Source organism: Propionivibrio dicarboxylicus, from assembly GCF_900099695.1.
In the GTDB taxonomy this organism is placed as follows: domain Bacteria; phylum Pseudomonadota; class Gammaproteobacteria; order Burkholderiales; family Rhodocyclaceae; genus Propionivibrio; species Propionivibrio dicarboxylicus.
Genome location: NZ_FNCY01000024.1, coordinates 1 through 57,671 on the forward strand (window position 1 = coordinate 1; position 57,671 = coordinate 57,671).

Below are 57,671 nucleotides of genomic sequence, written 5' to 3' on the forward strand. Positions count from 1 at the left end.
CTCCAACCTGTACCTCAAACTGGTCGAAGTCCGTCTCCTGAACGTCAACGACAAATTCCCTGCTGCCAATGTTCAATGTATAGCGTCGCATTATTTTCCTCTCGGGGTCCAAGTGTTGGTTTGACGAACTCGTCCTGCAGATGCCCAGCGGCTAGGCTGCGTGCCAGGCCAAGCGGTGCGCATCATGGGAGCGGCTTCGCCCCGCAGGATCATTTTGTGTTTCATGACAGCGATTGCGATCGCCGACACGAGGTCTGCCGCCATGCCGTGAACGGTATGGCTTTCGGGCGTTTGCGCCCCAACGGCATCATCTGCCACCGCCGCGATGGCTTCTGCCTCGTCCGTTGCTTCAATGCCCGACACTTCTTCAACTTCTTCCTTGTCGAGCTTGAGCACCAGCGTCAGCAGAACCCACAACAGCGCCAGCAGGGAGAAGACCAGTCCCATGCCGAGAACGGTCATCTGTAAACCCCAGCCTAGATTCTCCATTGTTTTCTCTCGCTATTAGTTGATGAAACGACCCATTAAACCGGCATCAGACCGTGCTTGCGCGGCGGGTTCTGCGCGACCTTGGTACGCAGGACTTCAAGCGCCAGCGCCAGACGCGGACGGGTTTCGGACGGCTCGATGACTTCGTCGATCTGACCGATATCGGCAGCACGGTACGGGTTGAGGAATTCCTCACGATAGGCAGCAAGGATTTCCTGCTCGCGCTTCTTCGGATCTTCGGCCTTCTTGATTTCGTCGCGGTACAGCACGTTAACCGCACCTTCCGCGCCCATGACGGCGATCTGTCCGGTCGGCCACGAGAACGCGAGGTCGGCACGCATCTGACGCGAGTTCATGGCGAGGTGAGCACCGCCGTAGGACTTGCGGGTGATGATCGAGACCATCGGCACGGTCGCTTCGCAGTAAGCGTAGAGAACCTTGGCGCCGTGACGGATGACACCGCCGTATTCCTGGCTGGTACCCGGCAGGAAGCCCGGGCAGTCAACGAAGGTAACGATCGGCAGGTTGTAGGCGTCGCAGATGCGGATGTGGCGAGCGATCTTGTCGCTGGAGTTGATATCCAGCGCACCGGCCATGCAGCAAGGCTGGTTGGCGATGATGCCGATTGCGTAGCCATCCATGCGGGCGAAGCCGACGACGGCGTTCGGCGCGTAGTCCGGTTGGACTTCGAAGAAGCTGTCGCGGTCGAACACGGAAGCGATGACGTCGCGCATGTCGTACGGGCTGTTCGGGCCGTCCGGGATGATGCTGTTGAGCGACTCTTCCATGCGGCCGATCGAGTCTTCCGGCACGATGCGCGGTGCTTCTTCGTTGTTGTTCTGCGGCAGGTAGGAGAGCAGCTTCTTGACCATGTTGAGGCCGTCTTCTTCGCTTTCAGCGGAGAGGTGCGCCACGCCGCTGGTGCCCATATGCACGCCAGCACCACCGAGGTCGTCGATCGACACTTGCTCGCCCGTCACCGACTTGATGACTTCCGGCCCGGTCAGGAACATGTAGCTCTTGCCAGCCATGATGATGAAGTCGGTCAGCGCCGGCGAGTACACGGCACCACCGGCACACGGCCCGAGGATGACCGAAATCTGCGGAATGACGCCCGAGGACTGAACGTTGCGAACGAAGACTTCGCCGTAGGCAGCCAGACTGCGCACGCCTTCCTGAATCCGCGCACCGCCCGAATCGCCGAGGCCGATGCAGGGAATGCCGGCTTCCAGGGCCTTGTCCATGATGCGGGTGATCTTTTGCGACTGGATTTCGGAGAACGAGCCGCCGAGCACCGTGAAGTCCTGCGAGTAAATCGCGACACGACGGCCATTGATCTTGCCGAAACCGGTCACGACGGCGTCGCCGGCGAAACGCTGCTTGTCCAGACCGAAAGTGGTCAGGTTGTGCGTCGCCATCATTCCAAATTCATGGAAAGAGCCTTCGTCAAGCAACAGGTTGATGCGCTCGCGGGCCGTCAGCTTGCCGCGTTCATGCTGAGCGTCGATCCGCTTTTGACCGCCTCCCAGCATCGCACCAGCACGCTTCTTGCGCATGCCCTCCAGCAGTTTATTCGTCATTCCTTCCATCGTCAGGACTCCATCAGGTTAAAACAGCTCAAATTGGATACGAACAATCCACGCACCAAGACGCGGCGTCGTTATTTTCCGAGGGAACTGGGGTACAACAACAGCCAGTACACCCCGCAAATATCAACTTTCCGCCCCAAAATAACAATTGTGGGAAACCACAAGCACGCTTTCGCTCGCAAAGGGCCGCGAATCATAGCATTGAAGGCCATAAAATCCGGCAAAACCCCGGCCTTCCGGCGCACATTCCCAAACCAACACGATATACACGCGGAAAAACAAGAAAAAATACAAATCCGTCAAAAACGCAGACGGCAGCGCCGACGTGGAAGATACAAGACGACATACATCATTTCGAACAGGACGGCGGCAGAAACTGCGGGTTTCCGCAATAGTCACGGGCGACAGTTTTCGTCATAGTGACTAGGGGGTGTTCACAATCAACCGCTGGATTGCGTTACACCCTGCGCTGGAACGGCTGCAAGGCGTGCGTCACAGTGAAGGGTCGTTCCCTTCACAAGACGCGCAACGCCGCAGACGACCGGCGCAGGGGCAACCCGAAGGGCAAGGGATTGGCAGGGAGCATCGCGTTGTTGCCGGATGCTTGCATGGATGACCATGCTGCGCATCCGACGCCTAGCGCTGCGCCCTGCCAATCCCTTGCGCAACCAACGCTTGATTGTGAACACCCCCTAGTGGCTCCGCCTCACGAAGTTTTTCCAGGAAACAGCCGACCCGTCGTTCCGTGATGAAGACCTTTTTTTCCCTGATCGCTGCCCTCGTTGTGGGCTGCTCCTCCGCGCTCGCAGAGCAGCCGATCCTGATCCGATTCAGCCACGTCGTTGCCCCTGACACACCCAAGGGCAAGGCCGCCGAATTCTTCGCCAAGCGTGCCGCCGAACTGACGCGCGGCGCCGTCAAAGTCGAGGTTTACCCGAATTCGACGCTGTACAAGGACAAGGAAGAAATGGAGGCGCTGCAACTGGGCGCCGTGCAGATGCTGGCACCGTCGCTGGCCAAGCTGGCGCCGCTCGGCTTCAAGGAATTCGAGCTTTTCGACCTGCCGTACATCTTCGACAACATGGAGATGCTGCACCGGGTCACCGACGGCGAAATCGGCGCCAGCCTGCTCGCGCGTCTCGAACCCAAGGGCATCAAGGGGCTCGCTTTCTGGGACAACGGCTTCAAGTCGTTCTCGGCCAACCGGCCGTTGCGCAAGCCGGCCGACTTCAAGGGCCTGAAGATCCGTATCCAGCCCTCGAAAGTACTCGAGTCGCAGATGCGCGCGCTCGGCGCCGTGCCGATGAACATGGCCTTCTCGGACATCTACCAGGCCGCGCGTACCGGCATCATCGACGGTGCCGAAAACCCGCACTCGAACTTCTACACGCAAAAGATGTACGAGGTGCAGAAGAACATCACGCTGACCGCGCACGGTTATCTCGGCTATGCCGTCATCACCAACCGCCGTTTCTGGGACAGCCTGCCCTCGGGCACGCGCCACCTGCTCGGCCAGGCGATCCGCGAAGCGACGACCTACGCGAACCGTATCGCCCAGGAAGAAAACGACACGGCGCTGAAAAAGATCATCGAGACCGGCAAGACCCGCGTTTATACCCCGACGGCCGCCGAGCGCGCCGAGCTCAAGAAGCTGATGCTCAAGACGCACGCCGAAATGGCGCCACGCATCGGCAAGGACATTATCGACGCGATCTACAAGGAAACCGGCTTCGACCCCGCCCGGATGTAGCCGCGACGCGACGCGCGAGAACCCGGTCGGTATAATGGCCGGATGAAGCCGCCCCCCTCGATTCACCTGCTCCCCGACCTGCTGATCAGCCAAATCGCCGCTGGCGAGGTCGTCGAACGTCCCGCCTCGGTGCTCAAGGAACTGCTCGAAAACGCGCTCGACGCCGGCAGTTCCGCCATCCAGATCCAGATCGAGGAAGGCGGCGTCAAGCTGATCCGCATCAGCGACGACGGCTGCGGCATCGCCCGCGACGAACTGGCGCTCGCGCTGACGCGCCACGCCACCTCGAAAATCGCCTCGCTCGACGATCTCGAACATGTCGCCACGCTCGGATTCCGCGGCGAAGCGCTGGCGTCGGTGGCCTCGGTCGCACGCCTGACCCTGACCAGCCGGCAGGCCGGTGCCAACCACGCCTGGCGCCTCGTCGGCGAGACCGGCGCCACGCCGGAACCGGCGGCGCTGGCGGCGGGCACCGTCGTCGAGATGCGCGACCTCTACTACAACACGCCGGCACGACGGAAATTCCTCAAGGCCGAAGCGACCGAATTCGCGCACTGCGCCGAAACCGTCAAGCGCATCGCGCTGGCCCACCCGGGCGTCGCCATCTCGCTCGCCCACAACGGCCGCACCAGTTTCCAGTTGGCAAAGGGCGATGCCGCCGCCCGCGCCGGCGCCATCCTCGGCGACGACTTCATCGCCGAAGCGCGCCGCATCGATACCGGCGCCGGCCCGATCCGCCTGGTCGGCCATTGCTCGCTGCCGGCCCATTCACGTGCCCGCAACGACGCCCAGTACTGCTACGTCAATGGCCGCTTCGTCCGCGACAAGCTGCTCGCACACGCCCTGCGCGAGGCCTATCAGGACATGCTGCACGGCAGCCGCCACCCGGCCTACTGCCTGTTCATCGAAATCGACCCGGCCGCCGTCGACGTCAATGTTCATCCGGCCAAGACCGAGGTGCGTTTCCGCGATTCCCGCGCCGTCCATCAATTCGTCTTCCACGCCGTCCAGAAAGCGCTGTCGACACCGGCCGGACGCGCGCCGGCAGAGGCGATAGTCCCCCTGTCGGCATCGACTGCTCCGACCGCTCAAGCGATCCCGTCCCCGCGACCGCCGTCGCCGGCGTATAGCAGCCCGAGCGGCGGTGGCGCCGGAAACCGGCCGCGCTTCATGCGTCAGGAATCGCTCAACGTCAGCGAACCCGCAGCTCGCGCCTACTACGCGTTCAGCCAGGCCGCGCAAGAAGCGACGAGCACGCCAGCACCGGTTGCCGCTCCCGCCCCGACTGCGACGGAACACGCCAGGACCGAGGCAATGCCGCAAGCATCCGAATCACCGCAGGCAGCGCAACAATCCCCGGCCGCCCTGCCGACGGAAGAAGCGCCGCTCGGTTATGCCCTCGCCCAGTTACATGGCATCTACATCCTCGCCCAAAACCGGCAGGGGCTCGTGCTCGTCGACATGCACGCGGCGCACGAACGCATCCTCTACGAAAAGCTCAAGGCCGCGCTCGACCAACGCCAGGTGCCAACACAGGCACTCCTGATTCCGGCCGTGTTCTCGGCCAACGCCATCGAGGTCGCCAGTGCCGAAGAGCACAGCGAGGCCCTGCACGCGCTCGGCTTCGACATCGCTGCAATGGGCCCGACCCAACTGGCGGTGCGCGGCACGCCGGCGCTGCTGCAAGCCGCCGACCCGACCGAACTCGCACGCGCCCTGCTCGCCGAATTGGCGGAGCACGGCGTCAGTCAGCTGACCACGGCGCGACGCAACGAGTTGCTGGCGACCATGGCCTGCCACGGCGCGGTCCGCGCCCGCCGCCAATTGGCGATTCCCGAGATGAACGCGCTCCTGCGCCAGATGGAGGCCACCGAACGCGCCGACCAGTGCAACCACGGCCGGCCGACCTGGACCCAACTCTCGCTCGCCGAACTCGACCGACTCTTTTTGCGCGGGCGCTAAGGCATGTCGGCACAAGCTCCCGCAATCCTCCTGATGGGCCCGACCGCCAGCGGCAAGACGGCGATCGCGATCGAACTCGCGCGCCGCTTCCCGCTCGAGCTGATCAGCGTCGATTCGGCGCAGGTCTTCCGCGACATGAACGTCGGCACGGCCAAGCCGGACGCGGCGACGCTTCGCGCCTGTCCGCACCACCTGATCGACATCATCAGTCCCGAGGAGGCCTATTCGGCCGCCCAGTTCCGCGCCGACGCGCTGCGCCTGATGTCCAACATCGGCGCGCGCGGCAGGACTCCGCTGCTGGTCGGCGGCACCATGCTCTATTACAAGGCGCTGCTGGAAGGGCTGGCGGAGCTTCCTTCGGCGAGTCCCGAGACCCGCGCCGAAATCGACGCGATCGCCGCGGCGCACGGCTGGCCGCACGTCCACGCCCTGCTCGCAGAGGTCGACCCGGTGACGGCGGCACGCCTCTCACCGAACGACGCGCAGCGTCTTCAGCGCGCGCTGGAGATCTACCGCGTCAGCCAACGCCCGATGTCGGCCTGGCTGGCGGAGACCGAGGCACAGCGCCCGCCGTACCGTTTTCTCTCGCTCGGCCTGGCCCCGTCCGACCGCAGCGTGCTGCATCGTCGCATCGAACAACGCTTCGATGCGATGCTCGCCAACGGCCTCGAAGACGAAGTCAGCAGCCTGCGCCAGCGCTACCGGCTCAACCTGAACTTGCCATCAATGCGCTGCGTCGGCTACCGGCAGGTCTGGGAAACGCAGGACGGACTGGCACCGCGCACCGACATGCGCGATCGCGGCATCTACGCGACGCGACAATTGGCCAAACGGCAACTCACCTGGATGAACAACACGCTGCAACCGGAACGCTTCGACTGCCTCGACGCGTCGGTCGATGAACGCATCATGCAACGCGTGGACGCCTTCCTCGCCTGACCCGCGAGAAAAACCGTCACGCCCGACTCAAAGCAGGTGACGGGCGACCGCCACACCGGCAGCGACCAGCACGACGCCCAGCTGCGACAAGGTGATCACATAAGGAATCAAGGCCAGGCGGCGCGCCGCCGACAAGGTCGCCACGGCACTCACGTCACCGGGACCGCATTGTGCCGTCATGACCAGCGCCGAAGCCACCGGATCGAGCTTGAGCGCCCATCCGACGAGCGCGCCAACGACCGCCATCACCGCGACCGCCGTCACGCACACGCCGACATAACCCAGCGACAGCGCCTTGAGCAGATCCGGCCAGGACAAATGAATGATGCCCGTCCCGACCAGCACCGGACAGGTCAGGCGCACCGCGACAGCGCCGCAGAAACGCGCCAGGCGCTCGCCGCTCGCCGGTGAAAGCACACCCGAGGAACGCAAAGCCAACATCACGAAGATGGCCAGGATCGGCACCGGAAAATCCGGATAAAACCCCAGCATTGCCCACAAGCCGCACACCACGCAGGCCGAGAGGATCAGGCACAGCCAGTCGCGCCGGGCAATTTCGCCGACAAGCGGCACCCGGCGGCACGCCACGCATGCCGCCCCGAGTTCGACGGCATCGTCGGCGGCCGGCATCGCCCGCCGGGCGAACGCACCAAGCACGCCGGCCACCAGCGCCGAGAGTACCGTCCCGTTCAACGCCGCCGGCAGCAGTATCGGCAGCACCTCGACGGTCGCATCGCCAAGCAAGCCGAGTTCCGCGTATCCCCGCGACAAGAAATGCAAGCCATCGGCCAATCCGCCGCTCATCAACGGAATCAGGATGAAGAAGGTCGTGTAATACGGCGGGAATCCCAACCAGAGTCCGACGCCGATGCCGACCAGGAAGGCTGCCGCCGTGGCCACCGCCAACACCAGCAAGAGCGCGAGAAAACCCCGAGGAAAGCCGTTCCTGGGGAGACCATAGAGACACGCCACCGCCAGACACGACAGATACGCATGGACCAGCAATGAAGACTGCATGACGGCCGCAATCGCATCGATCGCCACCAGCGGGAAGACCCCGTAGGCCACCAAGGCCGAAGGCAGCAGCAGCGACAACAGGGGCGCGCCCCCCAGGGCCCCGAGTACCGGCGTTTTCTCCCCGACGTAACGCAGCCCCCCGCCCAAAACAATAATCAGGACGAGACCGAAAACGATGGACAGCGGCGCTGGCATCCGCCCACCCGCCTGCGCCACCTGCCAGACCAGGGCAGCCAGCACCAGGCCAACGACGACCGCGCCGACACGGCGCGCAGTCAGCACCGACGGCAATTTCATCGCACGCAGCGCCCAACGGACCGAACCGGCTCACACCGATCCGGACAACACTCACGGCAGGGGATGTCGTCCACCGCGCTTCTCCAGAAACACTATCAACACACCGGCTCCGGATGCCTTTTCAGCAAACAAAGGAATACCGGAAGCGACTCATGCACAAACGGGAGCCGAAGCATATACGGCCTTGCGTCCTGCGAGGACTACTCCACGGAGTAGTTAGCGGGCGGGCCGCCCGGATGCTTGCGCCGGCAGACGACGCACTCGTCGCCGCACAGTCGCCCATCGGGCTTGTGCCAACGCCCACTCCACCAGCATAACCTGCGATGCCATGGACATTATACCCAACAAATTTCCGCCGCCGATCGAACGGTTGCGAGCACGATGGATTGACGCCATTGCCGCGCCAGAAAACGGAAAAGCCCATGACTGCGGGTCATGGGCTTTTTGAGACTTCAATCCCGGCACACCCGGCCAGGAAAACCAGCATATAGCTGCTATGGTTGCAACGCTGTCATCTTTAAAGAGCGGAAACAACTAACGACCATACAGTCTCCGTAAACGCGGCGGGCACTTCACTTCGTATCGGATTCGCCGCAAGTCACGACACGAACTCACTATAGACAAGCGCAACGCAAAAGCCAAGCCGATACGTGTTTCCCCTAGCGCGACAGCAACTCCACCGGCGCGACGACGTTGACGCCCTGTTGGGACAGGGCTTCGACGGCGCGGTCCGGATCGGTGAAGCGGATGATCACCACCGCCCGGCGACCGGCCGCCATGCTGAAAGCGTACATGTATTCGATGTTGAGCCCGGCCGCGTCGGCCTTGGCGAGAATGTCGGCAAGGCCGCCGGCATCGTCGGGCACCTCGACGGCGACCACCTCGGTCTCCTTGGCCAGGTAGCCGGCCGCCTCAAGCGCCGCCTTGCCGGCCGCAGGGTCGGCAAGAACGAAGCGCAGGATGCCGAACTCGGCGGTATCGGCGAGCGACAGCGTATGGATATTGACGCCACGGTCGGCCAGGGCCGCACAGGCGGCGTGCAAGCGTCCAGGACGATTCTCGATGAAGGTGGAAATTTGCGTGACTTTCACGGCTCAAGCCTCCCAAAGATGATGAATTCGTGACAGGAGCGAGTACCTACTCACTCGCCACGCTCGTCCCAGACACGCCGCGCCTTGCCTTCGCTGCGTGGAATGCTGTGCGGCTCGACCAGACGGACGCCGGCGCGAATGCCGGTGATCCGTTCGACGGCATGCGCCAGACGCTTGTGCAGCGCTTCCATCGCGCTCACCTGATCGCTGAACAGCTCGGCGCCGATCTCGACCTCGACATTCATCTGGTCGAGTCCGTGTTCGCGCGAAAGCAGGATACGGTAATGCGGCAGCACGCCCTCGACCGACAACAGCGCCGTCTCGATTTGCGACGGGAAGACATTGACGCCGCGGATGATGAACATATCGTCACTGCGCCGCGCCACGCGGGCGATGCGCCGTACCGTGCGACCGCAACTGCAGGGTTCGGTGATGATGTGCGTGATGTCACGGGTGCGATAACGGATCATCGGCATGGCGCGCTTCGACAGGGTGGTGAGCACCAACTCACCTTCCTCGCCGTCAGGCAGCACGCGACAGGTTTCCGGATCGATGATCTCGGGATAGAAATGATCCTCGAAGATGTGCAGCCCGGCTTGCGCCGCACATTCGCTGCCGACGCCCGGCCCGATGATCTCGGACAGCCCGTAGATATCGAAGGCCTTGATGCCGCTCTCCTGTTCGATGCGGGCGCGCATGCCTTCCGACCACGGTTCGGCGCCGAAAATACCGGTACGCAGCGGCAGCTCGCGCAGATTGATACCGAGTTCGCCGGCCCGCTCGATCAGGTGGAGGAAGTAGCTCGGGGTGCAGCAGATGCCGGTGACGCCGAAATCGCGCATCAGCATGACCTGGCGGTCGGTGTTGCCGCCCGAAGTCGGCACGACGGTGGCGCCGATCGCTTCAAGGCCGTAGTGCGCCCCCAGACCGCCGGTAAACAGGCCGTAGCCGTAGGCGTTCTGGACGATGTCGCCGCGGTGGATGCCGGCGGCAGAAAAAGTGCGCAGCATCACCGAGGCCCAGACCTGCAGGTCTTCCTGGGTGTAGGCGACGACGATCGGCTTGCCGGTGGTGCCGCTCGACGCGTGCAGCCGGACGATTTCCGACATCGGGCTCGCAAACAGCCCGAACGGATAGTTGTCGCGCAGATCGGTCTTGATCGAGAACGGCAGCTTGGCGATGTCTTCCAGCGTACGCATGTCGGCCGGCGTCACGCCGCGCTCGACCATGCGCTCGCGGAACGGTGCGACATTGGCATAGGCGCGTTCGACCACCGCCTTCAGCCGCCGCAACTGCAACTCGCGCAATTGCGCCGCAGGCAGATAATCCGGCGCACTGACCGGATGAAAGCCCTGACCGACATCGTTCCAGTTTTCCCGCATCATGTTCTTTTCTCCCTGTCATCCCCGGCCGGCATCAACCCGCGACGGCCTGTCGTCCCTGCTCAAAGGCCTCAAGATTGAGGCGATGGTGTTTCTCGGGGAAACAACCGCGAATCGCGTCTTCCCAGATCTCGAGCGGAATCTCGAGCGAACGGCTGAGGACCCCGAGCAAGGCGACGTTGATCGACTTGGCCTGCAGTTTTCCCGGCACCTTCTCGAGCGATGCGGGCGACACCAGCAGCCCGCCCGCTTTCAGCACATGCCGATTGACATCGACCTGGTCCGGCGCGACGACCACCAGGAAATCGGCCTGCCCGGTCGGAATCATCGGACTATGCACATGCGGCCCGAATCGCACGTCGCTGGCAACCGAACCGCCACGCTGGCTCATCCCGTGAATCTCGCTCTTCTTGACGTCGAGCCCGCAGCGAAAAGCCGCGTCGGCGAGCACGTCGGAGGCCTTGACCACCCCCTGCCCGCCGAGTCCTGCGACCACCACATTGATCACCTGAGTCATATTCCCTGTTCCCCCTGACGTTCAACCATCGACGCGCACGGCGATGCCGATGCGCTTCTCGGCGGCGGCGCGTTCGTATTGACGGATTTTCGGCGCCGCCAGAATGCACGGCCGACGCGCCACGATCACCACCAGGCGGCCGCTGTCGAGCGCCTGACGCAGCACGTCGTCGAGCACGACGTCGCTGGCCATCGGATCGACGGTAATGACGTCGGCAATGCCCATCGCCCGTGCGATGTCTTCGAACAGCAGGCGCCCGGTCGCGTCGTGCAGCAGCGTACGGCCGGTGCCGGGGTGCTCCTGTTGGCCGGTCATCGCCGTCGTGCCGTTATCGACGATCAGCACCACGTGGCCGGTCGGCGGCGGGTTGTACACCATCTCGGCGAGGCCGGTCAGGCCGCTATGCACAAAGGTCGAATCGCCGATGACGCTGACCACGCGCTTCGCCTGCTCGGGCGGCAGCACATGCCGCATGCCGAGTCCGACGCCGATGCTGGCGCCCATGCAGACCAGCGTGTCCATCGCCGTGAAGGGCGGCAGCACGCCGAGCGAATAACAGCCGATATCGCCCGAAACGATGCAGTCGAGCCGGTTCAACGCCTCGAACACCGGCCGGTGCGAGCAGCCTTCGCAGAGCGCCGGCGGCTTGCCGCCAGGAATTTTGGCCTCGGGCGAATCGTCGTGTTCAAGGATGCGGCGAACACGGTCGGCGTTGAGTTCGCCGAAACGGAAACGCTCCGGCTTGCCCTCGACGGCGAGTCCTTCAGCGCGCAGTTCGGTGACGAGGATCCGATCCCCCTCCTCGATGACGACGCAGCGCTCGACCGAAGCGACGAAATCGCGGATCGCCTGCATCGGCAGCGGATACGAGAAGCCAAGTTGCAGCAGGCTGGCTTCCGGCGCGACTTCGCGGGCGTGCATCGCGGCGACACCGGAAGCGATGATGCCGAGCGCCTTGCTGCGCGGCTCGACGATCGTCTGCGCGCAGTTTTCGGCGTAAGCCGCGGCGCGTGCCAGCTTGTCGCGCAGCGCATGATGCGCCGGACGCGCATAGGCCGGAATCATCACCCGCGCCGGAATGTTGCGTTCGAAAGACGGCGCCTGCGCCGGTCCCGGCAACGCCGTCTGCGTGACGATGCTCTTGGAATGGCAGGTGCGCGTCGTCATGCGCAGCAGCACGGGCTGGCGGAATTGTTCGGACAGCGCGAAGGCGGCAGCGGCGAAGTCGTAGGCCTGCTGCGAATCGGCGGGCTCGAGCATGAGGAGGCCGGCGGCGCGTGCATAGTGCCGGTTGTCCTGTTCGTTCTGGCTCGACGCCATGCCGGGGTCATCGGCCGAGACGAGCACCAGGCCGCCGGTGACGCCGGTGTAGGCGGCGGTGAACAAGGCATCGGCGGCGACATTGACGCCGACGTGCTTCATCGTCACCAGCGACCGGCCGCCGGCGAAGGCGACGCCGATGCCGACTTCGAGCGCGACCTTCTCGTTTGGCGCCCACTGTGCCTTGCCGCCCAACGCGGCGAAGGCTTCGAGGATTTCGGTGGAGGGAGTTCCGGGATAGCCGGTGCCGAGCAATACCCCGGCATTGAAGGCGGCGAGCGCGACAGCTTCGTCGCCGGAAAGGAGCATGCGATCAGCGAGCTTGGCAACCATGACGATCTGAACAGGTGAGTGAAAAAAATCGTTGGAAAGCGTCGGCCGAAAAGACCTGGCCGTGCGAGGCGAAAGGCAGAGTATCCTAGCCTTCCTTCGCCCGGTCAATGCGCCCATCCCCTGATTTGCGGACATCCGAGGCCGCGAACCAATCGCCGACACGACGGTCTACCCACCGTCTCTCTCTGGAAGACTCGATCATGATTTCACTGTCCGAAGACGCCGTTGCCTATGCCAACGAGAAGCGCTCGCCGATCCATATCGGCCTTCCCTACAAGGTCAGCGGCTGCTGTTTCGACCTGACCGAATCGCCGGCCGTGGCGCTCGGCGAACCCACCTCGCCGTCGGACTACCTGCGCCAGACGATCAGTGGTGTCACCGTCTTCGTGCCAAAAGAGTTTCCCGAACACGATCCGATCGTCATCAAGACGCGCAGCCTGCTCGGATTCCGCCAGTTGGTCATCGACGGCTGGAAGCTCGTCTAGGATTTTTGACTCTGCTTCAAAAAAAAAGCCCGGTGACCAACTATTCACCAGGCTGAAGCAATCGAGACGGCCGGCGGCCGTCTCGGCAAGACATCCTATTCCTCGTCGACGAAGACCTCTTCGCGCTTCTTGCTGATCGCCGGCAACGTGATCATCACCATCAGGCCGACGGCCAGCACGATCATCGTCGCCGAAATCGGCCGCGTGACGAAGACGCTCCAGTCGCCGCGCGCCATCAAGAGCGCCCGACGCAGGTTTTCCTCCATCATCGGCCCGAGCACGAAACCGAGGATCAGCGGCGCCGGCTCGAAACCGAGCTTGTTGAAGAGGAACCCGACCACCGCGAAAGCCGCCGCACAATAGACGTCGAAGGTGTTGTTCGACAGCGTATAAACGCCGATTGCGCAGAAAGCCATGATCGCCGGGAAGAGGAAGCGATACGGCACGGTCAGAAGCTTCACCCAGATACCGATCAGCGGCAGGTTGAGGATCACCAGCATCAGGTTGCCGACCCACATCGACGTGATCAGGCCCCAGAACAGGCCGGGATTGGTCGTCATCACCTGCGGACCCGGCTGGATGCCCATGATCGTCATGGCGCCGATCATCAGCGCCATCACCGCACTGGTCGGAATGCCCAGCGTCAGCATCGGGATGAACGAGGTCTGCGCGCCCGAGTTGTTGGCGGCTTCCGGCGCGGCGACGCCCTGGATGGCGCCCTTGCCGAAGGCTTCGGGCGTCTTCGACATCTTCTTCTCGACCGAATACGAGGTGAAGGACGCCAGCATCGGCCCGGCACCCGGCAGCACGCCGAGCAGGCAACCGAGCAGCGTGCCGCGCAAGGCGGCCGGCGCTGCATCATGAAAATCCTGCTTGCTCGGCCACAGTCCGGTCACCTTCTTGACGAAGATTTCGCGATGTTCCGGCGGCTTGCCGAGGTTGGCGATGATTTCGCCGAAGCTGAACACGCCCATGGCGATGACGACGAAGTTGATGCCGTCCATCAACTCAGGAATGCCAAAACTGAAGCGCGGCACCGCGGTAATGACGTCAGTATTGATCTGGCCGAGCAGCAGGCCGAGCACGACCATCGCCAGCGCCTTGGCCAGCGAGCCGGACGCCAGCACAACGGCGCCGACCAGGCCGAGGAACATCAGCGCGCAGTATTCCGGCGCGCCGAATTCGAAAGCGAGCGCGGTCAGCGGCGGCGCGAAGGCGGCAACCACCAGCGTGCCGATGGTGCCGGCGAAGAAGGAAGCCAGGGCCGCCGTCGCCAGCGCGGCGCCGGCGCGTCCGTGCCGCGCCATCTGATAGCCGTCGAGCGCGGTGACCACCGACGAGGCTTCGCCCGGCACATTGATCAGGATCGCCGTGGTCGAACCGCCGTACTGGGCGCCGTAGTAGATACCGGCCAGCATGATCAGCGCCGAGGTCGGCTGCAGCGAGTACATCGACGGCAGCAGCATGGCGATCGTCGCGATCGGTCCCAGGCCCGGCAACACGCCGATCAGCGTGCCGAGCATGGCGCCGAGGAAGGCATACCAGAGGTTGATCAGCGACAGCGAAGTCTGGAAGCCGATATAGAGGTTTTGAAGCAAGTCCATGTTCGATCTTTCTCTAAGTCACGCAGAGGGGCTGCTCAGGACAGCGCCGGCCACAAGGGAATGGTCAGCTGCAGACCGTAGATGAAAATGAGATAGGACATGACGGTCAGAATCGCCGCATTGAGTACTGCGTCCTTCCAGGTGAATTCGCTGCCGCCCGCGGCCGTCATGATGATCATCAGCGGGAAACTGATGACAAAACCGAGCCGCGGCAAGGCGAGACCGAAGAAAACGATGGCGCCGACGATGCAGAGCAGCGGCCGCCAGGGAATCTTTCCGATCGGATCGCCGTCGGTGCGCTTGCTCGTGAAGGCCGACGTCAGGACGACGATGCCGAGCAAGGCGAGAATGATGCCGAGTCCGAAGGGGAAATAGCCCGGCCCCGGACGCACGGCGATGCCAAAATTGTAATTCGTCGCGCCGATGGCGAAGGCGCCACCCACGAGGATCAGCAGGACGCCCGAGAGGAAGTCTTTCTGGCTTTTGATTTTCATGGAGAATCCAGTGTGATGCTGAGAAACCGGCAGCGTCCGGACGGCTCGCGCCCGGACCGCCACCTTGTCGATCGATGCTATCTCAAGCTCAGTCGGCCTTGATGTTGGCGTCCTTGATCAGCTTGGTGTACTTGGCGAATTCGTCCGGGCCGTACTTGGCCAGTTCGGACGCGACACCGGAGGCCGGAGCGACGCCGACGCCGCGCAGCTTCTCGATGACCTCAGGCTGCTTCAGCACCTTCTGCAATTCGACGCTGAGACGATCGACGATCGCTTTCGGCGTCTTGGCCGGCGCATAGAGCGCATACCAGCCGTTCACCGTGAAGTCGGGGTAGCCCGATTCGGCGAAGGTCGGCACATCGGGAAAGTCGGCCATGCGCGTCTTCGACGAGACGGCGATCGGACGCACCTTGCCGCCCTTGATCAGCGGCGTCGAGTTCGTCGAGGTATCGAAGATGACGTCGAGGCGTCCGCCGATCAGGTCGAGGATGTGCGCGCTGCCGCCCTTGTACGGGACGTGCGTCAGGTTGATCTTGGCCTGCGCGGTGAACATTTCACCGGCGAGATGCAGCGGCGAACCGTTGCCCGAGGAACCGTACATCACCTCGCCCGGCTTGGCCTTGGCGGCCTCGACGACGTCCTTGAGCGTCTTGTACTTCGAATTCGGGAAGGTGATGACAACCATCGGCGCGGTGCCGAAGAGGCCGATCGGCTCGAAAGCGGTGAGCGGATCGTACTCGGCCTTGAACAGGATCGGGCTGACCGCGTTCGAGGCGAAGCCGCCGACGAGCAGCGTATAGCCGTCAGCCGGGGCCTTGGCGACGACGGTTGCGCCGATCAGCGTGCCGGCGCCCGGCTTGTTGTCGATGATGAACTGCTGGCCAAGGCCTTCGGACAATTTCTGGCCGATCAGGCGACCAAGCATGTCGTTGGCGCCACCGGCCGGATAGGGCACAACGAGCGTCACCGGCTTGGTCGGATAGGTCTGCGCCTGGGCGAGACCGAAACAGCCGAGACCGGCAACCGCCGTAGCGGCGAGCAGACGGGTAAAGGTACGACGGGAGAGCAGCGAAGTGGTCATGGCTTCATTCCTTGACGAGGGATTGACGAAGCGATCGCGTCACAGCATCGATCGGAAAATCGGGCGCCGGGCCGCTTGAAGCGGACCCGGCATTCGGGTGAATCAGAAACGATACAACATGCATTCTTACTTAACCTGCAAGTTCGCCTTCTCGATCACGGCCTTCCACTTGGTCATTTCGGCAGCGATGTAGTCGGCGAATTCCTTCGGCGAGGTGGCCACGGCTTCAGCGCCCGCCTCGGAGAATTTCTTGATCGTCTCGGGCTTCTTCATGCACGCCTGGACTTCGGCCGCGAGTCTGTCGACGATTTCCTTCGGCGTGCCCGCCGGCGCGATGAAGCCGTGCCAGGCGACCGCTTCGAAGCCAGGCAGGAACTCGGCCACCGCCGGCACCTTCTCGTCGAAGGCGGCGCGCTTGGCCGTCGCCGTTGCCAGCATCGTCAGCTTGCCGCCCTGCACATGCGGCAGCAGCAGCGGCACGTTGTCGAAGGTCATCGCCACCTGGCCGCCGATCATGTCGGTGACCATGCGCGCCGAACCCGGATACGGCACGTGCGTGATCTTGGTCCCGGTCATCTGCTGGAAGAGTTCGGCCGCGAGATGCTGCGACGTGCCGACGCCCGAGGAGCCATACGCGACCTTGCCCGGATTCTTCTTCAGATATTCAATCAGCTCCGGCACCGACTTGACCGGCAGCTTGCCCGAATTGATGACAAGAACATTGGGCACCTTGTCGAACATGGTCACCGGGATCAGGTCCTTGAGCGGCTTGTACGGCACCTGGTCGGGCCGCAGCTGCGGATTGATCGCCAGGCCCGAGGTACTGGCGATGCCGATCGTCAGGCCGTCCGGCTTGGAACGCGCGACCTGGGCGATGCCATTGACGCTGCCGGCGCCCGGCACGTTCTCGATGATGAACGGCTTGCCGAAGGCCTTCTGCAGGTGATCGCCGATGACGCGCGCAAAAATATCGGTGGTACCACCGGCCGTGAACGGCACGATGATCTTGACGGTATCGGTCGGCCACTCGTCCTTCGCCATCGACGGCGAAGCGATCAGGCCCAGACAGGCGGAAACGGCCAGCGAAAACAGTGTCTTTTTCATGATTGCCCTCTTTGTTTGAGTCGGTTGACGCGGTTCGATTCTATCTCTTGGAAACTGCAAATTGCATAACCCCCGAGCGGCGCTCAGTCCTCCTGGAACGCCTCCTGGCGCTTCTTCTTGATCGACGGCACGGCCATGATGGTGATCAGGCCAGCGGTCGCGACCAGCAATGACAAGGAAATCGGGTTGGTGACGAAGGTCGAATAGCTCCCTTGCGACAGGATCAGCGCCCGCCGGAAGTATTCTTCCATCATCGGCCCGAGGACGAATCCGAGCAGCATCGGCGCCGCCTCGCAACCGAGCTTGGCGAGCACGTAGCCGAAGACCGAGAGAATCGCCGTGATGTAAATGTTGGCGACGTTGCTGTTGAGCGAATAGACACCGATGCAGCAGAACACCAGGATCGCCGGGTAGAGGAAGCGATAGGGGATGGTGAGCAGCTTGACCCAGACGCCGAGCATCGGCAGGTTGAGGATCACCAGCATCAGGTTGCCGACCCACATCGACGCGATCAGGCCCCAGAACAGTTCCGGGTTGTTCTGCATCACCTGCGGACCGGGCGTGATGTTGTGGATCGTCATCGCGCCGACCATCAGCGCCATCACCGCATTCGACGGAATGCCCATCGTCAGCAGCGGGATGAACGAGGTCTGCGCCGCCGCGTTATTGGCCGACTCAGGCCCGGCGACGCCTTCAATGGCGCCCTTGCCGAACTCGTCGGAATATTTCGAAATCTTCTTCTCGAAGGTATAGGCGGCGAACGAGGAAAGCACGGCGCCGCCTCCCGGCAGGATGCCGAGCACCGACCCGAGCGTCGTGCCGCGGAACACCGCCGGCAGCATGCGCTTGAAATCGGCCATCGAGGGCCAGAGACCGGAGACCTTGTTGGTGAAGGTCTCGCGCTTGTCCTTGAGCGAGAGGTTGCTGATCACCTCGGCGAAGCCGAAGAGCCCCATGGCGACGCAAACGAAATCGATGCCGTCGAACAGCGCCGGGATGCCAAAGGTATAACGCATGACGCCGGAATTGACGTCGGTGCCGATCAGACCGAGCAGCAGACCCATGAGGATCATGCAGATGGCCTTGAGGATCGATCCCGACGACAGGATGATGGCGCCGACGAGGCCGAGCACCATCAGCGAGAAATAGTCGGCAGGCCCGAAGCTGAAGGCGAGTTCAGCCAGCGCCGGAGCGAAGGCGGCGAGCACCAGCGTCGCCACGCAACCGGCGAAGAAGGAACCGAAGCCAGCGGTAAACAGCGCCGTCCCGGCCTTGCCGCGCCGCGCCATCTGGTAGCCGTCGATGGCGGTCACCACCGACGAGGACTCGCCGGGCAGGTTGACGAGGATGGCCGTCGTCGAACCGCCGTACTGCGCGCCATAGAAGATGCCGGCGAGCATGATCAGCGCCGTCGTCGGGCTGAGGCCGTAGGTCACCGGCAGCAGCATGGCGATCGTCGCCACCGGGCCGATGCCGGGCAGCACGCCGATCAAGGTGCCGAGCAGGCAGCCGATGAAGGCATAGAGGAGGTTCTGCAGCGACAGCGCCGTGGCAAAACCGAGCGAGAGGTTGGCAATCAGGTCCATGGTCGCGAGTCCTCAGGAAAAGAGCGTCGGCCAGGTCGGGAACTGCAGGTGCAGCCCCATGACGAAGACGCCGTACACCAGCGCGGCGAGGAGCAGCGACGAGGCCAGCGTCCCCTTCCAGGTGAACTCGTGGCTGCCGAGCGAGGAGACGATTACCAGCACCAGCACCGAGAAGACGATGCCAAGGATCTGGAGCAGGAAGGCGAAGAGGACGACGGCGCCGACGATCCAGGCGACCGCCTTCCAGTCGAGCCTGCCGATCTCGGTCGCCTCGGCTTTCGGCGCCAGCGCGCTGACGCTCAGCACCGTACCCAGCACGGCCAACAATACCGCCAGCCAGAACGGGAAATACCCCGGTCCGATATCGTCGCTCGCGCCCAGCGAATAGCTGCGCGCAACAACCGCGGCAAAAATGCCGAAGGCCAGAAAAAACAGCCCGGCGGCAAAATTCTGTTTGTTACGAACCTCCACGTCCCCTCCTCCGCAGCGGCGTCGATGCGCCGCATTGATCTGAAACGCTATGACGAAACGGACGCCGCTCAGAGTCCGTTCATGACGTTCTGCGGCCGTGTCTTATGCACGATTGCCGCGACGATGGCTTCCACGCATTCCTCGCCGATGGCGTTGACGGCGCCGTCGGTGTAGCCGGCGATATGCGAGGTGGCAATGAAATTCTCCAGGCCGAAGAGCGGATGCGACTCAAGCGGTTCCTGTTCGAACACGTCCGACGCCACGCCCGCGATCGTCTTCGCCGACAGGGCCGAGAACAGGTCGGCCTCGTTGACGACGCCGCCGCGCGAGGCATTGACGAGATAGGCGCTCTTCTTCATGGCAGCAAAATCTGCGGCAGCGATGAAGTCGCGCGTGGTATCGGTCAGCGGCATGTGCAGCGTGATGAAATCGCTCTCTCCGAGCAATTCCTCCTTGCTGACGAAGCTAATGCCATTGGCCTCGGCAAAGGCCTTGTCCTGGAAGAAATCGAAGGCCAGGACGCGCATGTTGAAGCCCTTGGCGCGCAGCGCCACCTGCTTGCCGATGTTGCCGAGGCCGCAGATGCCGAGCGTCTTGCCATAGACATCGGTAGCAAAAATGCGCGGCCAACGCCCGGCCTTGGTGCCGGCATTGGCCTGCGGAATCTGCCGCGCCAGCGCCAGCACCAGCGCGAAAGCGAAGTCGGCGACGGCGTGCTTGTTGGCATTCGGCACGTTCGTCACCCAGATGCCGCGCTTGCGCGTTTCCTCGAGATCGATGTTATCGACCCCGACGCCGTGCTTGCAGACGATCTTGACGTTCGGCGCGCAGTCGAGCAGCTCGGCATTCACCTCGGTAAAGGCGACGATCAGCGCGTCGGCATCGGCCAGGTCGGCCTTGAGATCGGCCAGCGAAACATCCGCCGGAAACGAGCGCAGGACAAAACCGTTTTCGTCGAGCATCTCCACCGGATGGTTGCTGTACTTGGCAAACGACGGCGAAGTATTGATCACTTTCATGTAGCGATTCCCCGTTTTTCCCGGCCGATCAGAGCGCCGGCACCGTGCCGTACTTGGCAACCACCTGACGGATCGTCGCCAGATCCTCGTCCGAGAAGACGATCGGGTAACGGCTGTCGCCGACATCCTCGCCCAGCAGCAGCGCCGCTTTCTTGACCGCTGCCGGCGCGAAGGCGACGGCATAGAGGTCCTTGCGCAGACCGCTGATGAAATCCTGCGCCGCCTTCGACTTCTCGATGTTGCCGTCGCGGAAATTCTTCCAGATCAGGCTGACGCCTTCCGGCGACACGTTCGCGAGGCCGGAGATGCAGGCCGAGCAACCTTCGAGGAAGCCCTGGTGGGCGAGGTGGTCGGGACCGCTGAGGACATCGAAATCGGTTCTGCCCTTGACCGCATCGAGGAAGCCCTTGAGGCTCTCGTAGCTGCCGGCGCTGTCCTTGATGCCGACGATGTTCGGATGATCGGCAAGAATCGCGGCAGTCGCCGGCTCGATGGTGTTGCCGGTGCGACCCGGGATGTTGTAGAGGAAGACGGGAACCGGCACGGCATCGGCGATCGCCCGGTAGTGCGCGATCAGTTCGCTCTGCTTGAGCGGCACGAAGTATGGGGTGATCACCGAAACGGCATCGACGCCCATCGCCGCGACGTCCTTGCCCAGCCTGATCGTTGTCGCCGTCGAGATTTCGCCGATATGCGCGACCACCGGCACCTTGCCGGCCACCTCTTCGACGCAGGTCTCGGTGACGAGACGCTTCTCGTTGAGGCTGAGAACAAAGAATTCGCCATTCGTGCCATTACAGAACACGCCATTGTCGTATTTGACCTGGCGCCGCACCTGCGCGCGCAGGCGTTGCGGACAGACTTCACCGGACGGATCGAACGGCGTCACGACGGCGGTCAGCACTCCACGAATCTGTTTCTTCACTTGCATCTCTCCTTGACTCACGCTGGCGCACGCGGGGGCATAAACCCGACGACGCCGATTGACGAATGATCGGAACACGCTGGAAGCATGGTGGTTGAAGTTGAGACATTTGTCAACAAACAGCGCGCGTTTTTCCCACTATCTATCACAAAACACCAAAACACCCGGCGCCTGGCATCGATCGAAAACCATCACCGCCGCTTGCAAAGACCCTGCCAAAATCAGGGTAACCCCCCAGCATTATTGAATAAAACAAAAAAAATACCGACGAATACAAGCGAAAAGCGAGGACACCAAAACAAGCCAAGACAGCCAAAGTATCGATTGCAATTTGCGCAACAATCTCCCATAATCTACCAGTCATGAGCAAAAACCTCGTCATCACCACCGACGATCTGCCCTCGCCACCCAGGAGAACCGCCGTGGAAGCGCCCGCCGTCCTCGAGATGCCTAACGAACAGGAAAACACGCCCCTGCTGCCGGTCCAGCGACGGCAGCACATCGCCGAATTCCTCCAGCATCACGGTGCCGTCACCCTGCAACAGCTTGCCGACGCGCTGCACGTCTCGCTCTCGACCCTGCGACGCGACCTCGACGCATTGGCCGAAGAAGGCATCGTCGAACGCACGCACGGCGGCGCGCTGCTCAAACACCAGCAATACAGCACCTTCGAACCCAACATCACGGCGGCGCGCGACCTCTCGCCGCGCGAAAAGCGCATCGTCGGCGAAGCCGCCGCAGCGGCACTGATCCCCGGGCAGAGCGTCATCTTCGACAGCGGCAGCACCGTGCTTGAAGCCGCCCGCGCGGTGGTGTCCCGCAAGATCCCGCTGATCGCCATCACCAATGACATCGAGATCGCGCAGGTGCTCAACAGCAGCCCGCTCGTCCAGGTGCACGTCTTCGGCGGCCAGTTGCGCTCGGGCAGCAACACGCTGGTCGGGGAACAGGTACAGGTGGCCGCCCGCAACATCCGCGCCGACGTGCTGTTCTTCGGCGCCCACGCGATCACCGACAACGTCGTCTCGGAAACCTCGCCGGAAGTCGCCGCCGTCAAGCGCACGCTGATGAAATCGGCCAATTCCTGCCGCCTGCTCGTCGACGCCTCGAAATTCCGCCCGCGCGTCTTCATGACGGTCTGCGAAATCGGCGACATCGCCGAAGTCATCACCGACGACAACGCGCCGCACGAGGAAATCGAGCGCATCCGCTCGACCGGCGTGCGCGTCACCCTGGCCGGGACGCACGCATGACGCGCCTGCGCATCCTCGCCGACGACCTGACCGGCGCACTCGACACCGCTGCCGCCTTTGCCGGCGAGGTGCCCGTCTTCATCGACCGGCCGCCGGCGGCCGACAGCCCATACTGGCAAGCTGCCGTCAGCGTCGTGGCGACGCCGACGCGCGACGTCCTGCCGGCCACCCTGCCCGACACCCTGACACCGACGCTCGATTGGTTCGTCGCCGGCGATCTTGCTTACAAGAAAGTCGACAGCCTGCTGCGCGGCAACACCTTTGCCGAGATCGGCTGGCTGCGCGCCGCCGGGAAATTCCCGGGCGTCATTTTCGCCCCGGCCTTCCCGGGACAGGGCCGCATCACCACCGACAACCGACAGTGGGTGGTCAAGCCCGGACAGCCGCCCGAGGCGGTCGCCCAACCCTTGCGCGAAGCCTTCTCGACCTTCGGCATGACGGCAGCCACAACACCCGCCGATCGACTCGACGACAATGCCAGCTGGATTCCCGAGGTTCGCACCGACGCCGAACTCGACGCCATCGCCGCCCGGCTCGACATGCCGCACGCACGGCGCGCGCTCTGGTGCGGTAGCGCCGGACTCGCCCAAGCGATCGCCCGCCACGAAGGACTGACGCCGCACGCCGACGCCAGCCCGGCGGCGACCGACATCGACGGCCCGACGGTGCTCATCAGCGCCAGTTTCCAGCCGGTCCTCTATGCCCAATGGGAAGCGCTCAAAGCCGCGGCACCGACGCCGGCAATCGCCGAACGGGCGCGCCCCGACGAGATCGCAGCGGCACTGGCGCAGGCACAACAGGGCGCCGCCGACGTCCGCTTCGACCTCTCGCCGCGACGCGAGATGACGCAGACCGAGTCGCTCGCACTCCTGCAACAGAACATCGAACGCATCGCCGCCGGGCTGCCGGCGCCGAAGCAACTGATGATCGTCGGCGGCGACACGCTGCTGGCGATCTGCCGCGCCACCGGCGCCGAAGCGCTGCTCGCCGGCGCCTCGATCCAGAACGGCTGGGGCCGCGCGACGCTGGTCGGCGGCCGCTGGCACGGAACCCACTGCCACTCGCGTTCGGGCGCGTTCGGCAAGCCCGATGATTTGATCCAGATGATGCAGCGGCTTCGCCGCGACACGAATTTCGAGAAAGGAAAGTAAATGACAAAGGCAATCCGTTTGGCTGTCACCATGGGCGATCCCAGCGGGATCGGCCCCGAAATCATCGCCAAGGCCGCGCACCAGCTGCGCGAGGACATCGCCTCCGGCCGCCTGGAATTCATCGTTCTCGGCAACGCCCGCGCGCTCGACACGGCCTGCGCGCAAGCCGGCCTCGCGCGTGAGAGCGTGCCGCTGACAATGATCGATGTCGGCCCGGTCGACGGCGAGATCCAGACCGGCAAGATCACCGCCGTCGGTGGCGAGTGGGCCTACCGCGCCGTCAAGAAGGCGGTCGAGATGGTGCAGGCCGGCGAGGCCGATGCCATCGTCACGGCACCGCTGTCGAAGGAAGCGCTGCACATGGCCGGCCACCACTTCGAAGGCCACACCGAACTGCTCGCGCACCTCACCGGCCAGCGTGACGCCGTCATGATGCTGGCACACGGCCCGATGCGCGTCTCGCACGTTACCACGCACTGCGCCATCAGCGACATCGCCAAACGCGTGACGCCGATCCGACTCAAGCGCGTCATCGACGTCACCCTCGAGGCACTCGAGTGCCTCGGCATCGACACGCCGCGCATCGGCGTCGCCGGCCTCAACCCGCATGCCGGCGAAGGCGGCATCCTCGGCAAGGAAGAAGCCGACATCATCACGCCGGTGATCCAGGACTACGCCGCGCGCGGCATCGCCGTCTCCGGCCCGGTGCCCGGCGACACCGTCTTCATCAAGCTGCGCGGCAACCATTTTGACGCTGTCATCGCCATGTACCACGACCAGGGCCACATCCCGGTCAAGCTGCTCGGCTTCAACGTCAATCCGGCCACGGGCCAATGGGAAGCGATCAGCGGCGTCAACGTCACGCTCGGCCTGCCGATCCTGCGCACCTCGGTCGACCACGGCACCGCCTTCGATATCGCCGGCAAGGGCGTCGCCAATGCCGAAAGCATGATCGACGCGGCCGAATATGCACTCAAGCTGCTCGAAGGCCGTCGCAAGAAGGGCCTGTGACACCGACCTCGCTTAGGAGATCCGTACCATGACTGATTCTGCCCTGCGCCTCCACTCGCCGGCCGGCGACCCCAAGCGGGTCGAGGCCGACATTCCTGCGCCCTGTATCCAGAACCACGCCGCCAATTTGATGCCGCTCGCCGAAGGCGACCTCGGCTGCGTCTGGTTCGGCGGCACACAGGAAGGCATCGCCGACATCTCGATCTACTTCTCGCGCCTGGCGCGCGACGCCGCCGCCTGGTCGACGCCGGTCAAGCTCTCCGACGACCCGACGCGCTCGGAGCAGAACCCGATCCTTTTCCCGGCCCCCGACGGCAAGCTGTGGCTGATCTACACCGCGCAAAAATCGGGCAATCAGGACACGGCGATCGTCCGTTACCGCATTTCCGAAGACAATGGCATCAGTTGGGGGCCGATCGGCACGCTCTTCGAGAAGGCCGGCACCTTCGTCCGCCAGCCGGTCGTGGTGCTCGACAACGGCGACTGGCTGATTCCGGTGTTCTATTGCCGGACGAACCCCGGCGACAAATGGGTCGGCAACAACGACATCAGCGCCGTCATGATCTCGACCGACCAGGGCGCGCACTGGCGCGAGGTCGAAGTCCCCGACAGCGTCGGCTGCGTGCACATGAACATCGAGAAGCTGGACGACGGCAGCCTGCTCGCCCTGTTCCGCAGCCGCTGGGCCGACCACGTCTACAGCAGCCGCTCGATCGACAACGGCCGCAGCTGGTCGGCACCGCAGCCGACCGAATTGCCGAACAACAACTCGTCGATCCAATACACGCGTCTCGCCAACGGTCACCTCGCCATCGTGTACAACGACATCAGCTCGGCCCAGGCGACCGAACGCCGCGTCTCGCTCTATGACGAAATCGAGGACGAAGGCGACGCGCCCGGCGCGCCGCAGGTCGCTTCCGCCGCCGCCAGCGAAGGACGCACCGCCTTCTGGGGCACGCCGCGCGCACCGATGACGCTGGCAATTTCCGAAGACGGTGGCAAGACCTGGCCGTACAAGCGCAACCTCGAAGTCGGCGACGGCTACTGCATGTCGAACAATTCCGAGAAGAAGGTCAATCGCGAATTTTCCTATCCGTCGATCAAGGAAACGCCCGACGGCTTCATCCACATCGCCTATACCTACTGGCGCCAGAAGATCAAATATGTCCGCGTCACCGAGGACTGGGTCAACGGCTGACCGCCACCGAACAGGAGACAGAGCATGAGCACCTACACCCTTTTGAATGCCGGCCGCATCCACGCCGGCCCCGGCAGCATCGAAAGCCTCAAGGACGTCGTCGCCGACTTCGCCGCGAAGAATGTCCTCATCATCAGCGACAAGGGCGTCGCCGGCGCTGGCCTGATCGCGCAGCCGCAGGCGCTGATCGAAGCCGCCGGCGCCCGCGTCAAGCTCATCGACAACACCCCGCCGGAACCCGATGTCGGCCAGGTCGAAGCCATCCTCGAAGCCGCCAAGGGCGCCACCTGGGATCTCGTCATCGGCATCGGCGGCGGCAGCGCCATGGACGTCGCCAAGATTGTTGCCGTCATGCTCGGCAACGACGTCAAGCTGCGCGACCTGCTCAACAAGGCGCCGATCCCGCGCCGCGGCGTGCCGACCGTGATGGTGCCGACGACTGCCGGCACCGGTTCCGAAGCGACACCGAACAGCATCATCCTGGTCCCCGAGGACGAACTCAAGGTCGGCATCGTCAGCCCGAAGCTGATGCCCGACTGCGTCATCCTCGACCCGCTGATGACGCTCGGCCTGCCGCCGGCGATCACGGCCTCGACCGGCATGGACGCGCTGACACACGCCATCGAGTGTTACACCTCGAAGAAGGGCAATCCCTTCGCCGAGATGATCGCGCTCAAGGCGATCGGCCTCATCTCGCGCAGCATCCGCACGGCCTTCAGCGACGGCAAGAACGTCGACGCGCGCCATGACATGATCCTTGGCGCCTTCTACGGCGGCATGTGCATCGCCACCTCGAGCACGACTGCCGTGCATGCGCTCGCCTACCCGCTCGGCGGCAAGTATCGCATCGCCCACGGCATCTCGAACGCCATCCTGCTGCCCTATGTCATGCAGTTCAATGCCGTCGGCAACGAAGCGAAGTTCCGCGACGTCGCCGCCGCGATGGGACTCGACATTGCCGGCAAGAGCGACGCCGACGCCGCCACGGCGATGATTGACGCGCTCTACGCGCTCAACCGCGATCTCGACATCCCGGCGGATCTCAAGCGCTGGGCGATCACCGAGGCCGACCTCGACACGCTGGTCGAGGGCGCTGCCAAGGTCACGCGCCTGCTCGACAACAATCCGCGCTCGATGAACAAGGACGACATCCGCGCCGTCTACCGCCAGTTGCTCTAGGCAAGCCCCGACTGAAAAGCCGCCCCGGTTTCCGCCGGGGCGGCTTTTTTTTGCGCCGAGAAACCTGCGTTCAGATGCCGCGTTCGGCGGCAAAGGCAAGAAAGCGATCGGCCGGCAAAGGCCGCGCGAAGTGGTAACCCTGCGCCTCGTCGCAGCGGTAAAGCCGCAGCAGATCGAGCACCTCCTTGTTTTCGACGCCCTCGGCGATCGTCTTGAGGCCGAGGCTGTGGGCCATCTGGATGATGGCGCGGACGATCGCCGCGTCCTCGGGGTTGTGCGCCAGATCGCGCACGAAGGACTGGTCGATCTTGAGCTTATCGACCTCAAAACGCTTGAGATAGGAGAGGCTCGAATAACCGGTGCCGAAATCGTCGATCGACAGCCGGATGCCCATCAGCTTGAGGCGCTTGACCGCAGCAAGGATCGATTCGGTATCGCGGATCAGGATCGACTCGGTCAATTCCAGTTCGAGCATCGACGGATCGAGGCCGGTCGCCTCGAGCGCCTCGGCCACCGTTTTCTCGATGTCGCCACGCTTGAACTGCAGCGCCGACAGATTCACCGCCACCGCCAGGTCCTGCCCCAGGACACGCCGCCATTCGACCGCTTCGGCACAGGCTTCGTGCAACACCCAGTCGCCGATCTCGGCGATCAGCCCGGTCTCCTCGGCGACGGGGATAAAGCGCCCCGGGTAGACCAGCCCGAGATCGGGATGATTCCAGCGGATCAGGGCCTCGGCGCCAAGCAGGCGCCCGCTGCCCATTTCCAGCTGCGGCTGGTAATGCAGCACGAACTGGCGCGCATCGAGCGCGCGCCGCAAGCCCGAAAACAGCGTCACCTGCGCCACCGCGTCGTCGTTCATCTCCTCGTTGAAGAAGCGGTAGGTGTTGCGCCCGGACTCCTTCGAGCGGTACATCGCCATGTCCGCCTTCTTGAGCAGCGTGCCGTAGTCGGCGCCATCCTCGGGATAGATGGCGACGCCGACCGAGACCGAAATGGTGAGTTCCTGATGGTCGACGGAAAAGGGCTCGGCCAGATTCGCCATCAATTCGGCCGCGTACGTGGCGATCGCATCCGGCTCGGACACGTTGGTGAGCAGCAGCAGGTATTCGTCGCCACCCTGGCGACAGACCGTGTCGGTCGCCCGTGTATTCTGCTCGATGCGCCGGGCGACTTCGACCAGCAGGCGATCGCCGACCTCATGACCAAGGACGTCGTTGATCGCCTTGAAGCGATCGATGTCGATCAGCAGCAGCGCCACCTTCGTCCCCGCCCGCACGGCGAAGGCCACCGCCTGCTGCAGGCGGTCCTGAAAGAGCTGCGGATTCGGCAGACTGGTCAGGACATCGTGATAGGCGAGAAAGCGCGCGCGCTCTTCGGCGTCGTGCCGCTCGGTCACGTCGGAAATCACCCAGATCGAGTCGGACACCGGACTTTCCGAATCGAGCGCCCGTCCCGACAATTCGCACCAGATCGGCGTCCCATCGACGCGCTGCATCTGCAGCGTCACTGAAAATTGCTTGCCTGACTCGCCGAGCGAACGATACGCCTCCTCGCCGACCGAGGAAAAATCGTAGTCGGTCGGATAGAAAATCCGCGTCGACAAGCCGATCATGCCGCCTGGCGGATAGCCGAAAATCTCCTCGATGCGCCGGTTGCAGGCGACGATCCGACGCTCGCGAGTATGGACGATGCCGACCAGCGCGTTTTCGAGCAGCGCCTCCTTCTCGGCCAGCAGCGCCGCCACCATCGCATGCGCATGCTGACGCTCGGTCACGTCGCGGGCGACGAGGACGCAATAGCATTCGTTATCGAGCAGCGTCGTGCGCAGAGACAGGTCGAAGCACATCGTCCTGCCGTCGCGCGAAAACTCGGTCAGCATCGAATGGCTATCGACCGGCCGGTCGCGCGCCGCCGAACAGGCGTCTTCGGAGAGGATTTCCAGAATACGCGCGGTATCGCCCAGGCCGAGCGAAGCGAAGTCACGGCCGATCAGCGCCTCGACCGGTTCGCCGAGCAGCACGCCGAAGGCCTCGTTGCCATCGACGACCTTGCCCTCCGGCACCGAGAGCATGACAACGATATCGGTCGTACGATCGAGCAGCAGGCGGAAACGCTGCAGGCGGTCGAGATTCTGGCGCAGCTGCGGATAGTAGCTCTTGCGGAACGAGCGTTCGCCGAGACCGACGATCTGGCCTTTGCGCAGTTCCCAGTCGTCCGGATCAGAGGGCGTCGCCATAGATCACCTCGACGTCGGCCCGGCTCACCCGACGCGGATTGGTCACCACACAGGCATCGCGGATCGCATGCCGGGCGAGTTCCGACAGATCGGCCGAGCGCACACCGCGCGCGCCGAGACCGTTGCTGATACCGACACGCCGACGCAGATCGGTGATCGACTGCGTGATGCGCGCCGCGATCGTCTTCGCCTCCATGCCGCGGGTATCGACGCCCATCGCCTCGGCGATCTGGCGGTAGCGCTCGGGCGCCGCCGGCAGGTTGAAGCGCACCACGTGTTCGAGCAGCAAGGCATTGCACTCGCCGTGCGGCAGATCGAGAAAACCGCCGGCCGAATGCGCCAGCGCATGCACGGCACCGAGACTGGCGTTGGAAAAGGCCAGCCCGGCCTGCAGACTGGCCAGCATCATGTTCTCGCGCGCCGGCAGATCGCCGGGCGCCGCCACGGCGCCATCGAGATTGCCCATCACCAGGCGGATCGCCGCCAGCGCGTGCACATCGACGATCGGCGAACAGGCCGTCGACACATAGGCCTCGATCGCATGCGTCAGTGCGTCCATGCCGGTACAGGCGGTCAGGTAGGGGTCCATCGAGCGCGTCGTCTCCGGGTCCACGAGCGCGACATCGGGCACCACGGTTTTGCTGATGATCGCCATCTTGTAGTGCTCGGTGCTGTTCACGATGATGCAGAACTGCGAGATATCGGCCGCCGTCCCCGCCGTCGTCGGAATGCAGATCAGCGGCGGCCCCGGCACCTCGATCTGATCGACGCCCTCGAACTGCAACACGCTGCAGCCATTGGTATGCACGACACCGATCGCCTTGGCGCAGTCGATGACGCTGCCGCCGCCGAGCGCGACAATGACGTCGCAATGTTCGCGCGCGTAGAGCGCGGCGCCGGCCATCACTTCGAAATCCTTGGGATTGGGCGAGAGGCCCTGGAAAACCACGCTCTCGATCCCGGCTGCCGCCAGGTCTTCCTCCAACTCGCGCAACCAGCCGGCGGCGATCACACCGGCATCACAGACCACCAGCACCCGCCGCGCCATCATGTTGCGCGCATAAAAACCGACGCGGTGCCGGGCACCGACGCCAAAGATAAACTCGGGTGCAACGAACTTGCGCATTTCATAGAGCGCCATCACCCCTCCCATTATCTTTGCATAACAACCCTCTAGTGCACGTTAGTGCCGACACCCGGCGCCGTCAAGGCGCGGGGCGGCCTCATTACACGAATTGACATAGGCGGTGGCGGATGATTCAAGTCTGTGCCGGCGCTGCCGATACCTGATGCATGGGGTGAGCGGACAAGGAGCGGCCATGACGATCATCGAAGCGACGGGCGCGGCGCTGAAAAGCGCAGAAGCGGGCATCCATCGCCGGCAGGATCTGCGTGCCGAGCCGATCGGCGCCTCGGCCGAACTGCGCCATGAACTTTCCGACCGCCCGACCGGCGACCAACGGCCGGCCGGAAACGGCAGTGCTGCCGCGGCCGTATCGGGACACAACTATTTTGGACCGGAACGGCGGATCGCCCAGCGCCGCCAGGCGCGGCGAAACGTCATGCTCGACACGCGCACGCGCGATCGGCGGGCCGGCGCCGATGTCGAACGCCCGGCCCTCGCATAAAGCAGATCAGGGCGACTGTTTCCATCCACGCCCATCGTTGCCGCGGGGTGACGCGTGCAAGCCGGTAACCGAGTCACCACAAGGGCATGCTTCCCCCTCTCGTTGCTGACGGATGTGGCGCTGAAATCCTTCGCGGAACTCACCCCGATCGTGCCAAAAACCAGCGTGCGCAACCCAAGCTGTCGATTTTCCGTTGCGCCTGAACAGGACCCCTCTCGAACGATACGACGCAGCCCAAGAGCGGATCATCGGACACGCCAATAAAAACGGGGAAGCATTCGCTTCCCCGCAAAAAACTACTCGCCGGCCACGAATGGCCTCGGTAATCCAAACTGTTACAAGACCCCTCAGACGACGATCGTCTGTGCCTCGTCGCCGTTGCGCGGCTCGATGCGACCGATCTCGACCGGCGCTTCGCCAGCGGCCTGGAGCAACTGGATCGCCCGCGCGGCATTCTCGCGCGCGACGATGACGACCATGCCGATACCGCAGTTGAAGACGCGGTGCATTTCGCTCTCGGCGACGTTGCCCTCGCGCTGCAGCCACTGGAACAGCTTCGGCCGCTGCCACGCCGACTGCTCGACCACGGCCTTGACCGTCTCCGGCAGGACGCGCGGGATGTTCTCGGTCAGGCCGCCGCCAGTGATGTGCGCCATGCCCTTGACTTCGAGCTCGGCCATCAGCGCCAGCATCGGCTTCACGTAGATGCGCGTCGGTTCCATGATCGCCTCGGCCAGCGTGCGGCTGCCGTCGAAGATCGCATCGAGCGCCGGGTTGGCGCGTGCCAGGATGCGGCGCACCAGCGAATAGCCGTTCGAGTGCGCGCCCGAGGACGGCAGACCGAGGACGACGTCGCCCGGCACGATCGACTGGCCGGTGATGATCTTCGATTTTTCGACAGCGCCGACGGCGAAGCCGGCGAGGTCGTATTCACCTTCCGGATACATGCCCGGCATTTCGGCGGTCTCGCCGCCGATCAGCGCGCAGCCCGCCAGCTCGCAGCCCTTGGCGACGCCGGCGATGACGCTGGCCGCCGTATCGACGTCGAGCTTGCCGCAGGCGAAGTAATCGAGGAAAAACAGCGGTTCGGCGCCCTGCACGAGCACGTCGTTCACGCTCATGGCGACGAGATCGATGCCGACCGTGTCATGCCGGTTGAGATCGAAGGCCAGCTTGAGCTTGGTACCGACCCCGTCCGTTCCCGACACCAGCACCGGCTCGCGATAGCGCTTGGGCACCTCAAACAGTGCGCCGAAGCCGCCAAGACCGCTCAACACGCCTTCGCGCAGCGTTTTCTTGGCGAAGGGCTTGATGCGTTCAACCAGTTCGTCGCCAGCCGAAATATCGACGCCGGCATCACGGTAGGAAAGGGATTGCTGATTCATCTGGAAGTCGTCCGAACGGGGCAAAGGGAAGACGGAAGGGCGCACGATAGTGTTAAAATGCGCGACTTCGTCCGCAAAAGGCGGAATTTTAACCGAAATCACCGCATTACGGGCCGCCCGCGCCGTGTTGCCGCCCTGTTTGCCATGCGCCAACTGCTCCTCGACCTCCTTCCGGAAGCTCCGCCCAGCCTCGACAATTTCGTTGTCGGCGGCAACGGCGAAGCCGTGACCGGCCTCGCCGCCTGGCTCGCTCCCGACAACCACGAGACTTCGCTGTTGTTCTGGGGCGAGGCCGCCTCGGGCAAGACGCATCTGCTGCGCGCCTGCGGCATGCCCTACTGCGACGCCGCCGCCGATCCCGACCTGACCGCCGTCGCCCCCCTCGAAGACGACGACAGCGACTGCCTCGCCGTCGACCACATCGAAGCCCTGAGCCTGGGCGGCCAGATCGCCCTTTTCAACCTCTTCAACCGTCGCCGTGCCGCCGGCAAGCACCTGCTCACCGCAGCGAGCCAACCGCCGATCGGTCTCCGCCTGCGCGAGGACCTGCGCACCCGGCTCGGCTCGGGCCTGATCTACCGGCTGCAGCCGCTCACCGACGACGAGAAGATCGCCGCCCTCAGCGCCCAGGCACTGGCCCGCGGCATGCGCCTGCCGAAGGAAGCCTTCACCTACCTGCTGGCCCGCGCGCCGCGCGACATGCGCAGCCTCTCGGCGCTGCTCGCCGCACTCGACCGCTTCTCGCTCGAACACCAGCGCCCGATCACCCTGCCCCTGCTGCGCGAAGTGCTTCACGCAGCGCCCGAAACCGAACGCTGCTGACCCGGAAGACACCGCCCATGCACCTCGCCCTGTTCGACCTCGACAACACGCTGCTCGCCGGCGACAGCGACTACGAGTGGACCCAGTTCCTCGTTAACAAGGGCATCGTCGACCGCGACAGCTTCGAACGGCAGAACGCCGCCTTCTTCGAGCAGTACAAGGCCGGCACGCTGAACATCCTCGAATTCCTCGACTTCCAGCTGCGGCCGCTGGCCGAGCACCCGCGCGCCGACCTCGACGCCTGGCACACGGAATTCATGGAAGACAGCATCCTGCCGCGCATTTCGCAGCAGGCACGCGACCTCGTTCGCCGCCACCTCGACGCCGGCGACCTCTGCGCCATCGTCACCGCCACCAACAGCTTCGTCACCGGGCCGATCGCCCGCGAATTCGGCATCGCCCACCTGATCGGCACGATTCCCGCCCAGCAAGGCGGCCAGTTCACCGGCAAGCCGCGCGGCACGCCTTCGTTCCGCGAAGGCAAGATCACGCGCGTCGAGGCCTGGCTCGAGTCGATGGGACTGTGGTGGGGCAGCTTCGAACGCAGCTGGTTCTACAGCGACTCGCACAACGACCTGCCGCTGCTCGGCCTGGTCAGCGACCCGGTCGCCGTCGATCCCGACGCAACGCTGCGCGCGCATGCCGAGCGCGCCGGCTGGACCGTTCTTCACTTACATCTCTGAATACCGACTTCCAACACATCGCGATGATTCGCAAACTCATTTCCCGCGTCTTCGGCCGCAAACACGCCACCCACCCCGGCAAGTCCGACGCGCCGGCCGTCATTCCCGTCAGCCAGCACGGCATCCGCCGCGACGCGCTCAGCAGCGGCAGCCGCCGCACCGTTGAAACACTGCAACAACACGGCTACCAGGCCTTCGTCGTCGGCGGCGCCGTGCGCGACCTCATCGCCGGCATCTCGCCCAAGGACTACGACGTCGCCACCGACGCCACGCCAGAGCAGGTGCGCCAATGCTTCCGCCGCTCGCGCATCATCGGCCGCCGCTTCCAGATCGTGCACGTCATGATGGGCTCGGAAACCATCGAGGTCACCACCTTCCGCGGCCACCACGACGATCAGAGCGGCCCCCGCGCCCAAACCGACGCCGAGGGCCGCGTCCTGCGCGACAACGTCTTCGGCAACCAGTTGCAGGACGCGGCGCGACGCGATTTCACCGTCAATGCGCTCTATTACGACCCGAGCAAGGAAACCATCCTCGACTACCACCACGGCGTCGCCGACATCAAGCAGAAGACGCTGCGCATGATCGGCGACCCGGTCACGCGCTATCGCGAAGACCCGGTGCGCATGCTGCGCGCCGTGCGCCTCGCCGCCAAGCTCGGCCTGACGATCGCCCCGGACACGCGGCGACCGATCCGCGAACTCGCCGTACTGATCGAGAACGTGCCGCCGTCGCGCCTGTTCGACGAGATGCTCAAACTGCTGACCTCGGGCTACGCCGTCCGCTGCATCGAGCAACTGCGCGCCGAAGGCCTGCACCAGGGCCTGCTGCCGCTGCTCGACGTCATCCTCGAACAGCCGCTCGGCGAACGTTTCGTCATGCTCGCGCTCGAGAACACCGACCGGCGCGTGCGCGCCGGCAAGGCGATCTCGCCGGGGTTCCTCTTCGCCACACTGCTCTGGCACGAAGTCCTGAGCAAATGGGAAGCGCTCAAAGCCGGCGGCGAGCGCGCCATTCCGGCGCTCTTCCAGGCCATGGACGAAGTGCTCGACGTGCAGGCGGAGAAGCTCGCGATCACCCGCCGCGTCGCCGGCGACATCAAGGACATCTGGGCGCTGCAGCCGCGCTTCGAGCAGCGCACCGGCAAACGCCCCTACGGCCTGATCGAGCAGCCACGCTACCGCGCCGGCTACGACTTCCTGCTGCTGCGCGCCGAATCGGGCGAGATCGAACAGGAACTCGCCGACTGGTGGACGCGCTTTATCGACGCCGACGGCGAGGAACGCGCCGCGCTCCTGCTCCCGGCCCAACCCGGCGACGCCAAGAAGCGCCGGCGGCGCAAGCGCAAGCCGAACAGCGCCGCTGCGGCCGCCGACTGAGCCCACCGCCTTTCCCGGATATCGCCCCGCAGTCACCCCGGTCATCATGTCCATTGCCTATGTCGCCCTCGGCGCCAACCTCGACGACCCCGTCGCCCAGGTGCGCCGTGCCCTCGACGCGCTGAAGGCGCTGCCCGGCGCCCGTCTGCAGCGCGCCTCCTCGCTCTACCGCACCGCGCCGGTCGGCATCCACGGCCAGCCCGACTTCATCAACGCCGTCGCCGCGCTCGAAACGACGCTGTCTCCGTCGGCGCTGCTCGACGAACTCTTCGCCATCGAAGCCGTTTTCGGCCGCCGCCGCGACTATTACCACGCGCCGCGCACGCTCGACCTCGACCTGCTGCTCTTCGACGATTGCGTCATCGACACCCCGACGCTGAGCGTGCCGCACCCGCGCATGCACCTGCGCGCCTTCGTCCTCGCACCGCTGCTCGAAATCGCCCCCGACTGCCGCATTCCCGGCCGCGGCAGCGCCGCCGCCTGGCGTCCGGCAACACAGATGCAGGCGATCGAGCGCCTGCCTGCAGACATCCACAATTGACGCAAGGCCCCGAAGTCCGTATATCCTTGCGCCCATCCAACATTTCCACCTTGAGACCTTACTCATGTCCGCACAAACCACCTCGCGCCGACTGACGCACCTGGACCTCGCGAAAATGCGGGCCGCGGGCGAGAAAATCGCCATGCTGACCTGCTATGACGCCAGCTTTGCCCGCGCCTGCGATGCCGCCGGCATCGAATCGATCCTGATCGGCGACTCGCTCGGCATGGTCGTGCAGGGGCAGGACTCGACGCTGCCCGTCACCGTCGAGGACATCGCCTACCACACCCGTGCCGTCGTGCGCGGCTGCCGCCGGCCGCTGATCATCGCCGACCTGCCCTTCGGCAGCTACCAGGAAAGCCCGCAGGTCGCCTATCGCAACGCAGTCACCTTGATGGCCGCCGGCGCCCAGATGGTCAAGCTCGAAGGCGGCGTCGATATGGCCGAGACGACACGTTTCCTGACCGCCCGCGGCATCCCGGTCTGTGCCCACGTCGGCCTGACGCCGCAATCGGTGCATCAACTCGGCGGTTACCGCGTCCAGGGCAAGGACGACGCCGGTGCCGCCCAGCTCATGGCCGACAGCCTCGCCCAGCAGGATGCCGGTGCGACGCTGATCGTCCTCGAAGCGATCCCGGCAGCGCTCGCCGCCGAGGTCACCGCCAAGCTCGTCATCCCGACCATCGGCATCGGCGCCGGCAAGGACTGCTCGGGCCAGGTGCTGGTCCTGCACGACATGCTCGACGTCGCTTCCGGCCGCGTGCCGCGCTTCGTGCGCAACTTCCTCGCCGGACAGAACTCGATCGTCGGCGCCTTCTCGGCCTATTCGGCCGCCGTCAAGGACGGCAGCTTCCCGGCCCCCGAGCATTGCTACTGACCGGACCGGAGAAACCGACGTCATGGAAATCCACGCCTCCATCCCGGCGCTGCGCACCGCCCTCAAGGGCCGCTCGCGCATCGTCTTCGTCCCGACCATGGGCAACCTGCATGCCGGACACATCACGCTGATGCGCGAAGCGCGCCAGCACGGCGACACGGTCGTCGCCAGCATCTTCGTCAATCGCCTGCAGTTCGGCCCGAACGAAGATTTCGACAAATACCCGCGCACCTTCGCCGCCGACTGCGCGCAGCTCGAAGCCGCCGGCGTCGATGTGCTGTTCGCGCCGACCGAAACCGATCTCTACCCTGAGCCGCAGCAGTACCAGGTCGATCCGCCCGGCATCCAGAACCAGCTCGAAGGTGAATTCCGGCCCGGCCACTTCCGCGGCGTCGCCACCGTCGTGCTCAAGCTTTTCAACATCGTGCAGCCGCAGATCGCGCTGTTCGGCAAGAAGGACTACCAGCAGCTGATGATCCTGCGCAACATGACGCGCCAGCTCGCCTTGCCGATCGAAATCGTCGGAAGCGACACGGTGCGCGCCGACGACGGGCTGGCGCTCTCGTCGCGCAACGGCTACCTGACGCCCGACGAACGCCAGGAAGCGCCGCGCCTCTCGCGCGTGCTGGCCGGCATCCGCGAGGCCGCCGCAGCCGGCGAACGCGACTTCGCCAAGCTCGAACGCGCCGCCGTCGCCGAGCTCAACGCGCATGGCTGGCGCAGCGACTATGTCGCCATCCGCCGGCAGTCCGATCTGCAAACGCCGGAACCCGGCGATCGCGAGCTCGTCGTCCTCGCCGCCAGCCGTCTCGGCACGCCGCGCCTGATCGACAACCTCGAATTCCAACTGCCTGCCTAAGTTGTTACGTAAAGCCACAACTTGACAGCCCCGACACAGGGTCTAGAATCTCCCTCCCGGTTTCCCAACCTGCCAGCGCATCAAGACATCATCATGCAAAGAACCATGCTCAAATCCAAGCTGCATCGTGTCACCACGACGCACTCCGAGTTGCATTACGAGGGCTCGTGTGCGATCGACGACGATCTGCTTGAAGCAGCGGACATCATCGAGAACGAACAGATCGTGATCTGGAACGTCAATAACGGCGAACGCTTCACGACCTATGCCATCCGCGCCGAACGCGGGTCGGGCATCATCTCGGTCAATGGCTCGGCGGCTCGCCGTGCCGCCCCGGGCGACCTCCTGATCATCGCCAGCTTCGCCAATTACGACGAAGCCGAACTGGCGAATCACAAGCCGAAGCTCATCTACGCCGACGCGCAGAACCGTATCGCGCGCACCGGCGACACCATCCCGACGCAAAAAGCCTGATCATCCGACCGGCGGACGCGCGTCGTCCGCCCGGCGCAGCCTGGCCAGCACCGCTGCCAGTGCTTCGAAGCGGTACGGCTTGCTGATGAAGTCGTCCATTCCCGCCGCCTGACACTCCTGCCGATCGCTGTCGAAAGCATTGGCCGTCATGGCGACGATCGGAATCGGAGGCGTATTGCCGTTCTGGCGCTCCCAGGCGCGGATCATCCGTGTCGCCTGCAGCCCATCCATCACCGGCATCTGGATGTCCATCAGGATGACATCCGGGACAGCGCCGCCGACCACCGCATCCACCGCCTGCTGACCGTCCTCGGCGATCGACACGGCGACCTCGAGCTTGGCCAGCAAGGCTGAAATCACCTTGCGATTGACGGCGTTATCCTCGACGACCAGCGCGCGCATGCCGCGACACACGCCGTCGGCGGTCGACACACGCTCGCCCTGACGCGCTTCCTGGCCGGCGGCAACCGTTTCCGTCTCGCAAGTAAACCAGAAACGGGACCCCTGTCCGGGCACGCTCTCGACACCGACCTCGCCCCCCATCAGGTGTGCCAGACTCTGAACGATCGACAGGCCGAGACCGGTGCCGCCAAATTCGCGCGTCGTCGAGTTGTCGGCCTGGGAAAACGGCTCGAACAACGCCGCCAGCTTGTCGGCGGCGATGCCGATGCCGGTATCGCGCACCGAAAACTCCAGCAAGGCAGCGCCATCGCCGCGCCCGCATTCGCGGCCCTCGATCGTGACGCTGCCGCTCGGCGTGAATTTGATCGCATTGCTGACGAGATTCGCCAGCATCTGGCGCAGACGATAGACGTCGGCGCGGCAGCGCTGTCCCGCATCGCCATGCCACTCGCATTGCAACTGCAGATCCTTGCTCGTCGCCGACCCGGAAAAGAGATGGCCGACCTCGCGGATCAGCTGGTCCGGCGCGAACACGGCCGGCTCCAGCACCATCTTGCCGGCTTCGATCTTGGAGAGGTCGAGGATGTCGTTGAGCAGATTGAGCAGCGACTGGCCGGACGTCAGGATCGTCCGGGTGAACTCCTGACGCTCGGCCTCGGCCGTTTTCGGCATCAGCAGGAGTTGCGCCATGCCGAGGATGCCGTTGATCGGCGTGCGGATTTCGTGCGACATCGTCGCCAGGAAGCGGCTCTTGGCGAGATTGGCCGACTCGGCCTCGGCCTTGAGCCGGCTCATTTCGGCCAGATGCGCCTCGCGCTGCGACAGGATGCGCAGCAAGGCGAGCAGGGCGAGCAGCAGCACCAGCATGGCCGCCGCCGACATGCCGGCAATCGTCCAGGCCGAAGTACGCCAGCGCGCCAGGAAAAGATCCTCGGGAATGACAAGCACGACTGCCAGCGGATAGCGGTCAAGCTGCCGCGCCGCCGTCAGCCGCAGCTCGGGCTGCCCGGTCGAAAAGCGCGGCGTGCTGCGCAACAGCACGGCATCGCGCAGTTTCATGCGCTCAATCACCTCGTAAGCGCCGCCACTGCGGTTGATCGTGCCGATCACCTCGTCCCGGTACGGCCAGCGCGTCAGCAAGGTCAGATCGTTGCGAAACAGGCTGATCGTCGTGCCCTCGCCGGTATTTTTTGCGATGCGCTCGAAGAAGTCGGTGAACGCATCGACCGACATGCCGACCAGCACCATGCCGAGAAACTCACCCGACGCGTCGTTGAGCCGCCGGCTGATGTAGAAGGTCCACTTGCCGTTGCCCTTGTTGCGCACCGGCTGGCTGATGAAGTCGCCGAGCGCCGGATTATCGACGTGCGCCTTGAAATAGTCGCGCTCGGCGAGATTGATCGGCGGGATCGGATAGGCGCGACTGAAATTGATGTTGTCGCCGTTGGCTGCGACAATGCTGGCGACATCGATCTGCGGCAGGCCACGGATGCGCTCGCGCAGCATCTCGTGGATCTCGGGCGTCGCCAGCTTCTGGCGGAACGCCGCCTGATCCCGCACGCCGGCGGCACGAACCCGGTCGGTCACCGAGTCGAGCACGAGGTACGCAGCGAAAACCGTCTGTTCGGTCTGCTCGGCAAGCAGCAGCGACATGGTGCTCATCTGCCGCTGCCAGTCCTCGATCTCGCGTTCGCGCAAGGCCAGCACGGCAACGATCGCAACGACGGCCATGGCGACCATCAGCACGCCGCCGGCGATGCCGACGACGCGACTTGCCCGCAGCCGAAAGTCTCCCACGTCCATTCTGCCCCCCGCCGGCATCGCATCGGCATCCAGTGTATCCCCCGCAACGGCCTCCGGGCAACGATTTGGCGCGAGCCGCAGGCGATCGGCGAAGGCGACGGCCGGGCAATAAAAAGCCGTTCCCGGCGGAAACCCCGTAATTTCGCTAAAATTGCCGGGTTGGATCGTCATGCCCCGGTATGACGATCCTTGCCTTTTTCCGATTGCCCGTCTTTTCACCTTCCATTCAGAAAGGATTTTCCATGGATCGCATCTTCAATTTCAGCGCCGGCCCCGCCGCGCTGCCGCAGGCCGTCCTCGAACAGGCTCGCGACGAACTCGTCAACTGGCAGGGTTGCGGCATGTCGGTCATGGAAATGTCGCACCGCGGCAAGGAATACATGGGCATCCAGGCCGAGGCCGAAGCCGACCTGCGCGAACTGATGAACATCCCCGCCAACTACAAGGTGCTGTTCCTGCAAGGCGGCGCCTCGATGCAGTTCGCCATGGTGCCGATGAACCTCTTCCGCGGCAAAGCTTCGGCCGACTACCTCAATACCGGCGAGTGGTCGAAGAAGGCGATCAAGGAAGCCCAGAAGTACGGCAAGGTCAACGTCGTCGCCTCCTCAGAAGACAAGAACTTCACCTACGCGCCGGCCCAAAGCGCCTGGAAGCTCGACCCCAACGCCGCCTACGTGCATTACACGACGAACGAGACGATCGGCGGCGTTGAAATCTTCTGGACGCCGGAAACCGGCAATGTGCCGCTCGTCGCCGACATGTCCTCGGACATCCTCTCGCGCCCGATCGACGTCTCGAAATTCGGCCTGATCTACGCCGGTGCGCAGAAGAACATTGGCCCGGCCGGCCTGACCATCGTCATCGTCCGCGAAGACCTGCTCGGACAACTCGTCCCCGGCACGCCGACGATGTTCGACTACAAGATCGCCGCCGACAACGACTCGATGTACAACACCCCGTCGACCTATGCCATCTACATCGCCGGCCTGGTCTTCAAGTGGCTCAAGAAGAACGGCGGCATCGCCGCCATGGAAAAGGTCAACCGCGCCAAGGCCAAGCTGATCTACGACTTCCTCGACCAGTCGAAATTCTTCCAGTCGCCGGTCGCCGTCGAGAACCGTTCGCTGATGAACATTCCGTTCACGCTCAAGGACGCGGCGCTCGACGACGAATTCCTCAAGGCGGCGAAGGCCCGCGGCATGGTCCAGCTCAAGGGACACCGCTCGGTCGGCGGCATGCGCGCCTCGATCTACAACGCCATGCCGATCGAAGGCGTACAGGCCCTCGTCGCGCTGATGAAGGAATTCGAACAGCAACACGGCTGAGCCCGCCGCAACGCCCCGGCCGCCCTGCGCGGCCCGGGCGCTTTTTGCTGATGCCAACAACATGCGCCCGGCGCATCGTCCGCGCCGGTCACGACACTTAATGTCGAGGACATATTCATGACCCGCAAGATCCAGACGCTCAACTCGATTTCCAAGAAGGGCCTCGCCCGCCTGCCCGAGGGCTACACCGTCGCCAACGACATCGCCGCGCCGGACGCGATCCTCGTCCGCTCGCAGCTCATGCATGACATGGCGATAGCCGACAGCGTGCTCTGCATCGGCCGCGCCGGCGCCGGCACCAACAACATCCCGGTCAAGGCGATGAGCGACAAGGGCGTCGTCGTCTTCAACGCGCCCGGCGCCAACGCCAACGCCGTCAAGGAACTCGTCATCGCCGGCATGCTCCTCGGCACGCGCAACCTGTTTCCGGCGCTGCGCTTTGTCAACGGCCTCGTCGGCGACGACGAATCGCTGCTCAAGCAGGCCGAAGCCGGCAAGAAGCACTTTGTCGGCCACGAACTGCGCGGCAGCACGCTCGGCATCATCGGCCTCGGCGCGATCGGCTCGCAGCTCGCCGAGTCGGCCATCCAGCTCGGCATGAACGTCGTCGGCTATGACCCCGAAATCACCGTCGACGCCGCCTGGCGACTGCCCTCGCAGGTGCGCAAGGCGACCAGCGTCGATGACCTCGTCAAGCGCGCCGATTTCATCAGCCTGCACGTGCCGCTGCTGCCCGCGACCAAGGACCTGATCAATGCCGAACGCATCAAGCTGATGAAGAAGGGCGCCATCCTGCTCAACTTCTCGCGCGAAGGCATCGTCAATGACCGCGCCGCCTTCGACGGCCTCAACGAAGGCCGCCTGCACGCCTATGTCTGCGACTTCCCGAGCAACCTGCTGCGCAGCCATCCGAACTTCGTCGCACTGCCGCACCTTGGCGCGTCGACCGAGGAAGCCGAGGAAAACTGCGCGATCATGGTCGCCGAACAGGTCGCCGACTATCTCGAGAACGGCAACATCCTCAACGCCGTGAACTTCCCGAACATCTCGATGCCGCGCGAATCGGCGTACCGACTGGCGATCGCCAACGCCAACGTGCCGAACATGCTCGGCCAGATCTCGACCGCGCTCGCCGGCGCCGGGCTCAACATCCACAACATGGTCAACAAGTCACGCGGCGACTTCGCCTTCACGCTGGTCGATGTCGAAAGCGCCGTCCCGCAGACGCTGATCGACCAGCTCAAGACGATCGGCGGCGTGTTGCGCGTCCGTTACCTGCCGGCCTGATTCCAGACGGCATTCCCCGGGGGCGGCAAGGCCCCCGCTTTTTCCAAGGAGACCCTGATGAGCCGTGACATCCTGTTCCTGCTGGCCCCGGACCATATCCAGAGCGAAGGCAAGTTCCGCTACTGTCCCGACTGCGCGCTGGTGGCCGGCTATCTGAGTTTCTATCCGGCCGTCGCCAACGCGATCGACGTGCGTCGCGTCGCGCCACCGCGGCCGCGCCCCGAAATCGTCGCGCTGCTCGGCGAGGCGAACCAGGGCGCACCGGTGCTCGTCCTCGCCGCGTCGTCACCGACGCTGCCCGGCATCGCCATCAAGGAAGCCCAGGGCAAGCGCTTCATCGATGTGCCGGGCGACATCCTGGCCTATCTCGGCCAGCGTTATCCCGGCGGCCTGCCGCTCTAGCCATCCGATGCGCCAGACACTCGCCGCCCTGGCAGCCGCTTTCCTCAGTACCCTCGCCTTCGCCGCGCCGGCCGGGCTTGAGGCCTGCGCGCGCTGCCACGGTGTCGACGGCATCGCCACCGACCCGGCGACGCCGCATCTGGCCGGTCTCGACGCCGGCTACCTGAGCCGCCAGGTCGCCGCTTTCGCCGACGGCCGGCGGCGCCAGGACGACATGAGCACGCTGGCCGGCGACATCGATGCCGAACGCCTGGCGCCCCTCCTGCGCTGGTACGCCAGCCGACCGCCTTTCCCGGCCGGCGACGCAGCGCGTCCCGGCGCCGCGCAGACACTCTATGACGAAGGCCGGACGCAGATCGGCACACCGGCCTGCGTCACCTGCCACCAGCCCGACGGCGTCGGCAACGCGCGCTTTCCGCGCCTCGCCGGCCAGAAGAAGGCCTATCTCGTCGCGCAGCTCGAAGCGTTCAGGAGCGGCCGGCGGGGGACCGATCCGGCGATGACGGAAACGGCACGCAGCCTCAGCGCCGGTGACATCCGCGCGCTCGCCGACGCCCTCGGCCGCGACTAGCCCCCTATTTCGGCGATGACGCCGGCGCCGCCGCCTCGCCAAGACCGGCGGCGTGCTCGGCCTTACCGCGCGCCTGCTTGAGCGCCGTCTCGATATCCTGATAGAACTCGCTGCCGGGCGGCAGGCGCTTGAGCAGGTGCCGCCAGTAGAACGCCGCCTGCGCCCATTCCTGACGCTGGTACGCGGCCAGCCCGGCGAGTTCGAGCGCCTTTTCTTCCTGCGGATCGAGTTCGAGCGCGGCCTCGACCTTCGCCCGCGCACGCTTCTGCAGATCGCCCTGATCGGCCAGCGCCATCGCTTCGGCATGATGCGAGAGATAGCGCGCCGTCGTCGGCGCCAGCTTCACCGCCTTCGCCAGCGCCGTCTCGGCCTCGGCGATGCGCTGCTGCGCCTGATAGGCGCGTCCGAGCACATACCAGCCCTCGGCATCGTCGGGTTGTTTCTTGAGCCGCGCTTCGAGCGCTGCCAGCATCGCCTCGGCGTCGTGGCTGCGTCCCTGCAAGGCTGGCTCGACATCGAGAATCGCCGGCGCACCGAGTTGGCGATACAGCCCGAAGGTCGCCAGCGGTACGACAAGGGCGAGCAGCCAGAGCCAGCGCGGCTGTTCCCCGATCGTGCGACGCCGCCAGAGCGGCACGAGCGCGCTGGCCAGCGCGACCAGAACCAGGCCGGCAGCGGCTAAACCGAAGGTCATCATGCGCATTCTCCGGCAAGGGACTTGCGGCCGGCCATCGCTGCCAGCACGGCGCCGAGCGCCATCAGCACGGCGCCGGCCCAGATCCAGGCGATGAAGGGCTTGGCGAGTACGCGCAACGTCCAGGCATCGAGGCTGAGCGGATCGCCGAGCACAACATACAGATCGCCGCCCGGCCGCGACAAGATGGCCGACTCGGTCATCGGCAGCTTCGAGGCGTGATAGATGCGTTTCTCGGGCGACAGCGTCGCCAGCGGCGTATCGCCGCTGCCAAGCACGGCAACCGTGGCACGCACGGCCGAATAATTCGGCCCCGGCACTTCGACGACACCGTCGAAACGCAGCGCATACCCGGCAAATGAAAAACGCTCGCCGCGCGTTACGGTCAGGCTGTGTTCGCTTTCGAAACTGCTGACGAGGCCGATGCCGACGACGACGACGGCCAGCCCGCCATGCGCCAGCGCCATGCCGAGGCGCCGCCACGACAGGCCGGCGCGGATCACGCCCATCGCCGTGGCGACAACGATCCAGACCGACAGCGCGAGCGCCAGCACGGCCCATCCCTGCACCTCGCCGCCAAGCGCCAGCGAGAGCAGCGGCGCGGCTACCAGCGCCGAGAGTGCCGGCAAGCGCAGCCCGCGCCAGAAAACCACCCGGTCGGCCTGCTGCCATCCGGCAAACGGCGCCGCGCCGGCAAGCAGGAGCACCGGCGCCATCAACGGCACGAAGACGGCGTTGAAATACGGCGGCCCGACCGAGACCTTGCCCTGCCCAAGCGCGTCGAGCACGAGCGGATAGAGCGTGCCGAGCAGCACCGACCCGGTGGCTACGAGCAGCAGCATGTTGCCGCCCAGCACCAGCGTCTCGCGCGACAGCCAGGCGAAGGGCGCAGTCGGCGCCGCCGCCGATGCCCGCCGGGCGAGGATCGTCAGCGCGGCGCCGACGAGTAGCGCGAGCAGCAACAAGAGGAAGAAGCCACGCGCCGGGTCCTGGGCGAAGGCGTGCACCGACGAGAGCACGCCCGACCGGACGAGGAAGGTGCCGATCAGCGACAGGCCGAAGGTCCCGATCGCCAGGCTCATCGTCCACACCTGAAAGCCGCCGCGCCGGCCGGTCATGCCGAGCGAATGAAGCAGGGCGGTGCCGACCAGCCAGGGCATCAGCGAGGCGTTCTCGGTCGGGTCCCAGAACCACCAGCCGCCCCAGCCGAGTTCGTAATAGGCCCAGCCCGACCCGACGGCAATGCCGAGGGTGAGAAAAGCCCAGGCCAGCCGCGTCCATGGCTGCGCGCGCTTCGCCCAATCGGCGTCGAGCCGGCCGCAGAGCAAGGCGGCGACGGCAAAGGCGAAAGCGACGGCGAAACCGACGTAGCCGAGATACAGGAGCGGCGGATGCGCGACCATGCCGGGGTCCTGCAACAGGGGATTGAGGTCGAGCCCGTCGGGCGGCGGCGGATCGAGCCGCTGGAAGGGATTCGAGGTGAACAGGATGAAGGCCAGCATGCCGGCATTGATGGCGCCGAGCACGGCCAGCGCACCGCTGCCAAGATCGTCGGCGGCACCACGCGAGACGGCGACGGTCACCGTCCACAAGCCAAGCAGCACCGCCCAGAGCAGGATCGAGCCTTCATGCGAGCCCCAGGCGGCGGTGATGCGATAGCCGAGCGGCAGATGGCGCGACGAGTGCTCGGCGACGTTGAGCACCGAGAAATCATTGACGGCGAACGCCCAGACAAGCGTCGCAAAGCCGAAGACGACGAGCAGGCTCTGGCCGATCGCCGCGCCGCGCGCCGCCGCGGCGTGGGCCATTCGCCCGCGTGCCCCGGAAAAACCGAGCGCCGCCTGCACGAGCGCCAGTTGCAGCGCCACGATCAGGCCGATATGACCAAGTTCTGGAATCATGTTGCTCCACACATAAAAAGGGCGCGGAGAAAAACGCCTCCGCGCCCCCGATGCTTGCTACGGGTGCCTACTTCTTGGCGAGCGCCGCAATGGCGTCGTTGAGTACCTTGATGCCGGCCTGCGACGCGTCCATCGAACGCGTCAGCGACTCGCGCGCGGCACCCGGGTTATGGAAGCCGTCCGAATTCTCGGCCGTCCACCATTCCCAGTAGATGTGCGCCTGGTCGTGGTGCGCCTGCGCCTTCTTGATCGCCTCATCCGGCACGCCAGCGGCACGCGCCTTCGGGAAGGTGTCGATCAACTGCGCCAGCCAGTACTCCGCCTTGGCCAGCTTGCCGCGCGTGTAGTTCTGGATCGAATCGATCGTATACACGGCCTGCTGCTCGTTCATGTCGTTATGACACTTGAGACAGGTGTCCTTGACGTTGTAGCGCGGCGAACGCTGGAAGTGCGAGGTGTAGGTCTTGCCGTCCTGCTTGATCTTCGGCATGTGGCAGCTCTTGCACTCGACGTTGTTGCGTTCGTGCGCGCTACCCCAGAAGGTCTCGGCCTCCGGATGCTGGATCTTGGAGAGCAGGGCGCCGGTCGTCGCGTGCTTGAAGTCCTTGAACGAGATCTTCTCGGCCGCTGCCTTGTAGTCGAAGACGTTCGACCAGAAGTAGTGGTTGGCACGACGGTCGGCCATCGTCACGCTGAGCTCGCCGGTCTTGGTGTCGAAGCCCGGGTTGCAGTTGTATTCGACGTGGCACTGCGCGCACATCAGGTTCGAATCGGGCTTGTTGAGCACGCCGATCGCCCGGAAGCCGTCGCGGAAGGTCACCTTGGTCATCGTCACCTTGCCGCTCTTGGCCTTGTCCTGCGGATAGGTGCCCATGCCGCGATCGACGACCGCCTCGATCAGCGCATCGCGAACGACGCGCGGCGCCGTCGAGTGCGGATCGTGACAGGTGTAGCAGTTCATCGGGTGCTTGAGATCGCGGACGAAATCGACGACCTTCGAGGTGCGCGACCACTTCGCCTTCGGATCGGGATCGCCCATGTACTTCCACTTGAGGATGTGATCCTGCGTCTTGCAGTTGAGGCAGACCGGATTCGATGCCGTTGCCGTCTGCGGCATGAACACTTTCTGATCGCTCGACGACGGATCGGCATCCTTGAGCAGCGCGCTCCAGAGCTGCGTCTCGGCGCCCTTGCCGTCGGCCAGCATGCTCCAGTCATTGAGCTGGAAACGGCCGCCATAGCTACGGTCGATCAGCAACTGGTCGAGCAGCATGAAGATGTGGCTGCGCGGCTCGGTATGCTCCTTGGTGAAGCCATGCGGTGCCATCAGCTTGTCGAAGAGCGGCGAGCGGCCCTTGTAGGTCGCCTTTTCGATGCGCGCCTTCGATTCGTAATTGACCGAGAGGAAGGATTCGTACTGCGGCTGGTGGCAGGTGCCGCAGACCGCGTGGTCGGTACGCGTGGCGATCGGCGCCTTGCCGTCCTTGGCCACATGCTCGTCGAAATTGGTGTGACAGGTCGCGCAATTGACGCTGGCATGCTTGCTCGAGACGTGGAATTCCTTGATGTCCTTGTGGCAGGAATAGCACGCCGCGACATCGGCCTGCTTGTCCTTGGCCATCGCCGTCTTCGGCAGTGCGCCGCGGACCTGCTCGAGCGTCTTCTGCGTCACCTGATCCTGCTGTTTGACGACCGCCGGATCGGGCTGTCGTGCCTCGGCAACGCCGATGCCGAGCACCGTCGCGCAAATCGCCAACACACCGACCAAACCCGCCTTGATTTTTTTCGTTCGCATGGGGCCTCCCGTGAGATGGAATGACTTTGGCACTTCCGGCAGTATAGGTAACCGGCCGGGAAGCGCAATGTCATTTTTCCGGAACGCCGTCGACGACGTTCCTCGCCCGCGAACTTAGCACGGGCGCCGCCGTATTTTTTTGATCGGCATCAAAAACGCGCGTTGCCGGCGTCCGGGTGTTGCGTAGAGGGTCCAGTCCGGCCGAACGGGATCAGCCGACGCTTGGCCGCCCCGCGATGCGGTCGCGCCAGGCCTGCAGGTGCGCGAGCCCGGCGTCGCCGGCGCGGAAGCGAATCAGCCGGGCGAATTCGAGAGCGCAGAAGGCGGTGATGTCGGCGATCGTGAAGCGTTCGCCGGCGACAAAGGCCTGCCCGGCCAGCGTCGCGTCGAGCGTCGCCGCTGCCTCGCGCATGCGTACGCCCTGCACCGCACCATAGTCGGCGAACTGCGGCTGTTCGAGCGGGGCGAAGCCGGGATGCGTATGACGGATGTGCTGCATCAGCGGCACGAAGAAGCCGAATTCGATCTGGCGATCGGCCATCTCGATGAAAGCGCGCTCGTCGCTGTCGCGGCCCATCAGGTTCGGTTCCGGGCAAAGTCCTTCGAGGTAGGCGCAGATCGCCCGCGACTCGGACAGGCAGCGGCCGTCGTCAAGTTCGAGGACCGGCACGCGACCGAGCGGATTGCGGCGCAGGAAGGCCTCGGTCCGATGCTCGCCGGCGTTGAGGTCGACCGCGACGCGTTCGATGCCGGCAATGCCCTTTTCGGCGATGAAGATCTCGACGCGCCGCGGATTCGGCGCCCGGGGGGCGGTGTAGAGTTTCATCCCGTTCTCCTTTTCAGCGTTTGCCGGTCTCGACCATTTTCAGCGCTTCCTCGGAAAACTTGCGCGCCGTGTCGGGATCGTTGCGGGCGTCGACGTTCGACGGCGGCCTCAGGATGCCGCGTTGCACCGCCGGCCGGGCGCGGATCGCCGCGATCCAGCGCTGCAGATGCGGAAAATCGTCCACCTCGACGCCGGACCAGCGGTGCGTGCGCACCCAGGCCCAGTTGGCGATGTCGGCGATCGAAAAATCGCCGGCGAGATATTCGTGATCCTTGAGCTGGCCGTCGAGCACGCCGAACAGCCGGCGCGTCTCGCCCTGATAGCGGTCGATCGCCACCGGAATCTTTTCCGGCAGATAGCGGAAAAAGACATTGGCCTGCCCCATCATCGGGCCGATGCCGCCCATCTGGAACATCAGCCACTGCAGCACGCGTGAGCGCCCCTTGGCGTCCGCCGGCAACAGCCGTCCGGTTTTTTCGGCCAGGTAGATCAGGATCGCGCCCGACTCGAAGACGGCGAAATCGTCGGCGTCATGATCGATGATCGCCGGAATGCGGCCGTTCGGGTTGATCGCCAGGAACCACGGTTCCTTTTGTTCGAGCTTGCCGAGATCGAGCACGCGCAGTTCATAGGGCAGCCCGAGTTCCTCGAGCGCGATCGAGACCTTGTGTCCGTTCGGCGTCGCCGCCGTAAAGAGTTCGATCATGAGGGTCTCCTCAGGAGGTCGCGCCACCGTCGCTCTTGGCGGCAGCCGCCTTGGGTTTACGCGGCCGCCGACTGCGCGACGCCGCTTTGGCCTTGGCCTCGGATGCGGCCGCAACCGGCGCCGCCTCGGCGACAAGCGCCGGCACCTCGACCGGCAACTCGGGAACGCTCGCCACGACCGGCGCAGGCTCGGGAGCGGCGGCAACCGGCGCTTCCTCGGCCGCCACCCGCTTGCCGCGTCCGCGCCGCTTGACCGGGCTGCGTGATTTGACCTCGCCCTCCGGCGCCGGTGTCTCGGCAACAGCCTCGACCACTGCCGCCTCCGGCACGACAACGCTCACCGCCGCTTCCGGCGCGAGAGACAGGACGTCGGCCCGACCGACCGGCAGGGCGCTGCGCGAGACAAAGGCGCCCGATTTCTCGTCGCGTCCGAGTTCGATCAGGCCGCGCGACTGCGCATCCTCGAGCAGATTGCCGAAACTGCGGAAACCGTAGGCACTCTCGGCAAAATCGGGCTTGCGCCGCTTGAGCGCCTCTTTCAGCATCGACGCCCAGATCTTGCCGCTGTCGCCACGCTCGGCGACGAGTGCATCGAGCGTCTCGACCGCCAGTTCGACCGCCTCGCTGCGCCGCGCTTCGAGTTCCCCGGGCAAGCGCCGCGGTGCCGACTGCGCCGCCTTGGGATCGCGCCGCGCCGCCTTGCGCTGGTTCTCGCGCACGAGATCGTCATAAAAGATGAATTCGTCGCAGTTGGCGATCAGCAAATCCGAGGTCGAGTGGCGGACGCCGACGCCGATCACGTACTTGGCATTTTCGCGAAGCTTCGAAACCAGCGGCGAAAAATCCGAGTCGCCGCTGACAATGACAAAAGTATTGACGTGCGATTTGGTGTAGCAGAGGTCGAGCGCATCGACGACCATGCGGATGTCGGCGGAATTCTTGCCGGACTGGCGCACATGCGGAATTTCGATCAGCTCGAAATTGGCCTCGTGCATGCCGGCCTTGAACGGTTTGTAGCGATCCCAGTCGCAATAGGCCTTCTTGACGACGATGCTGCCCTTGAGCAGCAAGCGTTCGAGCACCGGCTTGATGTCGAATTTCTCGAGCTTGGCATCGCGCACACCGAGCGCGACGTTCTCGAAATCGCAGAACATCGCCATGCTGACGGTTTCGGGGGATGCGGCCATTGGATTCTCCTTGTTCGAATGGGCGGAGTATAGCCCGCCGCCGGTGATGACGCTCGAATTGGCTAGGCAGCGCCGTCGGCGAGGCTGCGGGCGCGCAACTGGCCGCAGCCGCCATCGACGTCCTGGCCGGCCGAATCGCGCAGGCAGGCGACGATGCGGCGACGGCGCAGGCGCGCGACGACCTCGACCAGGCGTTCCGGCGACGGACGGCGGAAGGGTGACCCGTCGACCGGATTGAAGGGGATGAAGTTCATCATCGCGTACTTGCCTTCCAGCCAGTCGGCGATCCGATCGATATCGGCATCGCCGTCGTTGACGCCCGCCAGCAGCGTCCACTGGTACTGGATCGGATAGCCGCAGGCACGTGCATAGTCTTCGCCAAGCGCGACGAGTTCGGCCGGTTCGATCGCCGGCGCCTTCGGCAGCAACTGCCGCCGCAGTGCCGGATCGGTCGTATGCAAGGAGAGTGCCAACGCCGGCTTGACGGGAGCATGCGGCAGGCGATCGAAAACCCTGCGATCGCCGACCGTCGACAACACCAGGTTCTTGTGGGCGATACCGCCCTCGCTGCCCATCAGCGCGATCGCTTCGAGCACGGCGTCGAGATTGTGCGCCGGCTCGCCCATGCCCATGAATACGACCTTCTTGACTGGTCGCAGCGACCGCGCCAGCACCAGTTGGGCGACGATCTCGGCGCTGCCGAGTTGACGCAGAAGGCCGCTCTTTCCGGTCATGCAAAAAGCACAGCCGACGGCGCAGCCCACCTGCGTCGAGATGCAAACGCCATCACGCGGCAGGAGCACGCTCTCGACCGTCTGCCCGTCGGCCAGTCCGACCAGCAGGCGGGCCGAACCGTCGCCGCCCGGGTGCCGTGAGCGCAAGCACGCCAGATTTGCCCATTCATGGGCGAGCGCCGGCAGCGCCTCGCGCAAAGCGCGCGGCAGGCAATGTTCAGCGGGCTGGCGGCGCGCGCCAGCGTCGAGCGGACGCGCCGCCAGCCAGGCCGCAAGAATGCGACGGACATGGCCGGGTTTGGCGCCGAGCGACTCGAGCCGCTCTCGGAGGAATTCAATACGCATGGGAAGCGAATCCTACACCAAGCGCCCGTTTCGTTTGTAGCTGCTGGGATGCGCTGCCCCGGCGCAGCCTCGATGCCGCTCCCTTCGTTTGTCGACAAATCCGGGAATGTCGGTGACAATTCCAATATCGTAAATTCCGCCCACTGCCGTCCCCCGACCCTTCCCGATGAGTGCCACGCCGAGCAAAACGCCCTGGAGTCCGCCGCCGATGCCGCGGCTGGGTTCGCTCAAGGCGCGCATCACGGTCACCGCACTCGTCATTCTGCTGGCCGGCATCTGGTCGCTCTCCTTCTTCGCCAACCAGATGCTGCGGCGTGACATCGAGCGCATGCTCGGCGACCAGCAATATTCCATCGTCACACTGATCGCAACGCAGATCGAGCAGGAAATGGCGGGACGCATCCTCGCCCTGAACCGGACCAACAGCCTGGTCGCCGAAGCGATGGGGCACGGCAATGCCGCCCTGCAGACCTTTGTGGACAGCCGAGTCAATCTGATGGCGATGTTCAACGGCGGCATCGTCGTCACCGACGCCAAAGGCGAGGTCATTGCCGACAGCGCACCGCCGCGCCGCCGCGCCGATGCCCTCGGTATCGATGCCGAGACGCTGGGCAACCTCTTGCGCAACGGCCAGGCGACGGTCAGCCGACCGACGCAGGGCCGGAACGCTCAAAGCGCACGGTTCGCGATCGCCACGCCGGTCTTCGGTCGCGACAACAAAGTCATCGGGGCGCTGATCGGGATCACCGACATCGACGGCCAGAACTTTCTCGACTCGATCTCCCACAACCGCTATGGGCGGACCGGCCACTACCTGCTCGTCGACGGCCGTCATCGCCTCATCATCACCAGCACCGGCCAGCGACGCGTCCTTGAACGCCTGCCCCCATTGGGTACCCGACCGATGATCGATGCGTTTGTAGCCGGACGGGAAGGCTCACAGATCCATCGCAATGTGCAAGGCGTCGAAGTGCTGAGTTCGGTCAAGCGTATCGCATCGGCCGGCTGGCTGGTGGTCGCCGACCTGCCGACCGACGAGGCGTTCGAGCCGATCCGCGACATGCAGTGGCGCGTCTGGATCGTCTCCCTCCTGCTCAGCCTGGTGACCGTCAGCCTGATCGGCTGGATCCTGCGGCGGCAATTGTCGCCGCTCGACCACGCCACCCGCCTGCTCGCCGCGCTTCCGGACGATTCCCTGCCGCGGCAAGCCCTGCCGGTGGCGCAGAACGACGAAATCGGGCAACTGATCCGGCGCTTCAACCGCGTGCTGCAGACGCTCTGGCAACGCGAAGCGGCCCTGCGCGAAAGTGAGGAACGCTTCAAGGTCCTCTATGACGCCTCCTTCGGCGGCATCATGATCCATGATAACGGCATTATTATCGACTGCAACCAGGGGCTCTGCGAGCTCTCCGGCTACAGCCGCGACGAGCTCATCGGCAGCGACGGATTCCTGCTCGTCACGCCCGAATGCCGCGACGCCATCCGCCAACATGCCCAGAGCGGCTACGAACAGGCGATCGAGGGAATCGGCCTGCGCAAGGATGGTTCGCGCTATGACATCAGCGCCGCCGGCAAAAACATTCATTACAAGGGTCGGACGCTCCGCGTCACCGAGCTCCGCGACATCGGCGCGCGCAAACAGGCTGAAGACTCGCTGCGGCAAAGCGAGGAAAGCTTCGGCAACTTCTTCCACAAGAATTCATCGGTCATGCTCCTGACCGAGCCTTTCACCGGCGAAATCGTCAACGTCAACGAATCGGCCTGCCGCTACTACGGCTACACGCGCGAGCAGATGATCGGCATGAACATCAGCGTCATCAACACCATGGCGCCGGCACAGATTTCCGAGCAGCGCCTGCGGGCGCTGAACAACGAATGCAACGTCTTCTACTTCGTGCACCGCCTCGCCTCGGGCGAGTTGCGCGACGTCGAGACCCACCTCTCGCCGATCGATCAGCACCACCGTCCGCTGCTCTTCTCGATCATCCACGACATCACCGAGCGCAAACGCGCCGAAGAAAAGCTCGAACTCGCCGCCAGCGTCTTCTCGCATGCGCGCGAAGCGATCATGATCACCCGCGCCGACGGCACGATCATCGACGTCAATGACGCCTTCACCCGCATCACCGGCTATGCCCGCGGCGAAGTCATCGGCCGCAATCCGCGCATGCTCGATTCGGGACGACAGGGACGCGAATTCTTCGCCGAACTCTGGCAGGCGCTGCGCGAGAAAGGCCATTGGTACGGCGAGATCTGGAACCGCCACAAGAGCGGCGACCTCTACGCCAGCCTGCAGACGATCAGCACGGTCTTCGACGCCCGTCGCGTCCCCCAACATTATGTCGCGCTCTTCTCCGACATCACGGCGTTCAAGGAACACGAGAAGAAACTCGAGCATGTCGCCCATTATGATGTACTGACGACGCTGCCCAACCGCGTCCTGCTCGCCGACCGGATGAAGCAGGCGATGGCCCACGCCTTGCGGCGCGGCCAGCTGCTTGGCGTCGCCTATCTCGACCTCGACGGTTTCAAGGCGGTCAACGACCAGCACGGTCACGAAACCGGCGATCGCCTGCTGATCGCCCTGGCCGAACGGATGAAACAGTCGCTGCGCGAGGGCGACACGCTGGCCCGCCTCGGCGGCGACGAGTTCATCGCCGTGCTCGGCGACCTCGGCTCGCCCAGCGCCAGCCTGCCCTTGCTGAGCCGCATGCTCGAAGCGGCGGCGACGCCGGTGCTCGTCGGCGACCTTGAATTGCGCGTTTCGGCCAGTCTCGGCGCCACCTACTTCCCGCAGGCCGACGACGTCGACGCCGACCAGTTGCTGCGCCAGGCCGACCAGGCGATGTACCAGGCGAAACTGGCCGGCAAGAACCGATTCCACCTCTTCGACGCCGAGCAGGACCGCAACGTGCGCGGCCACCACGAAAGCCTCGAGCACATCCGGCGCGCGCTCGAAGCCCGCGAACTCGTGCTCCACTACCAGCCCAAGGTCAACATGCGCACCGGCGCGATCATCGGCACCGAGGCCCTGATCCGCTGGGCGCACCCGGAGCGCGGACTGCTCCCGCCCGGCATTTTCCTGCCGGTCGTCGAGGAACACCCGCTGGCGGTCGACATCGGCGAATGGGTGATCGAGCATGCCTTGCAGCAGACCGAAGACTGGCAGCATCAGGGAATCAACCTGCCGGTCAGCGTCAACGTCGGCGGGCGGCAACTGCTGCACGGCGACTTCACGCAACGACTGCGCGACGCGCTCGGCCGGCACCCCGCCGTAGCGCCCCAGCAACTCGAGATCGAGGTGCTCGAAACGAGTGCGCTCGAGGATCTCGTCCGCGTCTCGCAGATCATCAACGACTGCCAGGCGCTCGGCGTCAGTTTCGCGCTCGACGACTTCGGCACCGGCTACTCGTCGCTGACCTACCTCAAGCGGCTGTCGGTCAATCAGCTCAAGATCGACCAGAGCTTCGTCCGCGACATGCTCGACGACCCCGACGACCTGTCGATTCTCGGCGGGGTACTCAACATGGCGACCGCCTTCCGCCGGCAAGTTATCGCCGAAGGCGTCGAGACCGTGGCGCATGGCACCATGCTGCTGCAACTCGGCTGCGAACTGGCGCAGGGCTACGGCATCGCCCGGCCGATGCCGGCCGAGGCGATTCCCGGCTGGATCGCCTCCTGGCAACCGAACGAGGCCTGGACCAGCATGCAAGCGGCCAGCCGCGACGACCTGCCGCTGCTCTTCGCCGGCGTCGAACACCGGGCCTGGGTCACCGCCGTCGAGGACTTCCTCAACGGTCGCCGCAGCGGCCTGCCGCTCTCGCACCACCAGTGCCGGTTCAGCGCCTGGCTCGACGAGGAAGGCCGGGCGATGCACGAAGACCGCCCCGCCTTCATCTCGGTCATTGAACTGCATCGCGACATCCACCAGCTCGCCAGCCGGCTGTGCAGCGCCGAACCGCCCCTCGCCGCCGACATTCGCGTCGCCGGCATTGAAGAACTTCGCCAGCTGCGCGACAATCTGCTCGCCCAGCTGCAAGCGCTGATCACCGACACACGTTCCGACGCGGACCGGAATTAGTCCGCCCCTCCCCTTTATCACTCATCACTGCAACACAGGAGCATAGCCATGCGTATCGAACAGGACATCAAGCTCGACTTCAAGGACGTCCTCATCCGGCCAAAGCGCTCGACGCTGACGTCGCGCTCGGAAGTCGACATCTCTCGCGAGTTCGTTTTCCTGCACTCCAAGAAAAAGTACAGCGGCATTCCTATCGTCGCCGCCAACATGGATGCCACGGGCACCCTTGAAATGGCGCGGGCATTGGCGCGGCACCGGCTGTCGGCGGCCCTGCACAAGCATTACAGCGACGAGGAATTGCTCGCATTCTTCGCCGAACCGGGCGCCGGCGCCAGCCACTTCTACTCGATGGGCATCACCGTTCCAGACCTGGAAAAATTCAGGCGCATCATGGACAAGGCCAACGGCACGATCACCAACGTCTGCGTCGACGTCGCCAACGGCTACACCAAGGCCTTCATCAGCTTCATCCACAAGCTGCGTGCCGCCTATCCTGAAATCACGCTGATGGCCGGCAACGTCGTTACCGGCGAAATGACCGAAGAACTGATCCTCGACGGCGTCGACATCGTCAAGGTCGGCATCGGCCCCGGCTCGGTGTGTACGACGCGCAAGATGGCCGGCGTCGGCTATCCGCAGTTGTCGGCAATCATCGAATGCGCGGACGCCGCGCACGGCCTCGGCGGACTCATCTGCGCCGACGGCGGCTGCACCTCGCCGGGCGACCTGGCCAAGGCCTTTGGCGCCGGCGCCGACTTCATCATGCTCGGCGGCATGCTGGCCGGACACGACGAATGCGGCACCGACTTCGTCGAGGTCAACGGCGTGCGCAAGATGCGCTTCTACGGCATGAGTTCGCGCGAGGCGATGAACAAGTACTCCGGCGGCGTCGCCGGTTACCGCGCCTCCGAAGGCAAGGAAGTCCTCCTCGACGCACGCGGCCCGATCGAGGCGACGCTGCAGGACATCCTCGGCGGCGTCCGTTCGGCCTGTACCTACGTCGGCGCGACCAAGCTCAAGGAACTCTCGAAGCGCACGACCTTCGTCCGCGTCACGCAGCAGCTGAACGAAGTCTTCGGCAAGTCCTGAGACGCTGTACCCGCCCGCCCCGGCAGCGCCGGGGTGGGGCATCACCTTAGAGCCTATTTCGGTAGGGATCGTGGGCCGCGAGCTCTACCGAAATAGGCTCTTAAGCCAGGGCGTTGACGATGCGGACGTAATCCTCGACGGCCAGTTCCTCGGCACGTGCCGTCGGGGCGATGCCAAGGCGCTCGAACAATTCGGGCGCAACGAGATCGCGCAGCGTGTTGCGCAGCATCTTGCGCCGCTGCGAGAAAGCCGCAGCCACCAGCGTCGTCAGCAGGGCCGGGTCCCGCGCCGTCAACTCGGCAGCCGGACGCGGAATCAGGCGAACGACCGCCGAATCGACCTTCGGTGCCGGATCGAAACACTCGGGGGGCACGTCGAACAGCCGATCGA

At 64.7% G+C, this 57,671-nt stretch carries 50 protein-coding genes (1 of these 50 running past the window's edge); 23 read left to right on the forward strand and 27 right to left on the reverse strand.

The window, feature by feature from the left end; translation table 11 throughout:
* Positions 1–90 precede the first annotated feature (90 nt).
* Both BLR25_RS18915 and BLR25_RS18920 read right to left on the reverse strand, forming a co-directional pair.
* Positions 91–462 (reverse strand): OadG family transporter subunit, encoded by a 372-nt coding sequence (locus tag BLR25_RS18915; RefSeq protein WP_218122819.1) that lies wholly within the window; start codon positions 460–462, stop codon positions 91–93.
* A 62-nt stretch (positions 463–524) separates the two neighbouring features.
* The gene (locus BLR25_RS18920) at positions 525–2,069 is read right to left on the reverse strand and encodes an acyl-CoA carboxylase subunit beta (protein ID WP_091940132.1); all 1,545 of its coding nucleotides are present in this window, start codon (positions 2,067–2,069) and stop codon (positions 525–527) included.
* Positions 2,070–2,826: 757 nt separating this feature from the next.
* On the opposite strand from BLR25_RS18920, the gene BLR25_RS18925 reads away from it, so the two are divergent.
* From BLR25_RS18925 to miaA, 3 genes are read left to right on the forward strand one after another with little or no spacing between them, the layout of a single operon-like run.
* Entirely contained in the window at positions 2,827–3,828 is a 1,002-nt protein-coding gene (locus BLR25_RS18925; RefSeq protein WP_091940042.1) for a TRAP transporter substrate-binding protein, read from the forward strand.
* A 42-nt stretch (positions 3,829–3,870) separates the two neighbouring features.
* Positions 3,871–5,790 carry a DNA mismatch repair endonuclease MutL gene (mutL, locus tag BLR25_RS18930; protein ID WP_091940044.1) on the forward strand — a complete coding sequence of 640 codons (1,920 nt, stop codon included), beginning with the start codon at positions 3,871–3,873 and terminating at the stop codon, positions 5,788–5,790.
* 3 nt (positions 5,791–5,793) lie between these two features.
* Positions 5,794–6,729, forward strand: a complete 936-nt coding sequence (gene miaA, locus BLR25_RS18935; protein WP_091940046.1) for a tRNA (adenosine(37)-N6)-dimethylallyltransferase MiaA — start codon at positions 5,794–5,796, stop codon at positions 6,727–6,729.
* Positions 6,730–6,756: 27 nt separating this feature from the next.
* On the opposite strand, the gene BLR25_RS18940 is transcribed toward miaA, so the two are convergent.
* The 5 genes from BLR25_RS18940 to BLR25_RS18960 all read right to left on the reverse strand — a co-directional run bounded on the left by BLR25_RS18940 (position 6,757) and on the right by BLR25_RS18960 (position 12,686).
* Positions 6,757–8,043, reverse strand: a complete 1,287-nt coding sequence (locus BLR25_RS18940) for a 2-hydroxycarboxylate transporter family protein (RefSeq protein WP_091940048.1) — start codon at positions 8,041–8,043, stop codon at positions 6,757–6,759.
* 659 nt (positions 8,044–8,702) lie between these two features.
* Complete coding sequence (locus tag BLR25_RS18945) at positions 8,703–9,134, reverse strand: ACT domain-containing protein (protein ID WP_091940050.1); 432 nt, start codon at positions 9,132–9,134, stop codon at positions 8,703–8,705.
* A 50-nt stretch (positions 9,135–9,184) separates the two neighbouring features.
* The gene (locus BLR25_RS18950) at positions 9,185–10,519 is read right to left on the reverse strand and encodes a phenylacetate--CoA ligase family protein (RefSeq protein ID WP_091940051.1); all 1,335 of its coding nucleotides are present in this window, start codon (positions 10,517–10,519) and stop codon (positions 9,185–9,187) included.
* A gap of 31 nt (positions 10,520–10,550) precedes the next feature.
* The gene (locus BLR25_RS18955) at positions 10,551–11,033 is read right to left on the reverse strand and encodes a 2-oxoacid:acceptor oxidoreductase family protein (protein ID WP_091940053.1); all 483 of its coding nucleotides are present in this window, start codon (positions 11,031–11,033) and stop codon (positions 10,551–10,553) included.
* 21 nt (positions 11,034–11,054) lie between these two features.
* Positions 11,055–12,686 carry a thiamine pyrophosphate-dependent enzyme gene (locus BLR25_RS18960; RefSeq protein ID WP_091940055.1) on the reverse strand — a complete coding sequence of 544 codons (1,632 nt, stop codon included), beginning with the start codon at positions 12,684–12,686 and terminating at the stop codon, positions 11,055–11,057.
* 200 nt (positions 12,687–12,886) lie between these two features.
* On the opposite strand from BLR25_RS18960, the gene BLR25_RS18965 reads away from it, so the two are divergent.
* Entirely contained in the window at positions 12,887–13,171 is a 285-nt protein-coding gene (locus BLR25_RS18965) for a CC/Se motif family (seleno)protein (RefSeq protein ID WP_091940057.1), read from the forward strand.
* A gap of 95 nt (positions 13,172–13,266) precedes the next feature.
* On the opposite strand, the gene BLR25_RS18970 is transcribed toward BLR25_RS18965, so the two are convergent.
* The 8 genes from BLR25_RS18970 to BLR25_RS19005 form a co-directional block, all read right to left on the reverse strand.
* The gene (locus BLR25_RS18970) at positions 13,267–14,775 is read right to left on the reverse strand and encodes a tripartite tricarboxylate transporter permease (RefSeq protein ID WP_091940059.1); all 1,509 of its coding nucleotides are present in this window, start codon (positions 14,773–14,775) and stop codon (positions 13,267–13,269) included.
* Between the two features lie 35 nt (positions 14,776–14,810).
* Positions 14,811–15,269: a tripartite tricarboxylate transporter TctB family protein gene (locus BLR25_RS18975; protein WP_091940061.1), complete on the reverse strand. Its 459-nt coding sequence runs from the start codon at positions 15,267–15,269 to the stop codon at positions 14,811–14,813.
* 88 nt (positions 15,270–15,357) lie between these two features.
* Positions 15,358–16,350, reverse strand: a complete 993-nt coding sequence (locus BLR25_RS18980) for a Bug family tripartite tricarboxylate transporter substrate binding protein (RefSeq protein ID WP_091940062.1) — start codon at positions 16,348–16,350, stop codon at positions 15,358–15,360.
* Positions 16,351–16,476: 126 nt separating this feature from the next.
* A complete protein-coding gene (locus BLR25_RS18985) occupies positions 16,477–17,454 on the reverse strand; it encodes a Bug family tripartite tricarboxylate transporter substrate binding protein (RefSeq protein ID WP_091940063.1) in 978 nt (325 codons plus the stop codon).
* An 83-nt stretch (positions 17,455–17,537) separates the two neighbouring features.
* Entirely contained in the window at positions 17,538–19,040 is a 1,503-nt protein-coding gene (locus BLR25_RS18990; RefSeq protein ID WP_091940065.1) for a tripartite tricarboxylate transporter permease, read from the reverse strand.
* Positions 19,041–19,052: 12 nt separating this feature from the next.
* On the reverse strand, positions 19,053–19,511 hold the full coding sequence (locus tag BLR25_RS18995) for a tripartite tricarboxylate transporter TctB family protein (RefSeq protein ID WP_091940067.1): 459 nt from the start codon (positions 19,509–19,511) through the stop codon (positions 19,053–19,055).
* 68 nt (positions 19,512–19,579) lie between these two features.
* Positions 19,580–20,530, reverse strand: a complete 951-nt coding sequence (locus BLR25_RS19000) for a phosphoglycerate dehydrogenase (protein WP_091940069.1) — start codon at positions 20,528–20,530, stop codon at positions 19,580–19,582.
* A 28-nt stretch (positions 20,531–20,558) separates the two neighbouring features.
* The gene (locus BLR25_RS19005; RefSeq protein ID WP_091940134.1) at positions 20,559–21,455 is read right to left on the reverse strand and encodes a dihydrodipicolinate synthase family protein; all 897 of its coding nucleotides are present in this window, start codon (positions 21,453–21,455) and stop codon (positions 20,559–20,561) included.
* Positions 21,456–21,817: 362 nt separating this feature from the next.
* Between BLR25_RS19005 and BLR25_RS19010 the strand changes: the two genes are divergently transcribed.
* Genes BLR25_RS19010 through BLR25_RS19030 form a run of 5 tightly spaced genes read left to right on the forward strand, consistent with a single transcriptional unit; the run spans position 21,818 to position 27,247 of the window.
* Positions 21,818–22,708 (forward strand): DeoR/GlpR family DNA-binding transcription regulator, encoded by an 891-nt coding sequence (locus BLR25_RS19010; RefSeq protein WP_245715614.1) that lies wholly within the window; start codon positions 21,818–21,820, stop codon positions 22,706–22,708.
* Positions 22,705–23,859, forward strand: a complete 1,155-nt coding sequence (locus tag BLR25_RS19015; protein ID WP_091940071.1) for a four-carbon acid sugar kinase family protein — start codon at positions 22,705–22,707, stop codon at positions 23,857–23,859. Before BLR25_RS19010 ends, BLR25_RS19015 begins: the two co-directional genes overlap by 4 nt.
* On the forward strand, positions 23,860–24,870 hold the full coding sequence (gene pdxA / locus BLR25_RS19020; RefSeq protein WP_091940073.1) for a 4-hydroxythreonine-4-phosphate dehydrogenase PdxA: 1,011 nt from the start codon (positions 23,860–23,862) through the stop codon (positions 24,868–24,870).
* Positions 24,871–24,898: 28 nt separating this feature from the next.
* Complete coding sequence (locus tag BLR25_RS19025; protein ID WP_091940075.1) at positions 24,899–26,068, forward strand: sialidase family protein; 1,170 nt, start codon at positions 24,899–24,901, stop codon at positions 26,066–26,068.
* 24 nt (positions 26,069–26,092) lie between these two features.
* Complete coding sequence (locus tag BLR25_RS19030; protein ID WP_091940077.1) at positions 26,093–27,247, forward strand: iron-containing alcohol dehydrogenase; 1,155 nt, start codon at positions 26,093–26,095, stop codon at positions 27,245–27,247.
* Between the two features lie 70 nt (positions 27,248–27,317).
* Here BLR25_RS19030 and BLR25_RS19035 read toward each other — a convergent pair whose 3' ends face one another.
* Complete coding sequence (locus BLR25_RS19035) at positions 27,318–29,486, reverse strand: putative bifunctional diguanylate cyclase/phosphodiesterase (RefSeq protein WP_091940079.1); 2,169 nt, start codon at positions 29,484–29,486, stop codon at positions 27,318–27,320.
* Positions 29,470–30,627 carry an alcohol dehydrogenase-like regulatory protein ErcA gene (gene ercA / locus BLR25_RS19040; protein ID WP_176785986.1) on the reverse strand — a complete coding sequence of 386 codons (1,158 nt, stop codon included), beginning with the start codon at positions 30,625–30,627 and terminating at the stop codon, positions 29,470–29,472. The genes BLR25_RS19035 and ercA overlap by 17 nt, the downstream gene beginning before the upstream one ends.
* Before the next feature lie 178 nt (positions 30,628–30,805).
* Between ercA and BLR25_RS19045 the strand changes: the two genes are divergently transcribed.
* Complete coding sequence (locus BLR25_RS19045) at positions 30,806–31,114, forward strand: hypothetical protein (protein ID WP_143009929.1); 309 nt, start codon at positions 30,806–30,808, stop codon at positions 31,112–31,114.
* Positions 31,115–31,461: 347 nt separating this feature from the next.
* Here the strand turns inward: BLR25_RS19045 and purM are convergent, their stop codons facing one another.
* Entirely contained in the window at positions 31,462–32,499 is a 1,038-nt protein-coding gene (gene purM, locus BLR25_RS19050) for a phosphoribosylformylglycinamidine cyclo-ligase (protein ID WP_091940084.1), read from the reverse strand.
* A 144-nt stretch (positions 32,500–32,643) separates the two neighbouring features.
* Between purM and hda the strand changes: the two genes are divergently transcribed.
* The 7 genes from hda to panD all read left to right on the forward strand — a co-directional run bounded on the left by hda (position 32,644) and on the right by panD (position 38,134).
* Entirely contained in the window at positions 32,644–33,321 is a 678-nt protein-coding gene (hda, locus tag BLR25_RS19055) for a DnaA regulatory inactivator Hda (RefSeq protein WP_091940137.1), read from the forward strand.
* Between the two features lie 17 nt (positions 33,322–33,338).
* Positions 33,339–34,004 carry a histidinol-phosphatase gene (locus tag BLR25_RS19060; protein ID WP_091940086.1) on the forward strand — a complete coding sequence of 222 codons (666 nt, stop codon included), beginning with the start codon at positions 33,339–33,341 and terminating at the stop codon, positions 34,002–34,004.
* A gap of 23 nt (positions 34,005–34,027) precedes the next feature.
* Positions 34,028–35,383 carry a polynucleotide adenylyltransferase PcnB gene (pcnB, locus tag BLR25_RS19065; protein WP_091940088.1) on the forward strand — a complete coding sequence of 452 codons (1,356 nt, stop codon included), beginning with the start codon at positions 34,028–34,030 and terminating at the stop codon, positions 35,381–35,383.
* 46 nt (positions 35,384–35,429) lie between these two features.
* Positions 35,430–35,924, forward strand: a complete 495-nt coding sequence (folK, locus tag BLR25_RS19070) for a 2-amino-4-hydroxy-6-hydroxymethyldihydropteridine diphosphokinase (protein ID WP_091940090.1) — start codon at positions 35,430–35,432, stop codon at positions 35,922–35,924.
* A gap of 64 nt (positions 35,925–35,988) precedes the next feature.
* On the forward strand, positions 35,989–36,801 hold the full coding sequence (gene panB, locus BLR25_RS19075; RefSeq protein ID WP_091940092.1) for a 3-methyl-2-oxobutanoate hydroxymethyltransferase: 813 nt from the start codon (positions 35,989–35,991) through the stop codon (positions 36,799–36,801).
* Positions 36,802–36,823: 22 nt separating this feature from the next.
* Entirely contained in the window at positions 36,824–37,660 is an 837-nt protein-coding gene (panC, locus tag BLR25_RS19080) for a pantoate--beta-alanine ligase (protein WP_091940094.1), read from the forward strand.
* A gap of 93 nt (positions 37,661–37,753) precedes the next feature.
* Positions 37,754–38,134: an aspartate 1-decarboxylase gene (panD, locus tag BLR25_RS19085; protein WP_091940096.1), complete on the forward strand. Its 381-nt coding sequence runs from the start codon at positions 37,754–37,756 to the stop codon at positions 38,132–38,134.
* On the opposite strand, the gene BLR25_RS19090 is transcribed toward panD, so the two are convergent.
* Positions 38,135–40,333 (reverse strand): hybrid sensor histidine kinase/response regulator, encoded by a 2,199-nt coding sequence (locus tag BLR25_RS19090; RefSeq protein WP_218122820.1) that lies wholly within the window; start codon positions 40,331–40,333, stop codon positions 38,135–38,137.
* Between the two features lie 248 nt (positions 40,334–40,581).
* On the opposite strand from BLR25_RS19090, the gene serC reads away from it, so the two are divergent.
* The 4 genes from serC (at position 40,582) to BLR25_RS19110 (ending at position 43,924) form a co-directional block, all read left to right on the forward strand.
* Complete coding sequence (gene serC, locus BLR25_RS19095) at positions 40,582–41,664, forward strand: 3-phosphoserine/phosphohydroxythreonine transaminase (RefSeq protein WP_091940100.1); 1,083 nt, start codon at positions 40,582–40,584, stop codon at positions 41,662–41,664.
* Positions 41,665–41,781: 117 nt separating this feature from the next.
* Positions 41,782–42,951 carry a phosphoglycerate dehydrogenase gene (locus BLR25_RS19100; protein ID WP_176785988.1) on the forward strand — a complete coding sequence of 390 codons (1,170 nt, stop codon included), beginning with the start codon at positions 41,782–41,784 and terminating at the stop codon, positions 42,949–42,951.
* Between the two features lie 57 nt (positions 42,952–43,008).
* Entirely contained in the window at positions 43,009–43,353 is a 345-nt protein-coding gene (locus tag BLR25_RS19105; protein WP_091940104.1) for a DUF3088 family protein, read from the forward strand.
* Between the two features lie 7 nt (positions 43,354–43,360).
* Complete coding sequence (locus tag BLR25_RS19110; RefSeq protein ID WP_091940106.1) at positions 43,361–43,924, forward strand: c-type cytochrome; 564 nt, start codon at positions 43,361–43,363, stop codon at positions 43,922–43,924.
* Positions 43,925–43,928: 4 nt separating this feature from the next.
* On the opposite strand, the gene BLR25_RS19115 is transcribed toward BLR25_RS19110, so the two are convergent.
* From BLR25_RS19115 to BLR25_RS19145, 7 genes are all read right to left on the reverse strand, one after another.
* Complete coding sequence (locus BLR25_RS19115) at positions 43,929–44,621, reverse strand: tetratricopeptide repeat protein (RefSeq protein WP_176785989.1); 693 nt, start codon at positions 44,619–44,621, stop codon at positions 43,929–43,931.
* Complete coding sequence (locus BLR25_RS19120; RefSeq protein WP_091940110.1) at positions 44,618–46,519, reverse strand: heme lyase CcmF/NrfE family subunit; 1,902 nt, start codon at positions 46,517–46,519, stop codon at positions 44,618–44,620. The genes BLR25_RS19115 and BLR25_RS19120 overlap by 4 nt, the downstream gene beginning before the upstream one ends.
* Before the next feature lie 67 nt (positions 46,520–46,586).
* A complete protein-coding gene (locus BLR25_RS19125; RefSeq protein WP_218122821.1) occupies positions 46,587–48,314 on the reverse strand; it encodes an ammonia-forming cytochrome c nitrite reductase subunit c552 in 1,728 nt (575 codons plus the stop codon).
* A 211-nt stretch (positions 48,315–48,525) separates the two neighbouring features.
* A complete protein-coding gene (locus BLR25_RS19130; RefSeq protein ID WP_091940112.1) occupies positions 48,526–49,140 on the reverse strand; it encodes a glutathione S-transferase family protein in 615 nt (204 codons plus the stop codon).
* A 13-nt stretch (positions 49,141–49,153) separates the two neighbouring features.
* Positions 49,154–49,846, reverse strand: a complete 693-nt coding sequence (locus tag BLR25_RS19135) for a glutathione S-transferase family protein (protein WP_091940114.1) — start codon at positions 49,844–49,846, stop codon at positions 49,154–49,156.
* A gap of 10 nt (positions 49,847–49,856) precedes the next feature.
* A complete protein-coding gene (locus BLR25_RS19140) occupies positions 49,857–51,032 on the reverse strand; it encodes an NYN domain-containing protein (RefSeq protein ID WP_091940116.1) in 1,176 nt (391 codons plus the stop codon).
* A 62-nt stretch (positions 51,033–51,094) separates the two neighbouring features.
* Positions 51,095–52,111 (reverse strand): RNA methyltransferase, encoded by a 1,017-nt coding sequence (locus BLR25_RS19145; protein ID WP_091940118.1) that lies wholly within the window; start codon positions 52,109–52,111, stop codon positions 51,095–51,097.
* Between the two features lie 166 nt (positions 52,112–52,277).
* Here BLR25_RS19145 and BLR25_RS19150 point away from each other — a divergent pair, with 166 nt between their 5' ends.
* Positions 52,278–56,192: an EAL domain-containing protein gene (locus BLR25_RS19150; RefSeq protein ID WP_091940120.1), complete on the forward strand. Its 3,915-nt coding sequence runs from the start codon at positions 52,278–52,280 to the stop codon at positions 56,190–56,192.
* Between the two features lie 48 nt (positions 56,193–56,240).
* Positions 56,241–57,281, forward strand: coding sequence for a GMP reductase (locus BLR25_RS19155; protein WP_091940122.1), 1,041 nt, complete (start codon positions 56,241–56,243; stop codon positions 57,279–57,281).
* A gap of 100 nt (positions 57,282–57,381) precedes the next feature.
* Here BLR25_RS19155 and rsmA read toward each other — a convergent pair whose 3' ends face one another.
* Positions 57,382–57,671 carry the 3' portion of a 16S rRNA (adenine(1518)-N(6)/adenine(1519)-N(6))-dimethyltransferase RsmA gene (gene rsmA / locus BLR25_RS19160; protein WP_091940124.1) on the reverse strand. Its footprint extends 490 nt past the window's final position, so the window shows 290 of its 780 coding nt (coding positions 491–780); its start codon lies beyond the right edge, outside the window; its stop codon occupies positions 57,382–57,384.

Bases quoted from the DNA above. Each gene is read 5' to 3' on its own strand.
- BLR25_RS18970 (WP_091940059.1), bottom strand. From the start codon at position 14,775: ATGGACTTGCTTCAAAACCTCTATATCGGCTTCCAGACTTCGCTGTCG.
- panC (WP_091940094.1), top strand. From the start codon at position 36,824: ATGGAAATCCACGCCTCCATCCCGGCGCTGCGCACCGCCCTCAAGGGC.
- BLR25_RS19115 (WP_176785989.1), bottom strand. From the start codon at position 44,621: ATGATGACCTTCGGTTTAGCCGCTGCCGGCCTGGTTCTGGTCGCGCTG.
- BLR25_RS19100 (WP_176785988.1), top strand. From the start codon at position 41,782: ATGACCCGCAAGATCCAGACGCTCAACTCGATTTCCAAGAAGGGCCTC.
- BLR25_RS19110 (WP_091940106.1), top strand. From the start codon at position 43,361: ATGCGCCAGACACTCGCCGCCCTGGCAGCCGCTTTCCTCAGTACCCTC.
- BLR25_RS19025 (WP_091940075.1), top strand. From the start codon at position 24,899: ATGACTGATTCTGCCCTGCGCCTCCACTCGCCGGCCGGCGACCCCAAG.
- BLR25_RS19140 (WP_091940116.1), bottom strand. From the start codon at position 51,032: ATGGCCGCATCCCCCGAAACCGTCAGCATGGCGATGTTCTGCGATTTC.
- BLR25_RS19060 (WP_091940086.1), top strand. From the start codon at position 33,339: ATGCACCTCGCCCTGTTCGACCTCGACAACACGCTGCTCGCCGGCGAC.
- serC (WP_091940100.1), top strand. From the start codon at position 40,582: ATGGATCGCATCTTCAATTTCAGCGCCGGCCCCGCCGCGCTGCCGCAG.
- BLR25_RS19045 (WP_143009929.1), top strand. From the start codon at position 30,806: ATGACGATCATCGAAGCGACGGGCGCGGCGCTGAAAAGCGCAGAAGCG.
- BLR25_RS18985 (WP_091940063.1), bottom strand. From the start codon at position 17,454: ATGAAAAAGACACTGTTTTCGCTGGCCGTTTCCGCCTGTCTGGGCCTG.
- BLR25_RS19010 (WP_245715614.1), top strand. From the start codon at position 21,818: ATGAGCAAAAACCTCGTCATCACCACCGACGATCTGCCCTCGCCACCC.
- miaA (WP_091940046.1), top strand. From the start codon at position 5,794: ATGTCGGCACAAGCTCCCGCAATCCTCCTGATGGGCCCGACCGCCAGC.
- BLR25_RS19155 (WP_091940122.1), top strand. From the start codon at position 56,241: ATGCGTATCGAACAGGACATCAAGCTCGACTTCAAGGACGTCCTCATC.
- BLR25_RS19105 (WP_091940104.1), top strand. From the start codon at position 43,009: ATGAGCCGTGACATCCTGTTCCTGCTGGCCCCGGACCATATCCAGAGC.
- panD (WP_091940096.1), top strand. From the start codon at position 37,754: ATGCAAAGAACCATGCTCAAATCCAAGCTGCATCGTGTCACCACGACG.
- mutL (WP_091940044.1), top strand. From the start codon at position 3,871: ATGAAGCCGCCCCCCTCGATTCACCTGCTCCCCGACCTGCTGATCAGC.
- purM (WP_091940084.1), bottom strand. From the start codon at position 32,499: ATGAATCAGCAATCCCTTTCCTACCGTGATGCCGGCGTCGATATTTCG.
- BLR25_RS18960 (WP_091940055.1), bottom strand. From the start codon at position 12,686: ATGGTTGCCAAGCTCGCTGATCGCATGCTCCTTTCCGGCGACGAAGCT.
- BLR25_RS18925 (WP_091940042.1), top strand. From the start codon at position 2,827: ATGAAGACCTTTTTTTCCCTGATCGCTGCCCTCGTTGTGGGCTGCTCC.
- panB (WP_091940092.1), top strand. From the start codon at position 35,989: ATGTCCGCACAAACCACCTCGCGCCGACTGACGCACCTGGACCTCGCG.
- BLR25_RS19015 (WP_091940071.1), top strand. From the start codon at position 22,705: ATGACGCGCCTGCGCATCCTCGCCGACGACCTGACCGGCGCACTCGAC.
- ercA (WP_176785986.1), bottom strand. From the start codon at position 30,627: ATGGCGCTCTATGAAATGCGCAAGTTCGTTGCACCCGAGTTTATCTTT.
- BLR25_RS19135 (WP_091940114.1), bottom strand. From the start codon at position 49,846: ATGATCGAACTCTTTACGGCGGCGACGCCGAACGGACACAAGGTCTCG.
- BLR25_RS18965 (WP_091940057.1), top strand. From the start codon at position 12,887: ATGATTTCACTGTCCGAAGACGCCGTTGCCTATGCCAACGAGAAGCGC.
- BLR25_RS18950 (WP_091940051.1), bottom strand. From the start codon at position 10,519: ATGATGCGGGAAAACTGGAACGATGTCGGTCAGGGCTTTCATCCGGTC.
- folK (WP_091940090.1), top strand. From the start codon at position 35,430: ATGTCCATTGCCTATGTCGCCCTCGGCGCCAACCTCGACGACCCCGTC.
- BLR25_RS19000 (WP_091940069.1), bottom strand. From the start codon at position 20,530: ATGAAAGTGATCAATACTTCGCCGTCGTTTGCCAAGTACAGCAACCAT.
- BLR25_RS18955 (WP_091940053.1), bottom strand. From the start codon at position 11,033: ATGACTCAGGTGATCAATGTGGTGGTCGCAGGACTCGGCGGGCAGGGG.
- BLR25_RS19120 (WP_091940110.1), bottom strand. From the start codon at position 46,519: ATGATTCCAGAACTTGGTCATATCGGCCTGATCGTGGCGCTGCAACTG.
- BLR25_RS19125 (WP_218122821.1), bottom strand. From the start codon at position 48,314: ATGCGAACGAAAAAAATCAAGGCGGGTTTGGTCGGTGTGTTGGCGATT.
- BLR25_RS19035 (WP_091940079.1), bottom strand. From the start codon at position 29,486: ATGGCGACGCCCTCTGATCCGGACGACTGGGAACTGCGCAAAGGCCAG.
- BLR25_RS19030 (WP_091940077.1), top strand. From the start codon at position 26,093: ATGAGCACCTACACCCTTTTGAATGCCGGCCGCATCCACGCCGGCCCC.
- BLR25_RS19150 (WP_091940120.1), top strand. From the start codon at position 52,278: ATGAGTGCCACGCCGAGCAAAACGCCCTGGAGTCCGCCGCCGATGCCG.
- BLR25_RS18990 (WP_091940065.1), bottom strand. From the start codon at position 19,040: ATGGACCTGATTGCCAACCTCTCGCTCGGTTTTGCCACGGCGCTGTCG.
- BLR25_RS18980 (WP_091940062.1), bottom strand. From the start codon at position 16,350: ATGACCACTTCGCTGCTCTCCCGTCGTACCTTTACCCGTCTGCTCGCC.
- BLR25_RS18975 (WP_091940061.1), bottom strand. From the start codon at position 15,269: ATGAAAATCAAAAGCCAGAAAGACTTCCTCTCGGGCGTCCTGCTGATC.
- BLR25_RS19130 (WP_091940112.1), bottom strand. From the start codon at position 49,140: ATGAAACTCTACACCGCCCCCCGGGCGCCGAATCCGCGGCGCGTCGAG.
- BLR25_RS18915 (WP_218122819.1), bottom strand. From the start codon at position 462: ATGACCGTTCTCGGCATGGGACTGGTCTTCTCCCTGCTGGCGCTGTTG.
- pcnB (WP_091940088.1), top strand. From the start codon at position 34,028: ATGATTCGCAAACTCATTTCCCGCGTCTTCGGCCGCAAACACGCCACC.
- hda (WP_091940137.1), top strand. From the start codon at position 32,644: ATGCGCCAACTGCTCCTCGACCTCCTTCCGGAAGCTCCGCCCAGCCTC.
- BLR25_RS18940 (WP_091940048.1), bottom strand. From the start codon at position 8,043: ATGAAATTGCCGTCGGTGCTGACTGCGCGCCGTGTCGGCGCGGTCGTC.
- pdxA (WP_091940073.1), top strand. From the start codon at position 23,860: ATGACAAAGGCAATCCGTTTGGCTGTCACCATGGGCGATCCCAGCGGG.
- BLR25_RS19145 (WP_091940118.1), bottom strand. From the start codon at position 52,111: ATGCGTATTGAATTCCTCCGAGAGCGGCTCGAGTCGCTCGGCGCCAAA.
- BLR25_RS18920 (WP_091940132.1), bottom strand. From the start codon at position 2,069: ATGACGAATAAACTGCTGGAGGGCATGCGCAAGAAGCGTGCTGGTGCG.